Genomic DNA, 56944 nt, shown 5'->3' with positions numbered 1-56944 from the left:
CGTGGTGGGGAAGGACGTCGGTCATGCTTCGCTCGTGCGGGTGACCCTGTTCGTCGTGCTCACGCTGTATGCCTGGGCCGTCGTGTGGGTGCTGGAAGGGTGGCGCGCATCGAGGTCAATGGCGTGAGTAGGCAGGCGAAGACGTTTAATTTTAGTCAATACCAGTGACCCAATTGGTATAGCCAAAATGAATAGGTCTTGCAAAACGCGACCTCAGCGAGTACTGTACGTTTATACAGTATTTGTTCGATAAGCCTGACATGACTCACTCAGCCATCCTTGCCGCACCAGAGGCAGTGCACCCATCGCTGTGGCGCGCGTCGCAGCTGGCGCATGCCGACACGCGCTGCATCGATACCGGCCACCCGACGCTCTCGGGCCAGCTTCCCGGCGGCGGCTGGCCCGGCGGCACCCTGGTCGACCTGCACTTGCAGCAGCCCGGCATCGGCGAGATGCGCCTGCTGCGGCCGGCCCTGGCTGCCTGCGCCGAACGCCGCATCGTGCTGCTGCAGCCGCCCCATCCACCCCAGGCCCTGGCGCTTGCCGCGCTCGGCCTGGAGCCATCGCAGTTGCTGTGGCTGCGCACGACACGCACCGCGGATGCGCTGTGGGCGGCCGAGCAGGTGTTGCGTAGCGGTAGCTGCGGTGCTTTGTTGTTCTGGGCCAACCATATGCGTAACGACAATCTGCGCCGCCTGCACCTGGCGGCGCAAGGCGGCGAAACGCTGTTTTTCATGCTCCGTCCGCTGGCGGCGGCGCAAGATGCATCTCCCGCGCCTTTGCGTCTTGCGCTGCGGCCGGCGGCCGGCGGCATGAATATCGACTTCGTCAAACGTCGGGGACCGCAGCGCGAGGCGCCGCTGTTCCTTCCTCTTGGATCTTCACTACTGCAACGCCATGCGCCTCTGGATCGGCCTGTATTTGCCCCAGCTACCGCTCGAGGTCTTCAGCCCACGCTGGTTCAGTGAGGCGGGCGAGGCCGGCGGCGCTGCAGGCGGCCCGGACCCTGGCAACGTCATCCTCGAGCAGGAACGGGTGATGGCGCTGTCGCCGGCGGCGCGTGCTGCCGGCGTGCAGATCGGCATGCGCCGCGGCGGCGTGCTGATGCTGATGCCCGAGGCGCGCATCGAACTGCGCAGCCATGAGCGCGAAACCGACGCCATGGGGGCGGTGGCCATGGCCATGCTGCAGTACACGCCGCAGGTGGCGCTGGCCGAAGAAGCGACGCTGCTGCTCGACATCGGCGCCAGCCTGCGCCTGTTCGGCGGCATCCGGCGCCTGTGCGAGCGCATTCGCGCCAATATGGCGGCGCTCGGCTTCACGGCCTGCATCGCCTGCGCGCCCACCGCGCGCGGGGCCTGGCTGCTGGCGCGCCGCAATGCGGGCCGCGCCCTCACCATGGACTCGCTGGTACGGCGCCTCGACCGCTTGCCGGTGGGCCTGCTGCCGCCGGCGCGGCCGTTCGCCAGCTGGTTCGAGGGCATCGGCTGCCGCCGCCTGGACGAGCTGCGGCGCCTGCCGCGCCCTGGCCTGCAGCGGCGCTGCGGGCGGGCCTTGCTCGACATGCTGGACGCCGCCTATGGCCTGAACGCCGAATTGTTCCAGTGGGTCACGCCACCAGAACGCTTCCATGCGCGGCTCGAATTGTTCGACCGGCTCGAACAGGCCGACCTGCTGCTGGCCGGCGCCCACCGCCTGGTGTTGCAGATGACGGGCTGGCTGTGCGCGCGCCAACTGGCGGTCGAACGCATCCAGCTGTCGCTCGACCACGAGCGCGGCCGCATGGCGCGTCCACCGACCCTGGTCGAGGTAGCGCTGGCCGAACCCACCTGGCGCGACGAGCACCTGCTGCGCCTGCTGCGCGAGCGCCTGGCCAAGCTCGAACTCGAGGCGCCCGTGATCGGCATCGGACTGGAGGCGCAGCAATTGCAGGCAATGGCGCCACCAACCGACTCGCTATTCCCCGATCCCGGCGGCAGCGAAGAAGACCGGATGCGCATGATCGAACTGCTGGTGGCGCGTCTGGGAGCAGACAATGTCTTGCAGGCGCTGCCGGTGGCCGACTACCGGCCCGAAGTCGCCAACGCCTGGGTGCCGGTGCAGCAGAAGGTGAGCGCCGCCGCGCGCGCGGCGCAGATGCCGCCCGACGTGCAAAGCCTGCCGCGCCCGAGCTGGCTGCTGGCCAAGCCGATCGCGCTCCTGATGCGCGACCACCGGCCGTTCTACGGTTCGCCGCTGCGCGTGGCGTCCAATCCCGAGCGCATCGAGGCCGGCTGGTGGAGCCAGACGCAAACGCGCGACTACTTCATCGCCGAGGGGCAAGACCACGCGCTGTACTGGATCTATCGCGAGCGCATCAACGGCACGGGCGAGGATGCGGCGCCGCGCTGGTTCTTGCATGGCTTGTTCGGGTGATGGTGCAAGTCGGCTGCCGTGTAACTACATGACACCATCTCGAGCGACCGCATACCATCATCTCTCGAGCGACCGCATACCATCATCTCTCGAGCGACCGCATACCATCATCTCTCGTGCGACCGCATACCATCATCTCGAGCGACCGCATACCACCACCGTCGCTCCCGCGGAGGCGGGAGCCCAAGTTTTTCACAAACCGCCAATGCCGCACGAAGTCCGTGGTGACACACACTTGGGCTCCCGCCTTCGCGGGAGCGACGGTTTTCGCGCTTCGAAATACCATCGCCCCGCAGCGGTATGCCCGATGACAGATGCCGACACCGCTACCGCCCATGCTATCGTTGGCCCGCAACCGTCCATCTGACAACCGGACCACGACGACAAGGAGACGCCCATGGCAGGCGAAGCAGTCCACTTCAAAGGCGCCGACGGCCAGCTGCTGGCCGCGCGCCTCGACGCACCCGAGGGCCTGGTCAAGGCCTACGCCCTGTTCGCCCACTGTTTCAGCTGCGGCAAGGACGTCTTCGCCGCGGCCCGCATCGCGCAGGGCCTGACGCGCCACGGCATCGCCGTGCTGCGCTTCGACTTCACCGGTATCGGCGCCAGCGAGGGTGAATTCGCCAACACCAATTTTTCATCCAACCTGTCCGACCTGGTGGCCGCCGCCGACTTCCTGCGCACCGAGTACGCCGCGCCGCAGCTCCTGGTCGGCCATAGCCTGGGCGGCGCCGCGGTGCTGGCCGCGGCGTCCAGCATGCCAGAGGTGCGGGCCGTCGCCACGGTCGCCGCGCCCAGCGATCCGCACCACGTCACCGGCATGTTCCGCGAACACATCGACGCCATCGCCACGCATGGCGTCGCCCACGTCCAGCTGGCTGGCCGCCCATTCACGATCAAGCGCCAGTTCCTGGAAGACGTCGCCGAGCAGCGCCTGGAACAGAAGATCCGCGACCTCGGTCGCGCCCTGCTGGTGATGCATTCGCCGCAGGACGACACCGTCGCCGTGGACAAGGCGCTGCAGATCTTCCAGGCCGCGCGTCATCCGAAAAGTTTCGTCTCGCTCGACGATGCCGACCACCTCCTCAGGCGCCGCCACGACGCCGTCTACATCGCCGACGTGATCGCCGCCTGGGCCTCGCGCTACCTCGACCTGGGTCGCGCGGAGCCATAAGCGCGCCAGCGAACGGTCGAGCCGATCCGATGAGGCATAATCCGCCCATCGAAGCCGACCGGAGGAACCATGAAGCGACTCACGAATCTGGCAGCCCTGGCTGCCCTGACGCTGGCTGCGTCGACATACGCCCACGCCCAGGCGCAGCAAACCCTGGAAACGCCGGGCTTCACCGTCAAGATCACGCAGCAGTGCGAAGAGGGCAACGTCACCTGCGACGACGTGCGCTACGTCGGCACCAGCAAGAAGTCCGGCAAGGCGATTTCCCTGCGCGGCAAGACCATGCACTCGCTCGCCGCCGACGGCGTCACGCCCGGCGCCTTCCAGGGCTATGTGTTCAAGTCCGGCCGCGTGACCTATACCGTCTTCGCGGACGGCCGCCTGGTGGTCACCGAAGGCAAGAAGACGCTGGTGAACCAGCGCGGCGAATGGAAGTGACAGGCATGGACAACGCGCAGCTGGACGTCCTGCGCGCCTTTGCGGAAGAACTCGCGGACGCCGCGGGCGCCGCCATCCTGCCGCACTTTCGCGCCGACCTCGTCGTCGAGGACAAGGCCGCGCAAGGCCACGGGGCAGTATTCGACCCGGTCACTGTGGCCGACCGCGCCGCCGAACGGGCGATGCGCGCGTTGATCGCCGCGCGCTATCCGGAGCACGGCATCGTCGGCGAGGAAGAGGGCAGCGTCGACGGAGCCAGCCCATGGAAGTGGGTGCTTGACCCGATCGACGGCACCCGCGCCTTCGTCACCGGCCTGCCGATCTGGGGCACGCTGATCGCCCTCAACGACGGCATAAAGCCCGTCATCGGCGTCATCGACCAGCCGTTTACGCGCGAACGCTTCATGGGCACGCCGCATGGCGCCTGGTGCAACGGCGCGCCGATCCGCACGCGCCGTTGCCCGACCCTCGCGCAGGCGCGGGTGATGCTGACCGTCCCGGCGGCCGGCGCGAAAGTCGCCGAGCAATCCGTGTTCGACGCCATCGCCTCGCAGGCGCAGATCGTGCGTTTCGGCGGCGACTGCTATGCCTACGGCCTGCTGGCCCACGGCCTGGTCGACCTGGTGCTGGAAGCGCACCTCGACGTCCACGACGTGCAGGCCCTTATTCCCGTGGTCGAAGGCGCCGGCGGCGTGATCACCACCTGGGAGGGCGGCGATCCGCAGCACGGCGGTTCGGTCATCGCCTGCGGCGACCCGGAGCTGCATCGGCAACTGCTGCCGCTGATCGCGCGCCTGCGTAGCGCTTGAGGAACTAGTACATTTCCTGTTCCGCGGCGGCGATCACGATGCGCACGTGCTGCTTGCGGCCTGCCGACAACACCCATTCGGCGCCATCGCCTGCCAGTGGCACATCGGCATCCGTTACTGCCACGCCATCCAGCCGCAGGCCGCCGCCCGCGGCCAGGCGGCGCGCGGCGCCGCGCGATGCCGCCAGGCCGGTTTCCACGGTTAGTTCCGCCAATGTCACGCCTGCGCTGCGGCGCGCCGCGTCGATCGCATGCGTCGGCATGCCGCCCCGATCCGCGCCGCCAAAGGCCGCCGCCGCCGCGCGTCGCGCCGCATCGAGCGCATCCTGGCCGTGCGCCAGCCGCGTCGCCTCGTTGGCCAGCACGATCTTGGCCTCGTTCAGCTCCGCTCCCTGCAGCGCGCCGAGACGGCGCACCTCGTCCATCGAAAGCTCCGTGAACAGCGCCAGGAAGCGTTCCACATCGCGGTCGTCCACATTGCGCCAGAACTGCCAGAAGCCGTACGGCGACAGGCGATCCGCGTTCAGCCACACCGCGCCGTCGGCCGACTTGCCCATCTTCTTGCCGTCGCTGGTGGCCAGCAGCGGCATGGTCAGGCCGTACAGGTCAAGCCCCGACTGGCGTCGCCCGAGATCGATGCCGTTGATGATATTGGCCCACTGGTCGGCGCCGCCGATCTGCAGCGTGCAACCATGGCGGCGCGCCAGCTCGACGAAGTCGTAGGCCTGCAGCAGGGTATAGCCGAATTCGAGGAAGGACAGCGAATGCTCCAGGCGCGAGCGGATCGCATCGAAGGTCAGCATGCGGTTGACGCTGAAGTGGCGTCCGACTTGTCCGAGAAAGTCGAGGTAGCCTAGTCCGTCCAGCCACTCGGCGTTGTCGACCACGCTGACATCCGGACCGAGGTAGCGCGTAAAGGCGCCCTTGATGCCGGAGATATTGGCGGCGATGGCGGCGGCGTCCAGCACCGGGCGCGAGGTGTCGCGAAAGCTCGGATCACCGATGCGGGTGGTGGCGCCGCCGATCAGCAGCATGGGACGATGGCCGGCGCGCTGCAGCCAGCGCATCAGCATCAGGCCCTGCAAGTGGCCGACGTGCAGGCTGTCGGCGGTGGCGTCGAAGCCGAGGTAGGCGGTGAGCGGCGTGGCCATGGCATGGCGCAGTCCGATCGCATCGGTGCACTGGTGAATGAAGCCGCGTTCTTGCAGCAGCTGCAGCAGGTCGGAAGATTGGGGCATGTGTTTTCCTGGTGGTGGAACGCCCCAGGATGACCGATTGCCCATGCGTGGTCCGCCTGAGGCGGACCGGGTTGCGTGACAGCCCCTACCGCCGCGAGGTGCGGTAGGCGTAATAGCTGGCAGGGGAGGTCACGATGAAAGTCATGAGTCCATCTTAGCCGCAGCGGCAAAGACAGGTCAAGATTATTTGACCGCCTTGAACAAGGCATCCAGGCGATCCCTCGTGCCTGGAATGCGCTCCAGCTTCGGATACCGCAAGCCGTCGCGATAGTCGAGCGTGATGGTGCGCAGGTTGTTCCCCTTGCGTACCAACAGCGCGATCGGCGCCTTGCCGTCCTTGTTGGCGCGCACCGCCTCCTTCAAAACGTCGCCCTTATAGGCGCGGTTGTTGACCGCGACGATGGTGGTGTTGGCCGCCAGGCCGGCGCGGAAACCCACGCCGTCCCACACCACGCCGGCGACGTCGCCATTGCTGCGCACCGAGAAGCCGAGCGAATAGGTGAAGTCGGCGCTGCGGGTGCGTTCTTCAAGAGCGCGCACGGCGTTGCTCGGGGTGTCGCCGTACACCAGCTTCCAGCCGGCGCGGGCCAGGCCGTCGAGCGGTGCGCCCGGACCATGGCCGTCCAGGCGCGCGCGCAGGAACGGCGCCCAGTCGAACTTCTGCACCTTGGTCAACGCCGCCACCACGTCGTCGAAGGTGTAGTACACCGCGTCGATGCTGCCGTCCTCGATGCCGAAGAAGGCGCGCGCGAAGTGTTCCAGGCTGCGCTTGTCGCCCGAGAGCTCGCGGATCTTGGTGTCGACGTCGAGCCAGATCAGCATGCCCTCGGTGTAGTAGTCCTCGCTGCGCTGCCAGTTGCCCCAGCCGATCGGCTTGCGGCCGTTGATGATCGGATCGTTGACCGTGTCCTGCACCGCGCGCCAGTCGCGGCCCTGCGTCTTGTCGTAGCGCGCCGCGTCGATCGCCAGCGCTTCGCGCGCATGGTTCTGCGACACCAGGCCGGAGCGCGCGGCCAGCACCTTGCCCCAGAACTGGGTCTGGCCCTCGTATACCCACAGCAGTTCGTTCTGCAGCGGGGTGTTGAAGTTGGCCACGTCCTGGCCCGCGGGGCGGCGGAACTTGCCGTTCCAGGAGTGCACGAATTCGTGCGGCAGCAGCTCGCGGCCGGCTTCGTTGCGGCCCCAGTCGGTGAAGTAGCCGAGCCGCACGCCGTTCTCGCTCGACTGCTGGTGCTCGCGGCCGATGCCGCCGAATTCGTCCGAGATCGCAAACAGGAAGTCGTACTGCCGGTAGTGGCGCGAGCCGAACAGCTTGATCGCCTGGTCGACCATCGCGCGGTGCAGCGCGATCTGCTCGGGTTTCGCTTCCAGGCTCTCGGGATTGTCGGCCACCACGTTCAGCAGCACCGGCTGTTTCGCGCCCGGCGCCAGGTCGATGCGCTTGAAATAGCGGCCGGCGAACAGCGGCGAATCGACCAGGGTGTCGAGGTCGTGCGGCTTGAAGCGCACCTCGTCGCCGCTGCGGCCCTCCACCGCCAGCGAGCTGGCGAACTGCCAGCCGGCGGGCAGGGTGAGCGTCGGCTGCACCGTGATGCGGCGCGCGTGGTAGCCGGCGGGGTACAGCGCCACCGATTGCCACTGCACGCCGAGGATATCGTCGGTCATCGTGATGCGGCCCTGGCTGGTGTCCAGCGGCGACAGGAACTGGTATTCGGCCACCAGCTCGGTGGCGCCTTCCGGCACCGTCACATGGAAAGCGTGGACTTGCACCGGGTCGCGCGTCCACTCGAGCGGCTTGCCGCCCGCGCTGAACTTCAGGCCGGCCAGCTGGGTCAGCGGAATGTTGGGGCCGTGGTTACCCGGCGCCCACTGCGGATAGAGCAGGGTCATCGGGCCCGATTGCACCGGCATCGACAGCCGCATGCTGAAGATCTGCTGCGCCAGGTTGCTGGCGTCGACGTGCAGCGCGATCGTGCCCGGATACGGGGCATTGCCGACTGCAGGGACTTGGGCGGAAGCGGGCAGGGCCAGCGCGAGAGCAAAAGCGAGGGCGCCTACCTGACGGGTGGCGCGGGTGAAGAAGGGGAAAGGAGTCATCGTGAAGCGGGAAGCCAAGGGTAAGCCGCCGAGTGTAGCACCCCATCCAACACAAATTTCTGTTGATACATCATGCAAATAAAATTTGCAAAAATAATTAAAAATCCGTATTTCGTATGACTTGAAAATCGTTTGGCATGACATTAGATTGGTACCAACGGAATGCTCAACAGAGGTTCCGTCCCTTATCGCTTAACTTCACAAGGATATGACTATCATGCGTACTTTCGACCTGACTCCCCTGTACCGTTCCGCCATCGGTTTCGATCGCCTGGCCAGCCTGCTCGAGCAACGCGCCGAAGCGCAGCCAAGCTACCCGCCGTACAACATCGAACTGGTGAGCGAAGACCAATACCGTATCGTGATGGCGCTCGCCGGCTTCAGCCGCGACGAAGTCGAGATCATCACCGAGCGTGACAGCCTGCACGTCACCGGCCGCAAGCAGAAGGACGAAGTCCAGCGCACCTTCCTGCACCGCGGTATCGCCGCGCGCGATTTCGAACAGCGCTTCCAGCTGGCCAACCACGTGAAGGTCACCACCGCGTCGTTCGACAATGGCATGCTCACCATCGAACTGGTGCGCGAAGTGCCCGAAGCCCTGAAGCCGCGCAAGATCGCCATCGGCGACGCCGCCGGCGTCATCAGCGGCGACAACGTCAAGACCCTGGAACAGCGCGAAGCCGCCTAAACCTTGGTCTGCCGTTAGCGTAATCACATCGTTAGCGTAACCACGTCGTTCCCGCGCAGGCGGGAACCTAATTTTGCGAGCGTCTTGGTAACGCGGGCAGACTTGGGTTCCCGCCTTCGCGGGAACGACGTTTTTGCGCTAGTGGAAGAATGGCCTGCACCCATCATTAAGGCGCGCCTAAGCCCGAAGCCTTGTCAACTTAAGCATGATCTAAGGCGGCTGCGCGAAGATACGTCCATCGATACTCAACATCGATTCAACACATTTTCACCAGGAGCACACACCATGTCGAACCCAAGTGCCGTTACTGCCATCACTGCCAAACGCCTCATGCTGGCCCTGGGTGCCGCAGGCGTCATCGGTGGCGCGGTCGGTGCCATCGCTGTCAATCACAATAATGCCGTCGCCAGTGCCGCGGCCCAAGCCGCGCCTGCCGTCGCAGCGGCGCCAGCCCCGGCGCCCGCGCCGGCCGCCGCCGTGGGCGCTCCAGCGTCGACCGTCGCGCTCCCCGATTTCACCCGCATCGCCGCCCAGCAGGGCAAGGCGGTGGTCAATATCCGCGTCGTCGGCGGCACCAAGACCGCCAATCGCGGCGGCTTGCCCAACCTCGACCCGAGCCATCCCTTCTACGAATTTTTCCGACAGTTCCAGGATCCACGCGGCGAACGCGGCGGCGATCGTGGGACTCCCGTTTTCGGCGCCGGATCGGGCTTCATCGTAAGCCCGGACGGCGTCATCCTAACCAACGCTCACGTCGTGCAAGGCGCCGACGAAGTGACCGTCAAGCTGCAGGACCGCCGCGAATTCCGCGCCAAGGTCCTGGGCTCCGACCCGCGCACCGACGTGGCCGTGCTCAAGATCGACGCCAAGGGCTTGCCGGTGGCGCCGCTCGGCAAATCGCAGTCGCTGCTGGTGGGCGAGTGGGTGCTGGCCATCGGTTCGCCGTTCGGCCTCGAAAGCACCGTCACCGCCGGCGTGGTCAGCGCCACCGGCCGCGCGATCGCGGACGCCTCCGTCCCGTTCATCCAGACCGACGTCGCCGTCAACCCCGGCAACTCGGGCGGTCCGCTGTTCAATACCCGCGGCGAAGTCGTCGGCATCAACTCGCAGATCTACAGCATGACGGGTGGCTACCAGGGCCTGTCGTTCTCGATCCCGATCGACCTCGCGGTGCGCATCAAGGACCAGATCGTCGCCACCGGCAAGGTGCAGCATGCCAAGCTGGGTGTGCAGGTGCAGGAAGTGGAGCAGGCATTCGCCGACTCGTTCAAGCTCGAGACGGTTGAAGGCGCGCTGATTTCGACCGTCGAACGCGGTAGCCCGGCCGAGCGCGCCGGCCTGAAGTCGGGCGACGTGATCCGCCGCGCCAATGGCAAGACCATCGGTTCGTCGGGCGAGCTGCCGGCCATGATGACCCTGTCAAAGCCGGGCGACAAGATGGCGCTCGATGTCTGGCGCGACGGTAAACTGGTGCGTCTGGACGCGACCCTGGGCGATGCGGCCGAGCGGCCGCGCCGCGGCCAGGGCCAGGAACTGGCCGAAATGGCCGATAACAGCGCCAAGCTGGGCCTGACGCTGCGTCCGCTGGAGTCAAGCGAGCGCCGCCGTAGCGGCATCGCCAACGGCCTGGTGATCGAGGACGCTTCGGGCGCCGCGCTGATCGCCGGCGTCGAACCGGGCGACGTGCTCATCTCGGTCAACGGCCGGCCGGTGAACTCGGTCGAGCAGGTGCGCGACATGGTGTCCAAGGCCAGCAAGTCGGTGGCCTTGCTGATCCAGCGCGGTGGTGACAAAATCTTCATTCCGGTGCGGATCGGGTAAGGAAGCACAGCGTCCTCGACCCGCACGGGCTTCATTTTAGGGAAACACATGCGGCTACTGCTGGTGGAAGACGATACGATGATCGGCGAAGTGGTGCTCGACCTGCTCAGGGCCGAGCACTACGCCGTCGACTGGGTCAAGGACGGCGAGATGGCCGACACCGCCCTGCTGCAGAACCAGAACTACGACCTGGTGCTGCTCGACCTGGGGCTGCCGCGCAAGGATGGCCTCGAAGTGCTGCGCTCGATGCGCACGCGCAAGGACCGCACCCCGGTGCTGGTTGCCACCGCGCGCGACTCGGTCCAGCAGCGCATCGCCGGCCTCGACGCCGGCGCCGACGACTACGTCCTCAAGCCCTACGACCTCGACGAACTGCTGGCGCGCATCCGCGCGCTGCTGCGCCGCGCCGCCGGCCGTGGCGAGCCGATCTTCGAGTACCGCAACATCAGCATCAATCCCGCCACCCGCGAAGTGCTGGTCGACGGCACGCAGGTGTCGCTGTCGGCGCGCGAATGGGCGGTGCTCGAGGCGCTGGTGGCGCGGCCGGGCGCGGTGCTGTCGCGGGCCCAGCTCGAAGAAAAACTGTATAGCTGGCGCGACGAAGTGTCCAGCAACGCGGTCGAAGTCTATATTCACGGCCTGCGCAAGAAACTGGGCAGTGACCTGATCCAGAACGTGCGCGGCGTCGGCTATATGGTGCCCAAGGCATGAAAATGACGCACTCGCTGCGCGGGCGCCTGCTCTGGTTCCTGCTCGCGGCGATTACCCTGGCGGCGGTGGCGCAGGCGACGATCGCCTACCGCACCGCGCTGCACGACGCCGACCAGATCTTCGACTACCACATGCAGCAGATGGCGCTGTCGCTGCGCTCCGGCACGCCGTTGTCGAACGACGAGGCGCGTGCGCGCATGGAAGCCGAGAGCAGCGCCAGCGGCAACGACGACATGGTGGTGCAGATGTGGTCTCCGGACGGCGTCCAGATGTTCCACAGCGTCTCGCGCGCGCGCCTGCCGCAGCGCGCGGTGCTGGGCTTTTCCAATGTGCGCGCCAACGGCGCCACCTACCGCGTGTTCTCGATCCAGACCTCGAACCAGACCGTGCAGGTCGCGCAAGACCTGGCCGTGCGCCGCAATATGGCCGGCAATCTGGCACTGCGCACGCTGGGGCCGATCGCGGTGATGATGCCGATCCTGATGCTGGTGGTGTGGTGGGTCGTGAGCGGCTCGCTGCAGCCGGTGGCGCGGGTGCGCTCGCAGGTGGCCGCGCGCCAGGCCGACGACCTGTCGCCGGTGTCCGACACCGGCTTGCCCGACGAAGTGCGGCCGCTGGTGCAGGAGCTGAACCTGCTGTTCGGCCGCGTCAGGACCGCGTTCGAGGCCCAGCAGCATTTCGTGGCCGACGCCGCGCACGAGCTGCGCACGCCGCTGGCCGCCCTGCGCCTGCAGGCGCAGAGCCTGGACCGCGCCGACAACCCGGAAGCGCGCCGCGTCGCGGTGTCGCGCCTCACCGCCGGCATCGACCGCGCCACACGCCTGGTCGAACAGTTGCTGGTGCTGGCGCGGCAAGAGGCAACGGCGGCCGAAGGCGCGGTCGCCCGCCCGGTCGACCTGGCCGACCTGGCGCGCCGCACCGTGGCCGACCTGGCCGGCGTGGCCGCCGCCAAGGGCGTCGACCTGGGCGTGCAGCAGGCCGACCCGGCCACCGTGGAGGGTCAGCCCGACGCGCTGCAGATCCTGCTGCGCAACCTGGTGGAGAACGCGGTCAAGTACACGCCGGCCAGCGGCACGGTCGATATCGCGGTCCAGCACGAGGGCGGCAAGATCGTGGTGCAGGTCGAGGACAGCGGTCCTGGCATCCCGCCGGAAGAGCGCGAGCGCGTGTTCGACCGCTTCTACCGCGTGGCCGGCAGCGATGCCGCCGGCAGCGGCCTGGGTCTGGCCATCATCAAGGCGATTGCCGAGCGCCACGGGGCGACGCTGGCACTGGACGCCTCGCAGCGCCTGGGCGGGCTGAAGGCGGTCGTGACGTTCAGGACGCCGGCCGCCACCGCGCTCCAGACGCGGTAGAATGTTCGGTTCGGCGGGCCGCACGCGCGGCCCGCATCGCAATGAACGAGGAACCGATGAACAAGAAGATAATCATGGCAGCCGTGCTGTCGACGCTGGCCGGCATGGCCTCGAGCCAGGAAGTGGTGCGCATTGCCCACGTGGCGGGATTGACCGGCCCGGTGGCTTATTTTGGCAAGGACACCGAGAACGGCGCGCGCATGGCGATCGAGGCGCTTAACGCCAAAGGCGTGACGATCGGCGGTAAGAAGGTCACCTTCCAGCTGGTGGCCGAGGACGACGCGGCCGACCCGAAGCAGGCCACGAGCGTGGCGCAGAAGCTGGTTGACGCCAAGGTGAATGGCGTGATCGGTCACCAGACCTCGGGCACCACGATCCCGGCTTCCAAGATCTACAACACGGCGGGCATTCCTCAGATCTCGCACTCGAGCACCAGCCCGAAATACACCCAGCAGGGCTACAACACGGCCTTCCGCGTGATCGCCAACGACGTGCAGCTGGGCCAGGCCCTGGGCCGTTACGCCACCGGCCCGATGAAGGCCAAGCGGGTAGCGGTGGTCGATGACCGCACCGCCTACGGCCAGGGCCTGGCGACCGAGTTCTCGCGCAGCCTGCAGAAGGCCGGCGGCAGCGTCGTCGCGCGCGAGTTCACCAACGACAAGGCGACCGACTTCAGCGCCATCGTCACCCGCATCCGCGCCACCAAGCCGGACCTGGTGTTCTTCGGTGGTATGAACGCGACCGCCGGCCCGATGCTGCGCCAGATGAAGCAGCTGGGCATGAACGTGCGCATGATGGGCGGCGACGGCATCTGCTCGGACGAGATCTTCAAGCTGTCGGGCGGCACGATGACGGACGGCCAGGTGGTGTGCGCGGAAGCGGGCGGCGTGCAGGGCGACGCCAAGGCCGGCATGGACAAGTTCCGCGCCGACTACAAGAAGCGTTTTGGGATCGACGTGCAGATCAATGCGCCGTATGCCTATGATGCGACGATGGCCATGGCCGAGGCGATGGTGAAGGCGGGATCGTCGGCGCCGGCCAGATATTTGCCGGTGCTGGCCAAGATCCAGTACAAGGGTGTGACCGGGCCGATCGCGTTCGATCAGCGTGGTGATATTCGTGATGGCACGATTACGCTGTATACCTTCAAGGGCGGCAAACGCTCGATGATTGCGGTGACCAAGTAGGGTTCTGCCGCTGGTGCACTTGGGTTCCCGCCTGCGCGGGAACGACGTGCTAAGGCAGCTGACTACGAAAGAGGTTCTTTGTCGCTATCGCTAGCACGTCGTTCCCGCGCAGGCGGGAACCCAAGGCCACTGCGCCTAGTCGTACCGGTCCGACGGCAGCAGATGCCTGAACGTCGGCTCGATATTCATCGCATGCAGATGACGCACGATGTCTTCCAGCGTCGCGTCCTTCAGCAGCAGGCCTGGCGCCGGCGCATGCTGTAAAAAGGACGATGCCGGCGCGGCGACAGGGGCCGCCACCGCCGCCGGCTTGTTAGGGTGCGCGGCATCGAGCGCCTGGAAGACCCGCTCGAACTGCTCCTCTCCAATGCTTTCCAATCCTTCGAGGAAGGCCGCCTGGCCCAGCGGCGGCGGCGGCATGTCGAGCCCCGCCTCGTCGGCGAACGAGGCGCCCATACCCGGATGGATGAACGCTGCCCACTTGCCGGTGCGCGGATGCAGGCAGGGCGGCAGCGCGATCGGTGCGCGCACCGCATCCGTGTCCAGTTCGATTTCGGGGAACCAGGCGTCGCGCAGGCGTTCGAGGAAGGTCTGGGCCCGGTCGGCCGGCACCGGCTCTGCCAGCGACAGCCACAGGTAATAGGCGTCGCCGCCCGAGATGCTCACCGCCGGCGCGGGCAGGCCGAGCGATTCTTGCAGCGTGTTGGCGACCTCGCACAGCCGCAGCCAGTGGGCATCGCTCTCGGCGCCCTTGGTCTTACGGAAGGGGATCATCATGGCGCGCGTCTGGCCGTCGCCACCCGTCAGGCTGATCGGCACGTTCCGCTGGCCGAGCACGTGCAGCGTCAGCACGTCGGCCGGTGGCGCGTCGGCAGGAAGATAAAGCCGCATCAGTTCGGCGATCAGTTTTTGCATGTCATTCCAACGGCGTCAAAAGACAAGCATGATATATCGGAGGGCGGCCATGCTGCCGTGTATCGTATCGTCGATGCCGATTTCTTTACGATCGCGAAAGACAAGGACGACCATGCGCAAGATTTATATCTACATCATCGGCATCGTGTTGCTTGGCTTGTCACAGGAGCATGTGAAGCAATCCGTGCCGCATGGCGCGGTATTCCTGCTGGCCTGCGTGGCCTACCTCGCCCTGCTTCGCCTGCTGGCCGAGCGCTTCGGCAAGCCGTAGGCGGCAGGCGCGGTGCGCCTTCCGCTCAGGCGGCGTAGCGCAGTGCCAGGCGCTGCCTGGCCTGGTCGTAGAGGGGAAGCCCCGTTTTCTTTGTCGTGACCATCCAGCACAGCGAATGCGGGGTGTGCTGCAGGTCGATCACGGTGTGTTGATCGAGATAGTGAACGGCGGCGTCGCCGCGCAAGCCATGGTCGTCGCACGCCGATAGTGCGATCTGGTCGGTGAACCAGATCAGCTTGTCCTGCGCCAGATTGTGGAGAATGAAGTGGGACACCTTCGCCAGGAATTGCTCGGCAAGCGGGGTAGGGCGGTAGTAGCAGAAGCCGGCGGCAATGCGTTCCCAGAATGGTGAAGCTTCGACACGTGCCAGGGCCAGTTCGGCAGTGGCGGGCAAGCCACGGGCGAAGTCGTCCCAGTCGCCGTTGAACAGGGCATCGGCGTCCATCATGCACAGCTCGCAGCGATAGTGCTGCAAGACCTGGTAAGCGCGCACGAAGCGCGCCGTCGCATAGTAGGTGGTCGGCTGCTGCGCCGGCACCGGTCCGCGTTCGAGCGACAGGCCGATCGACAGGCCCGGCAACTGTGTGCGCAGCAGCGTCAGTTCTTCCAGGACCTGCGGGGAGGGCGAATACAAGTGCAGGTGCAGGTCGAGTTTGCCGACATTGGTCGCATGCAGCGAATAGGCCAGGTAGCGCGCATGCTCCATGAAGTAATTGTCGTCGCAGGCGACGAACACGACCGGCCGCGGTGTCTCTGCCAGCGGCTCGACCATCTCGATGGCTGGCAGTTGTTCGAGTAGTTGCGGCAGCGCGTCCGCAGTGCTGTCCAGGCTGGCAAAGCTCATCGGCCAATCGGGTTGCTGGCCGGTGAAATACTGGCTGGTCATCAGGGACAGTCCTACCAGCGGTAGGTCGCGCCCCTGCGGATCCTGCGCAAGCGGCTCAAGCCAGGCCAGCGCCTGCGCATGCTGGCCGAGCATGGCGTGGATAAATCCCATGATCGCCCGCAAGGACGGATAGGTGGCGAAGATGTCGGGAAAGCGCTCCGACAGCGCCAGGACTTCTTCGATCTCCTTGATCCGGTAAAGCATCTGGACGTTCAGCGCCATATAGTCGCCGGCCGGATGCAGTTCGAGGACGCGGTTCAGGCCACGCTTGATGTTGACGATGACGTCCGGTGGCAGTGTGGAGTTCGGATACGTATTGTTGTAGTGCGAGGCCAGGTTGGCTTGCAGGATCGTGAACATGGCCACGTGCATCGCGAGTTGATGTTCTGGCGACAGGCCCGAAGGCGGCAGCGTGCCGAGAAAGTCCGCCAGCTGTGGGATGTCGGTGTTGCAGCGGTCGATTACCCAGTGGAGGAGCTTGAGCGGATAATTGCCGATCGTAGGAAAATTGGTCGGTTCGCTCAGGCAATCACGGTAGTACTGGTGAAAGTCCTTCAGCGTGGCGATCCTTGCGGCCAGGTCGGCGTCGCGATCACTGGGGTGGTCGATGCTTGTGAGGCTCATGTAGGGGGCGCCCGGATGCCCTGGCGATCTTGAGCACGATGCCGCATCGGGGATGTTGAGGATTGTTTGTAGCAATAAATGCTACATCGTTCCGATTTGAATATCAAGCAACAATCACGGATGAAGCAGAAGCGGCCCGCGATAAGGCGGGCCGCTGTTACCGGATCGGCCTGGATTAGCGTGCGATCAGAACTTGTGCGCCAGGCGCGCGAACATCGCCGCGCCGTTCAGGCCGAACTGCACGCTCTCGTACTTGAAGCCGTTGTCGGTCTCGTTCGGATCCTGGCGGGTCGGCTTGACGTCGAAGATATTGGTGCCGCCGACGGTCAGGCGGGTCTTCTCGGTGAAGGCCCAGGTGAACGACAGGTCGGCCGAGGTCTTCGACTCATAGTGCTGGTTCGGCACCGGCGGGCCCGAGAAGGTGCCCAGGGTCTGCGGACCGAAGTGGATCACGCGCAGCGAAGTCTCGAGCTGGCCTTGCGTCCAGTCGAGGCCCAGCGTGGCCTTGCGGCGCGGCGCGCCTTCTTCGATGAACAGGCGCTCGCGTTCCGACAGCAGCACGTCCTCGAAACCTTCCAGTGCCGCCGGCGCCTTCACGCGCTGCACCTCGGTCTTGCTGAAGTTCACAGCCAAGAAGGTGGTCAGGTTGCCGATGCCCACTTTGCTGCGGTTGGACACGGTCAGGTCCAGGCCCTGCGTCTTGGTGTCGACCGAGTTGACGAAGAACTGCGCCTGGCCTACGCCGAGCTGCTGCAGGGTGGCGCCCAGCGCCGGGTAGTTGTCGGCGTCGAAGCGGCCCGACAGCACGATGCGGTCGTCGATGTCGATGCGGTACAGGTCGGCCGTGACCGAGGTCGATTGCGTCGGCGACCAGGTCAGGCCCAGCGTGTAGCTCTTCGATTCCTCGTCCTTGAGCTGCGGGATGCCGGCGGCATTGGCGACCGGGCCGCCGTTCGGCGCCAGCACCACGTCCAGTGGCTGGCCGCCGACGAAGTCGGTGAAGGTCGACGAGAAGTACATCTGCTGCAGCGACGGCGCGCGAAAGCCCGTGCTGGCCGAGCCGCGCAGCAGCACGTTCGGCGCCACGCGGTATGCGGCGGCCAGCTTGCCGGTGGTGGTCGAGCCGAAGTCCGAATAGCGTTCATGGCGCACGGCGGTCTGCACCTTGAAGCGGTCCGTCACGTCGGTTTCGATGTCGAGATAAGCCGCGTTGCTGTGACGGTCGCTGTCGGTCTCGTCGCCCGGCTGGAAGCCCGGGAAGCCCTGGCTGCCGGCGTTGCCGCCTTCGCCCACGCCGTCGGCGTCGATCCACGAGCCGGTTTCGCCGGCGAAGATCTTGTAGTTCTCGCGGCGGTGCTCAAGGCCGAAGGCGACGTTCATGCCCTTCAATACGTCGCCGTAGAAGCGGCTGATATCGAGGTTGGTGGTCGACTGCTGGAACGAGAAGCCGCCGGCGTTGAAGCGGCTGGCGCTGACGCCCGGGCCGCCGTTGATCAGGTCGAGGTTGGCGATCGAAGCGTTGAGGGTGTTGTTGATGTCGTACTTCAGGCGGTTGTAGCCGTAGGTCTGCGAGACGTCGGCATTCCATTCGCCGACCGCCCAGCGGTAGCCGACGGTGCCCCAGCGGTCGTCGACGTCGCCGTCGATGAAGGGAACGAAGCCGTCCGGGTACATCGCCGCCGAGTTACGCGACGGGATGTCTTCGGAACCCAGGCCTTCACGCGCCCAGGCGGCCGAGGAAGCGTCGCGCTTTTGCGCGCCGGCCGTGAAATACAGCTTGCCGGGGCCGGTCGGGAATTCGCCGTTCAGGTAGACGGTCTGGTTCTCGGACTTGGTGTCGCCGATGATGCGCGGGTTGCCCGCTTCGGAGCGGTTGGAGCGGCCGCGATCGTAGTATTCGCCGGTGATGCCCAGCACGCCGCCAGCCACGGCCACGCCGCAGTAGGCCGACGCCAGCCAGTTCTCGCCGTCGCCCGCGGTGTATTGGCCGTAGCCGAGCACCGATTCGCAGCCCAGGCTGCGTTTGAGGTCGATATTGATCACACCGGCGATCGCGTCCGAACCGTATTGGGCGGCGGCGCCGTCGCGCAGCACCTGCACTTCGCGGATCGCCAGCACGGGAATCGCGTTCATGTCGGTGCCGGTATTGCCGCGGTTGCGCGCGCCGAACAGGTTCACCAGCGCCACCGTGTGGCGGCGCTTGCCGTTGACCAGCACCAGGGTCTGGTCCGAACCCAGGCCGCGCAGGGCGGCCGAGTCGATCAGGTCGGCGCCGTCGGCGCCGGTCTGGCGGGTCGAGTTGAACGAGGGCGACAGATTACTCAGCACCTGGGCCAGGTCGAACTGGCCGCTTTGTTCGGCGGCCTTCGTCATGGGGATGAAGTCGATGGCGACCGGCGTGTCGGTGCTCGATGCGGCGCCGACGCGGCGCGAACCGACCACGCTGACGCTCGGCATTATTTCACCGCTGGCGACGCTTGGCGCGGTCTGTGCGTGCGCGATGGCGGGGACGAGGGAAAGCACGGCGGCGCTACCATATAAGGCAAATAGCACCGAACCAGACATTATTTTGAGTTTAATCACATTTTTCTCCGAAGGAAATTCGGATATTACTCAATTGTGTCTTCCATAACCATCGTAATGTAGCAATAACACAACGGTGTAATGCTATAGCTTTAGTTTATTTGGCCAAGTGATGACAAAGCGTGACAATTTGGCGTGTCAAACCGTCTCGACGCGGCCGCCGACCAGTACGGCGCCGTCTTCGATCCGGGTGCGGATCAAGCAATCGTGGCCGGTCGCGCGGCCCTGGCGAACGGTCAATCCGCGGCCGAGCAGGACGGTGAGGGCGCCGGCCGCGACGCCGGTGGCGCTGTCTTCGAGCCGTGGGTCGAGGTGGTTGAAGTTGCGGCCTTCGAAGACCTGTGCATCCGTGTTGCCTGCGTAGGCGTACAAGCCGTGCACGCCGTTTTCCTTGCTCCACTGCGTGATCGCTTCCAGGTCGGGTGTCAGCGCGTGCAGGGTGGCCGGGTCGCGCATTTGTACCAGCAGTTTCGGGCTGCCGATCGAGGCCACTTGCGGTGCTGTGACGATGACTGTCGCGGGAATGCCGAGCAGGCGTGCAGGCAGCTCGGGCGTGAGTGCCGGTTGCGGGGCGGGCTGCGGCGCCAGGCGCACGAACAGGTGTGCTCCTTCGCGGGTCAGTGTGAGTGGTTGGCCGTGCATGGCGGTCGTCACCGTCAGTGGCGGATTTGCGCCTGGTCGTGCGAACAGTCGCGCGGCCGCGGCCAGCGTGGCGTGCAGGCATAGGGGGCTACGCGTGTGCGGGTAGTAGAAGTCGACGATGGCGGCCGTGCCGTCTTCCTGTGGCGGATCGATCCAGACGCAGGTGGTGTTGTGCTCGCGCGCGAAGGCCTGGCGTGCGTCGGGATTTGATTGATCGTCTTCGATGACGAGCGCAGGGTTGCCAGCGTTTGCGGTGGCGCCGAAGCAGCGCAGGGTGTGGACGTGCATGGGTTTTCCTTCTGGTCTGGCGTGGCGAGCGAGGGCGGATGGATCATAGATTGGATTGCCTGTTCGCGCTGACTAAATCATGACAATTTTGCAGGACAGGGAGAGGTTGCCACCGCGTTCTGATCGGTTAGAATTTGTGGATATTTTTCATCAAGCGGATTGTGCCCACTTTGCCCATTTTTCAGGAATATCTCGATGCCCTCGGCGCCTACTTCGTGAGCGGACAAGCGTGAGCGATCCCGACGCGACACTGACCAGCTATGGAATGGCCGAGGACTTCGCCTCGGCGCCGGTGCTCGGCATGACGGTTCTCTGGCACCCGCAGCGCGAACGCATCGGCGAACAGATGCTCGGCCCGGCCGCGGGCGGCGCGATCGCGCTGAATCGGTTTGCGCCGCTGTTCGTACGTCCGGGCGCGGGGCATGAAGGCACGCCGCTGGGCGAGCGTTCGATCACGCGCGAGCCGGTGCATATCCGCTTCGTGGCCGAGGGCGGCATCCAGATAGATCACGTGCGCGGCAAGATGGGGCTGGAGCTCAATGGGCGGCCGTCGAACGGGACCGACCGCTTCACGGCGAGTGAGCTCGAGCGTGGCATCGTGATCGGGCTCGGGAGCCAGATCTTCGTGTGCCTGCATTTGATGCGCAGCCTGCCACGCGCGGCGAACGTGCCCGGCTTGATCGGCGTGGGCGACGGGGCGCTCAAGATGCGCGAGGCGATCGCGCAGGTGGCGGGGACCAATATGCCGGTGCTGCTGCTGGGCGAGACTGGCAGCGGCAAGGAAGTGGCGGCGCAGGCGATTCATGCGCTCAGTGGGCGTCGGAACGGGCGGTTTGTTGCGATCAATATGGCGACGTTGAGTGAGTCGCTGGCGGCGGCCGAGCTGTTTGGTGCGGTCAAGGGGGCGTATACCGGGGCGACCAGTGGTCGGCGCGGGTGGTTTGCCGAGGCTGAGGATGGCACCTTGTTCCTGGACGAGGTCGGGGATACGCCGGCGTCGGTGCAGGCCATGCTGTTGCGCGTGCTGGAGAGTGGCGAGTATCGGCCGCTTGGGGCGGGGGCGGATGCGAGGTCGAATGCGCGGATCGTGGCGGCGACCGATCAGGATTTGGGGGAGGGTGGGTTCAATCAGGCCTTGCGGCGGCGTCTTGAGGCGTTTGTGATTCGGGTGCCGGCGTTACGTGAGCGGCGCGAGGATATTGGCGTGTTGGTGCGGCATTTTCTGGAAGTCGAGGCGCCGGGGGATGGGTGGAGTTTGCCGTTCGAGTTGCTGAGTCAGGTGTTCAATGGGGACTGGCCGGGGAATGTGCGGCAGTTGGGGCATGCGATGCGGAGGGTGGCGCTGGATTTGCAGGCGGGGAGTGTGCCGGTGTTGGAGCAGGCGGTGGGGATGCCTGTGGTGGTGCCTGCGCCTGTTCTTGCTAGTGCAGCGGCTTCTTCTTCGGTGTCAAGGCCGGTGCGGCGCAAAGTGTCGGAGTTGAGCGATGACGATCTTGTGGATGCGATGGAGAAGAGCCAGTGGCAAATTCTGGCGGCTTCCAAGGCGCTGGGGATTTCGCGGCCTACCGTTTATAAATTGCTGGAGGCTCACCCTCGGATTCGTTTTCCTGCCAATATTTCGGAGGACGAGATTCGTGTGGCCTGGGAGGCGTGTGAGGGCGATCTCCAGCGGTGTGCGTCAAGGCTCATGACGCCGGCGGAGGCATTAAGACGTCATCTTGGTTTTTTGGGTCTCGGAGAAGCATCCAGACTTTGAGGCCTTAATTTGGAGGGTAAGTGCCGTTACCGACTTCGCCTTCAGGATCAAAGGTGAATACACGGAGCTGCTCTAGTTGCTCGCCAGCGCGTTTGATTCGGACAGTGACGTAAAAAGAGATCTCCCAAAATCCGTTGTATGGCCCAACATTCAATTCGCCATTCCATAACAGGGTAATCCGCTTCCCTTTTGCCGGATCGATACCAGTGCTATGCACGGAGAATGCTGAAGGATCGATTTGATACAGTGCGCCAAGTTGCTCCCCGCTCTCATCAACGAACAGGGACGGAACGCCGTAGTGAGTACGTGCGTTCGGTCCGCAGCTTACGATCCGGGGCCTAGTGATCAGGCAGCAGTCTATTATCTTAAGAGATTCAAAACCTGTTTTCTCTTTGTCGGTTGCGTTAACTGCAATCCGGAAAGGCTGGCCAGCAGAAAAATTAACATCGCGATTCCAGTACGACTCTACTGAATTCTGTTCGGTTTGGATGGCCGAGTCAAGATCCGCGAAAATCCAATTGATACCATCATCCACCTGATTGACGTCAAAACTTGCCGTCAAAGTCATCAGTGCTTGTGTCATTGTTCCCTTTCTATTTGAAGTAAGTCAAATCGCGGATCGCTCCGCAATGCCAACAAGTCGGGCTCAGTGCCGATTAGTTTTCTAGGATAACCAAGCCGCTGGGCGCTCGTAAGTTCTTGTAATGCAGAATCGCGTTGCCCGATGATTTCATAAGCTATAGCGGCACGGAATCGAACATCCGCATTGGAAGGTTTGGAAGATACCGCTTTCTTGCTCAGTAATGACGCAGTCGCTTTGTCTCCAAGTTTAGCCGAATATAGACCCATGCGCGAGATCAGTGTGGTGTTGGTCGGTGCGTGATCCAGTAACGGCTTCAGAAGTGCGGCTGCTTTGCGATAGGCTTGTTGTGAATCAGATTCGCGGCCGGGAATCCAGCGAAGGGTATCAGCCAAATTGGCCCATCGTAAATATGCAATACTATTGCCTTTTGAGGTGGATACAGCATGTTCAAATGCCTTGGCCGCGCCTAAGTAGTCGCCCCGGCTAAACAGGGTAGTTCCCAGATTACTGTAAAGCTGACCATTAGGACGTACCTGTAAACCTTGCTGGAGTACTTGTAACGCTTCATCGTCTCGACCTTGCCGCACCAATGCGGTGCTCAAATTGGCATACGAAAATACCGCATCCGGTGCCATCTGGATGCTCTTGCGGAAAGCCTGTTCGGCGCCGGGGTAATCGCCTTGGCGATAGCGTAGTTCGCCTAGTTGATCAATGAATATACGCTCAGTTGGATGTAATTTCCGGGCACTTTGGATGCCAAGTTCGGCCTCGGAGTACCGCTGTAAATGAATAAGAATACCGTTTTTTGTATTGTGAGCAAACAGGTTTGACGGGTCTAATTCTAGGGCTTGCTGCGCAAGTTCTAAACCCTCTTCATTTTTTACTTGCTGCCAACGAACGTAAGCTTTGGCAGCATAGCCGATCGCTAGTTGATCATTTAAAGCCAGTGCTGCTTGTGAACTCGCGTCGGCACGTTGCAGCCAGCTTGCATCGCTGCGATCACCCGCAAAACGTAGTGCATATGCCAGCGCCATGCCAGCTGACGCAGCTGCGTGATTGGACTGCTTTTTAAGGATGGTGCTAAAATTTTCGATCGCGGTGTCTAAGCTGCCGTCGCGATCAAACTGACGTAGCGCAGCCATGCCATTCGCCATATGTGTTGACTCTGATACTTGCGGCTGCCAATGCTGGACGATATTCTCTGTTCCCCCCCAATAGGTGGAAAATCCTAAAAATAGAAGGGCTGCTACGGAGCAATAAATGATCTTATGCCATCCACGGCGGTGCGATAAAGATATTTTTGTAGGATTAGAGACTAAAGAGATTTCAGAGGTTGATTCATTTGATTGCCGTGCGGCTATTGCAGCATCTTTAATTGCGCTCATAGTTGGTATCCGCATAGCCGGATCCGGAGCGCATATTGCACGTACTAGAGCAGCCATGTCGTGATCAGCGTTTGTAGCGAAGGTCCATTGAGAACACGACGACTGCACCTGAGCAGCGGCCAGCGCCAGCCCATGCAAATGCGCAAACGGCCTCTCTCCATGCATCATCTCGTACATCAACACGCCAACAGCATAAATATCGCTGAGCGTATTCGGGTGCTTGCCATTCAAAATTTCAGGCGCTAAATAGGCGATCGTGCCCTGAGTCTGCAGCACATCCCCCGACTCGGTCGCCAGCGGATCGATCTTGCGCGCCAGCCCAAAATCCATGATTCGCAACTGCCCCGACGGCTCAATCATCAGATTGGCTGGCTTCAGATCGCCATGAATCAACCCCGCCGCATGCGCCTGCGCCATCGCGTCTGCCAACTGGCAAACGATATCGAGTATCTGATCCCGCGACAGCTTGGTCGTGGATAGCAGCTGATGCAGGGTCTTGCCACCAACGAGCTCCATCACGATCGACTTGCTATGGCCGTCGTCTTCGAGCGAATAGATCTGAATGAAAGCAGGATGCCGCAGCGATGCCGCTAGGCGCGCCTCCTGAAGCAGGTTGTCCGGCTGGTCGCGCACCAAGTCAGGCTTCAGGCGCTTGATGGCAACCGTGCGTTGCAGCGCCGGATCCCACGCCTCATGCACATCGCCGAAACCGCCATTGCCAAGCAGCTTACCGAGGCGATATCGCTCGGTACTGGGAGTGGCAATCAAGTCAGGCGATGAAGTCATTTGCGGCTCGTTAGGTCGGCGCAGGCGCCGTAAATACTACAGGAAAAGAAACTTGCCGAATACACATTCTTAACTTTGATTCAGGCAACCAGCGTGTCAACTTCCTCGTTGACATGTAAAAACACCCGTTGTTTTACACCCAACAGGCATAAATAGTCGACTAAATCCTTGATTTTGTTGCTTTCACGCTATGTTTCAGGGTGGCACGGAGTTTGCAAACTATTGCGTACCACGAGGAAGGACGTAACGAAGATCGTCGCGCCTTCTATCGCAATTGTCGCAAAGCATGTTATTCATTCCGGAAAGAAGATTCAAGTATGGCTACCCAAAGCACAGGCGTTCTGCAGATCGTTGGCGCGGCTTATGGACTCAAGCAAGTCACCGCGCAGGTCATCAAGCAGGTCAACCGTCAGGCTTTTCCAGAGACCCTGTCTGTTTTGGCGAGCAACCAGACGTTCGGCGACACCTGGGTTGGCCACGAAAAGACGCTGACCGTCGTCTATCGTTATGACGGTGGCCCAACGTTCGTGGCGACGGCTTCGGAAGGCCAGACGCTGAACATCGGTGCGCAGCAGTTCGAGCAAGCTACCCGGGTTCCTGCCCCAGCGCCGCAAGACAACACCGCCCAGCCGGTACTGACCGTGTGGGGCGCCAGCTTCGGCTGCGCCGACGTGAGCGCGACGGTGCGCAATCTGGCCGACCACTCGGCTGGAACCCTGTCCCTTGTCGCCGACAGCGCCACCCTCGGTGAAGACGGCTACGGCAAGCGCAACACCTTCGTCATCGTGGCCAGCTATTGCGGCCAGATCCCGTTCATCGACATCGTCATCGAGGGCAATCCCTATGCGCTCAGCTACCGTCCGCCGCTGCACATCCTGAGCGCCTTCTATGGCCTCAAGGACGTCACCGACATCGTCCGCGCCAGCGTGAGCCGGCGCAGGCTGTCCGTCGCCGCATCCAGCAGCGTATTCGGCGATGGCTGGCCGGCCATGCGCAAGACCCTGCACGTGGTCTACCAGTACGCCGACCGCAAGCCGCAAATGGCCGCGACGACCGAGAACCAGACCCTGCACATCGACTACGATCCGGCCGCTCCCGCCGGACAGGCGTCGCTCGACCCGCGCGCCCTGAACATCATCGCCGCCGCCTACGGGCCGGTCGACGTTACGGAAAAGGTCGCCACGCTGGTGGAAAACGGAAGCCTGTCGTTCACGGCCGACAGCTTGACCTTCGGCGACACCTGGCCGGCCGCCGTCAAGTCGTTCTCGATGGTCTATAGCTGGGGCGTGGCGGGGGTATCGAGCGTCAACGTGCCTGAAGATACGCCGGTCTCGATCACCCAGCCCGAGCCAACTTTCACCACTGACAGAAACTTCGTCTCGCTGGTCGGCGCGCTCGCCGCCGGCGATGAGATCAAGCTCCAGACCGCGGCAGGCGGTTACTGGTCGATCGCCGCCGACGGCCAGATCACGGCGCTTGGAACCTCGAGCGACGCGGCCGAGGTGTTCACCATCGGCGTACCCGAGGCCCAGGATGCAGCCGCCATCACCCTGCAATGCCGTGACGGCAGCTACCTGAGCGCGGATAGCCACGGCATCTTGCGCGCCGGCGGCAGCACGCAGGATGCAATCCAGTTGATGGCATCGCTCCAGGCCAACGGCGCCATCAATATCGGCGTCGTCGGTGGCGCGGGAGCACCGTTCATCGCGGTGACCGCAAGCGGCGCCATCGCGGTGGACGGCAGCTACGACACCAATTTTTCCACTTGCTTCAACTTGCTGCTGAGCCCCACGCGGGCCGGCAATGCCAGCCATTTGCAAGCCTTCGCCAGCGCGACGATGCTGGATGGTCCGGTCGACATGAAGCTGGTAAAAGTGGTGTGGAAGCTCACTGGCGGCTGCTTTCTAGCGGCCGGCCTTGGTCGGCTGCTCGGCGACCAGCAGCAGATCGGTCTCGCCTTGTACCGCTTTCTGCGGCGCTATCCTGGCGTGATGAACAAGATCGCGATCCTGATCGCGACCATCGACTGCAACCGCGCAATGCCGGCGAGCGCCTTGCTTGGCGTGCTCAAGGCGATCCACGAGGCGGGCATCCTCATGCCAGTGCTGCGCATGACGCTTGCGACGACTGGATGGATGGGGATCTCGTGGGCCATTGTCACGATCCTGACGAAAGTGCAGGGTGGCGTTACGAGTGCCGGTGCGACGGCAGGGGGCGAACTGGGCGAGAGCTTCTCCGACTGGGCTTACGAGACCACGATGGACATGCTCGACTACATCAATTCCACGGGTGGCACTGCCTTGATGCTGGCATATGAGCGTATGGTCTGTGCGGATCAGCCGGTATTACGCCGCGCGCATGGTGGTGGTTTGTCCAGCCTGCGCGCGCGGATGGGGACACAAGATCCTTCCCGCTCGTCCCTCGGACCCATGCCGCGCCCTTTTCCCACAAATGCCTGAGTAGTCGATGCTGGTAGCGTGGGAGGCTTTGCCTCCCACGCGTTCAACGCCACATTTGAGTCGCTAGCGTAGTGAGCTCGGTTATACTGTGTTTTTATACAGTATTGGCTGTTTGACAGCCTCCCGCAGCGTGACCAAGCCCACCCCCACCGCCCAGCCGCCAGCATCCCAAGCCCAGGCGCTGCCACCCTACGCCGAGTTGTTCTGCCTCTCGAACTTCTCGTTCCTGCAAGGGGCCTCGCACGCCGAGGAGCTGGTCGCGCGCGCGGTGCAGCTGGGTTACTTCGCGCTGGCCCTTACCGACGAATGCTCGCTGGCCGGCGTCGTGCGCGCCCACGCCGAAGCGAAAGCCGCCAACCTGCCCCTGATCATCGGCGCCCACTTCCACCTCAAGAACCCCGACGACGATCTGACGCCAGCCCCCTCTCTGATCCTGCTGGCGCAAAACCGCAACGGCTACGGCAACCTGTCCGAACTGATCACGATCGGCCGCACGCGCAGCGAAAAAGGCACCTACCTGCTCACCCCCGACGACCTGGCCAATCCCGTCCAGGAATACGCGCACCTGCAGCACATGCCCGACTGCCTGGCAATCCTGCTGCCGCCATACCCCGGTCACGAAGCCCAGGACGTCGACCGCCTGCACGCCCAGGCCGCATGGATGGCCACCACCTTCCCGGGCCGCGCCTGGCTCGGCCTCACCCAGCTGCACCGCGCTTTCGACGACGCCCACCGCGCCACGGTGGAAGAGGTGGGCTGGCAGCATGGCCTGCCGATCGTCGCGCTGGGCCACGTCTGCATGCACGTCCGCTCGCGCAAGCCCTTGCAGGACACCCTGAGCGCGACCCGCCTCGGTAAACCGGTGGGCGCCTGCGGCTACGGCCTGGCGCAGAACGCCGAGCAGCACCTGCGCGCGCGCCTGCGCCTGGCCAACATCTATTCGCGCGAGGCGCTGGCCGAGACGGTGCGCATCGCGCGCCTGTGCACCTTCTCGCTCGACGAGCTGCGCTACGAATACCCCGATGAGGTGGTGCCCCAAGGCCACGATGCCAGCAGCTACCTGCGCAGCGAGACCTGGATCGGTGCGCACCGGCGCTTCCGCGACGGCGTGCCGGCCAAGGTGCAGGCCCAGATCGAGTACGAGCTCGAACTGATCGCCGACATGGGTTACGAACACTACTTCCTGACGGTGTACGACATCGTGCGCTTCGCGCGCTCGCAACACATCCTGTGCCAGGGCCGCGGCTCGGCCGCCAACTCGGCGGTGTGCTACTGCCTCGGCATCACCGAGGTCGATCCGGCCCGCGCCAGCCTGCTGTTCGAGCGCTTCATCTCGCGCGAGCGCAACGAGCCGCCCGACATCGACGTCGACTTCGAACACCAGCGGCGCGAAGAAGTCATCCAGTACATCTACAACAAATACGGCCGCCAGCGGGCGGCGCTGGCCGCGGTGGTGATCAGCTACCGGCCCAAGAGCGCGCTGCGCGACAGCGGGCGGGCGCTCGGCATCGACCTCGCCATCGTCGAGAAGGTGGCCAAGACCCATCACTGGTTCGACAGCCGCGCCGATCTGCTGGGCCGCCTGGCCGAAAGCGGCCTCGATCCCGAGGCGCCGCTGTCGCGCCAGTGGGCCACGCTGGCGCAGTCGCTGCTGAACTTCCCGCGCCACCTGTCTCAGCATCCGGGCGGCTTCGTGATCGCGAAGGGCAAGCTTTCGCGCCTGGTGCCGATCGAGAACGCGACGATGGCCGATCGCAGCGTCATCCAGTGGGACAAGAACGATCTCGAAGAGCTGGGCCTGATGAAGGTCGACGTGCTGGCGCTGGGCATGCTGTCGATGATGCGGCGCGGCCTGGAACTGGTCGGCCAGCGGTATGGCGACGTGTTCGAGATGCAGGACATCCCGCTCGAGGACAGCGCCACCTACGACATGATCTGCCAGGCCGACACCATCGGCGTGTTCCAGATCGAATCGAGGGCGCAGATGAGCATGTTGCCGCGCATGCTGCCGCGCCGCTTCTATGACCTGGTGATCGAAGTGGCCGTGGTGCGTCCCGGCCCGATCCAGGGCGGCATGGTCCATCCCTACCTGCGGCGGCGCCAGGGGCTGGAGCCGGTCGACTACCCGAGCCCAGAGATGAAGGTCGCGCTCGGGCGCACCCTTGGCGTGCCGATCTTCCAGGAGCAGGTGATGCAGGTGGCGATCCTGGGCGCCGGTTTCACGCCGGGCGAGGCGGATCAACTGCGGCGCGCGATGGCGGCCTGGAAGCGCAAGGGCGGCCTCGAAAAATACTACGAGCGCATCGTGGGCGGCATGCTCGAACGCGGCTACAAGCTGGAATTCGCCGAAGCGATCTTCAGCCAGATCCAGGGCTTCGGCGAATACGGCTTCCCCGAATCGCACGCGGCCAGCTTTGCGCTGCTGGCCTATGCGAGCTCGTGGCTCAAGTGCCACGAGCCGGCCGCTTTTCTCTGCGCGCTGCTCAACAGCCAGCCGATGGGGTTTTATAGTCCCTCGCAACTGGTGCAGGATGCGCGCCGCCACGGCATCGAGGTGCGGCCGGTCGATGTCGCCGTCAGCGGCTGGGATTCGGCGCTGGAAGAGTACGACCCCGTCGACCGCGCGCGCCAGCCGGCGGTGCGGCTGGGCTTTTCGCTGCAACGCGGGATGAGCCAGGAGTCGGCCGAGCGCATCGAGCAGGCGCGCGCCGTGCGGCCCTTCGACAGCGTGGCCGACCTGGCGCGGCGCGCGCATCTCGACCGGGGCGACCTGCAGGTGCTGGCCGCATCCAACGCCCTGCGCTCGCTGGCCGGACACCGGCGCGAAGCCTTGTGGCAGGCCTCGGGCGCCGCGCCCGACAAGGATCTGTTGCGCTCGACCGTGCCGCGCGAAGAGACGCCCGCATTGCAGGCGCCGAGCGAAGGAGAAGAGATCGTCGGCGACTACCGTGCGCAGGGATTGACGCTCGGCCGCCATCCGCTGGCGCTGCTGCGCGAGCGCCTGCTCAAGCAGCGCTTCATACCGGCTTCGAGCCTGATGGATTTTCAGGACGGCCAGCTGGCGCGCGCCTGCGGCCTGGTCACGGTGCGCCAGCGTCCCGGCACGGCCAAGGGCGTGCTGTTCATGACCCTGGAAGACGAGACCGGCAACGTCAATGTGATCGTGTGGCCGACCCTGGTCGAGCAGCAGCGGCGCGAAGTGCTGGGTGCGCCGCTGCTCGGGGTGTATGGCGTCTGGCAGCGCCAGGGAGAGGTGCGCCACCTGGTGGCCAAGCGGCTGGTGGACTTGTCGCACCTGCTGGGCGGGCTGGATGCGCGCAGCAGGGATTTTTGTTGATTATGCTGCGGCCAGTCTCACGGCGTGTTTGCCGGCGGCCTTGCGGACGGTGCGTCCCGGCGCGCCCGCCTGCAACTGAAACACCTGCAAGGCCTGCGACACCTCATCGGTCTGCCGCGCCAAGGTCGCCGTCGCGGCGGCCGCTTCTTCCACCAGGGCCGCGTTCTGCTGCGTGATCGCGTCGAGCTGCGTCACCGCCTGGTTCACCTGGCCGATGCCGCTCGACTGCTCGCGCGTCGCGCCTGCGATCTCGTCCATCACGCGCGTCACCTGGTCGACCGCGCCCACCACTTCCTGGATCGCCGCCCCGGCCGCCACGCTCAGGCGGTTGCCGTTGTCGACGTTGATGATCGAGGCGTCGATCAGCGCCTTGATCTCCTTGGCCGCGACCGCGCTGCGCTGGGCCAGCGTGCGCACTTCGCCCGCCACCACCGCGAAGCCGCGGCCCTGTTCGCCCGCGCGCGCCGCTTCCACGGCGGCGTTCAGGGCCAGGATATTGGTCTGGAAGGCGATGCCGTCGATCATGCCGACGATGTCGAGCACCTTGTGCGACGAGGCGCTGATCGCTTCCATCGTGCTCACCACCTCGGTGACGGTGCGCTGGCCGTTGCCGGCCGTCGAGGCGGCGCGGCGCGCCAGGTCGCTGGCCGCGTTCACGCTGTCGGCGCTCTGCGCCACGTTGTGGGTCAGCTGCTCCATGCTGGCCGCAGTCTCTTGCAGGCTTGACGATTGCGTCTCGGTGCGGCTCGACAGGTCCAGGTTGCCGGTCGCGATTTCGCCGGTGGCGTGGCGGATCTCGTCGAAGTTGGCGCGCACGTCGCCGATCACGCTGAACAGGTTGACGGCCGACTGGCGCAGGGCCGCCACCAGCTGGCCCATCTCGTCGTCGCGGCGCGGCGCCAGGCGGCAGGTGAGGTCGCCGCCGGCCAGGCGGCGCGCGAAGCCGGAGGCCTCGGCCAGCGGCGCCAGCACGTTGCGGCGCAGGCTGGCCCACAGGCCCAGCACCATGGCCAGCGACGCGGCCAGCGACAACAAGGTCCACGCCGGCAGGCCGTCGCGCCAGCATTCGAGCGTGATCGCCGCCAGCAGCAGCGTCAACAGGCCCATGCCGCCGTTGACCTGGGTGCGCAGCGGCAGCCGTCCCAGCGCCGCCAGGCGGCCGCGCAGGCCGCCATGTTCGACGCGGCCGTTGCGCAATACCAGGCCGCGCGGGTTGCCGGCCTTGAGTTCGGCATACAGCGCCGCCGCCTCACGCACCTGCTCGCGCGTTGGCTTGGTGCGCACCGACATATAGCCGGCCGCCTGGCCGTTCTCGAGCACCGGCGTCACGTTCGCATACACCCAGTAATAGTCGCCGTTCTTGCAGCGGTTCTTGACCATGCCGCTCCATGGTCGCCCGGCGCGGATCGCCTGCCACATGTCGGCGAAGGCCTCCACCGGCATGTCCGGATGGCGCAGGATGTTCTGCGGCGCGCCGATCAGCTCATCTTCGGTGAAGCCGCTCACCTGCACGAAATACGGGTTCGCATAGCGGATATTGCCCTGCAAATCGGTGGTCGAGACGATGGTCTTGCTGTCGGCCAGCTGGTATTCGTTATTGGTGATCGGGTTATTCAGGCGCATATGGATTCTTTCAACAAGGCAACGGAGCGTGAAAAAGTATAGCGACAGTAGATGAGACCGTCTGCGGCCTGAGCCCTGAATTCAGCAAAAATACAACGATTAAATCAGCAAAATCACTAACTGACTTTCCGGCCGGTTTCCAGGCTGGCCAAGGCGGCCACAAAAGGCCTGGCCGTTGTTGATAGAATGGAACCAGGAATAGAGAAAGCCACCACAGGATGACCATGGATAAAACGAGCCGCAGCAGGGGCAGGGGAACGGGACGGGCGACGCTCGAGCAGGTGGCGGGCATGGCCGGCGTGTCGATCATGACCGCCTCGCGCGCGCTGAGCCAGCCGCAGATGGTCTCCGAGGTCACCCGGGTCAAGGTGGAGCGCGCGGTCGCGGAACTCGGCTACGTGCCCAACCGCGCCGCGCGCGCGCTGGCTTCGTCGCAATCGCATGTGATCGTGGTGCTGGTGCCGTCGTTTTCCAATGCCGTGTTCACCGCCGTCCTCGAAGGCATCCACGACGCCGTCGCGCCGGGCCAGTACCAGCTCCTGATCGGCAATACCTATTATTCGCAGGCCGAGGAAGAAAAGCTGCTGCGCACCTATCTGCAATCGAGCCCGGACGGCATCCTGTTCTCGAGCCAGGCCCACAGCCCGGCCGTGACGAAGATGCTGGAAGCGTCGCAGGTGCCGTCGGTGTCGATGATGGACTTGTCGGACGACGCCGGCGCCCTGTCGGTCGGCTTCTCCCAGTTCGAGGCCGGCATGGAGATGACGCGCCACCTGGTCAGGAAGGGCTACCGCCGCATCGGTTTCATCGGAGCCCAGCTGGACGAGCGCACCTTGCGCCGCGCCGACGGCTACCGGGCCGCGATGGCCGAGGCGGGCCTGGCCGACCCACGGCTCGAGCTGATGGTGCCGGAACGTTCCACGATCGCGCTCGGCGCCGAGTTGATGGGGCAGATGATGGCGAACATGCCCGACTGCGACGCCGTCTTCTGCTGCAACGACGACCTGGCCCACGGCGCCGTCTACCACTGCCAGCGCCACGGCATCCGCATCCCGCAGGACATCGCCGTCTGCGGCTTCAACGATTTGCCGGCATCGGCATGGATGATGCCGTCGCTGACCACCATCGACACGCCGCGCTACCAGATCGGCTTCGAAGCCGCCAGCCTGCTGCTGCAGGTGATCAAGGGCCAGGAGCCCGAGCGCAAGCGCATCGACCTGGGATTTACCTTGCGCGAGCGCGAGAGCGCCTGACCTTCAGGCGCTTGATTCAATAGCTCTTGTAGGGCAGGAATTTACCGGATAAGACCACATTGACGCGGTCGCCTTTCGGGTCTTCGGTGCGCTGGATGTCCATCGAAAAGTCGATGGCGCTCATGATGCCGTCGCCGAATTCTTCGTGGATCAGTTCCTTGATCGTGGTGCCGTACACGTTCACCAGCTCGTACCAGCGGTAGATCAGCGGATCGGTCGGCACCGCCGTGGGCAGCGATCCCTTGTAGGGCACGATCTGCAACCAGGCGATGGCTTCGTCAGAGAGTTCGAAGATCTTGCCGACCGCCTCGGCCTGCGGCTTGGTCAAGGTCATCTGGCCCAGGCAGGCAGCGGTGGTCCATTCCTTCGACAGGCCGGTGGCCTCGGTCACGTCGCGCCATTTGATGCCCTTGCGTACCTTGGCGGACAAGATCATTTTGGTGACGTCTTCACGGCATGAAATCATATTCGGCTCCATCGATGTGGTGGTGGTAAGGGCGGGCGCTCAGGCCGAAGCCCGGGCAGGGTAATGGTCGGGCGCGGAGGGTGCGGCATCGTCCTCCAGGCCGGGATGCACGATGCGCGTCTCGAGCGGTTCCGCGCCGTCGGCGCCGGACTGCTGCAGCATCTTCGAGCGGCGTACCAGGAAGTCGACCAGGTGATTGCGGATCTTGTAGAACTGGGGATCGCGGTGGATCGTGGCGCGGCTGCGGTCGGCCGGCAGCGTGTTGACGACGATCTCGGCGATCCGCGCCTGGGGGCCGTTGCTCATCAAGAAAATGCGGTCGGCCAGCAGGATCGCTTCGTCGACGTCGTGGGTGATCATGAAAACGGTCTGGCGCGTCGCCGCGCAGATGCCCAGCAGCTCGTCCTGGATCGTGCCGCGGGTGAGCGCGTCGAGCGCGCCGAACGGTTCGTCCAGCAGCAGCATCTTGGGTTCGACCGCGAAGGCGCGCGCGATGCCCACCCGCTGCTTCATGCCGCCCGAGAGCTCGGACGGTTTCTTGCGCGCCGCGGCGCAGAGGCCAACCATCTCGATGAAGCGCGCGCCGTGTGCGCGCACCTTGTCGCGCGGCCAGTCGCGGTGGCGCGAACGCACGGCGAACCCGATATTGTCTTCCACGCTCAGCCACGGCAGCAGGGCGTGGTTCTGGAACACCACGCCACGGTCCAGTCCCGGGCCGGTCACTTCGCGGCCATCCATGATCACGGTGCCGGCGCTGGCCGCTTCGAGCCCGGCCAGCACGTTCAGGATGGTGCTCTTGCCACAGCCGGAGTGGCCGATGATGCAGATGAACTCTCCGCGCTCGATCGCGAAACTCACCCCCTCGAACACCGGCGGCTGGCCGGCGCGGTAGGTTTTGGCCAGGCCGTCGACCTGGACGAAGCGGTCATTCGGCATAGGTCACCTTCTTTTGCAGGGCGGCGAACATCAGGTCCAGCACCATGCCCACGATGCCGATCATGAACACGGCGAAGAGCACGTTCGCCAGCGACAGGTTGTTCCACTCGTTCCATAAAAAATAGCCGATGCCGTTCCCGCCGATCAGCATTTCGGCGGCGACGATCACCAGCCAGGCGATGCCCATCGAGATGCGCATGCCGGTGATGATGGTCGGCGCCGCCGCCGGCAGGATCACCAGGAAGGCCTTGCGCAGCGGCGACACTTCGAGCGTGCGCGCGACGTTGAGCCAGTCCTTGCGCACGCCTGCTACGCCGAAGGCGGTATTGATCAGCATGGGCCAGATCGAGCAGATGAAGATCACGAAGATGCCCGAGATCGACGAATCCTTGATCGTGTAGAGCGCGATCGGCATCCAGGCCAGCGGCGAGATCGGCTTCAAGACCTGGATGAACGGGTCGATCGCGCGGTACAGCAGGGGCGACATGCCGATCACGAAGCCGAGCGGGATCGCCACCAGCATCGCCAGCAGATAGCCCAGGCCGACGCGCACCAGCGAATGCCCCAGCTGGATGCCGATGCCGCGGTCGTTGGGGCCGTTGTCGTAGAACGGATCGCCCAGGTGGCCGACCGCCAGCCGCGCGAACTGGGCCGGCGTGGGAAAGCCGCTGCCGGCATCGGGCGCCGGGGCCGTGGCGGTTGCTGGCGCCTGTCCCATCAGGGCCGCATATTCGGCTTCCTCGGCGCTCATCGCCGCCACCGGCGCCGCGGCGCGCGGCGCGGTGGCGATATGCCACACGCCGACCACGACCAGCAGCAGCGCCAGCGACAACAGCGCGGCCCTGAACCTCAGTTGCTTGTGCATGGGCTTCTCCGGTGTCAGGCGCGCTTGATCGCGAAGCTGTCCAGGTAGGCCTGCGGCTTGGCCGGGTCGTAGGTCTTGCCCATGATCGTGAACGTGCGGTAGCCGTTCGCCGCGGTGGCCGGCACCGGCATGCCCAGGGCCGCCATCTGCCTGCGCGCATCGGTCAGCAGGAACACCTGCTCGGCCAGCGCCTTGTAGTTGACGTCGCCCTTCAGGTAACCCCAGCGCTTCATCTGCGTCAGCATCCAGGTCGCCATCGAATACCAGGGCAGGGCATCGAAGTCGGCGCGGTCCGGCTCGTTGCGCACCTTGCCCAGGCCATCGGCGAAGCGGCCCGAGAGCGCCTGCAGCACCACGGTCTCGGGCTGGTTCAGGTAGGCCGGCTTGCAGATAGCCTTGGCGATCTCGGGCCGGTTCTCGGCCTTGTGCGCCATCGCGGTGGCGTTCAGGATGGCGCGGTACAGCGCGGCGAAGGTGTTCGGGTTCTGGTCGATGAAGGCCTGCGAGGCGCCGAAGGCGCAGCAGGGATGGCCGTTCCAGATGTCCTTGGTGAGAATGTGGATGAAGCCCACCTGGTCGAACACGGCGCGCTGGTTGAACGGATCGGGGCCGAGGAAGCCGTCGATGTTCCCGGCGCGCAGGTTGGCGACCATCTCGGGCGGCGGCGTCACGCGCAGCTGGACGTCGCGGTCCGGGTCCAGTCCATGCTCGGCCAGGTAGTAGCGCAGCAGGAAGTTGTGGACCGAGTACTCGAAGGGGATCGCGAACTTGAAGCCCTTCCAGTTGCGCGGGTCGCGGTTGTCCTTGTGCTTGAGCGCGAGCGTGATCGCCTGCCCGTTGATGTTCTGGATGGTGGCCACGCGCATCGGCTGCGGCGTGCCGCCCTGGCCGATCGACATCGCCAGCGGCATCGGCGCCAGGAAGTGCGAGGCATCGAGCTCGCGGTTGATCATCTGGTCGCGCACCAGCGCCCAGCCGGCGGTCTTGCTGAGGGTGACGTTCAATCCCTGCGCCTTGTACATGCCCATCGGGTCGGCCATGATCAAGGGAGTGGCGCAGTTGATCGGGATGAAGCCGATCTTGAGGTCCTTCTTCTCGAGCGCGCCCGATTTTTCCATCGCATTGGCCTGCAGGCTGGCCAGCGGCAGCAGCGAACCGATCGCCGCCATCAGCGTCGGCCCGCCCACCGCGCGGATCAGGTTGCGGCGCGTCGCGTCATGGGGAAACAGCGCGCGCACCGCCGCCGCCTCGACGAAGTCGCCCGACAGGGCTTCGGCGTCGCCGGCGCGCCGCAGCCGGGCGGCTTGCACCTGGCAATCGTGCTCGTCCTGCGAACCGTGCATGCCGCAAGGGCAGCCGTTCAAGGAAGACTCGGTCGAATAAGGACGGTACAGATTCTCATCTTTCATTGGCGAAGACCCCTGGTAGTGGTAATGACGCAGAAAATGAAACGGCGAGGCGGGCATGACGCTGCTTGAGCCTTGTCGTCAGCAAGACCTGTGCCATCTGGAATCGAGCGCGGCCAAGTCATTCATTTCAAAGATGAAACATGTTTTTTGGCTTGGGCAGCATCGCCATGGCGGCGCCGCAATCGCGGCCCACAGGCACCGGCGCCGCGCATCTGCCCAACCGTGGTGCATGACCGCTTTACATCGTTCCGCTATCGCGGCTACAATCGGGTTTTCGATGTTAGCGTTAACATAGTGAAATGACGACACAAGCGCGAGATGACAATAAAGGAATGGCCTGGGTGGTCATGGGCGTGAGCGGCTGCGGTAAGAGCAGCATCGGCGCGAAGCTGGCCGCCGAGCTTGGCGTTCCGTTCATCGAGGGCGACGCCTTCCATTCCGAGGCCAATGTCGCCAAGATGTCGGCCGGTATCCCGCTGACCGACGACGACCGCCGCGACTGGCTCCTGAACCTGCGCGACAAGCTCGCCGCACGCGACGGCGGGGCGGTGCTGTCGTGTTCCTCGCTCAAGCGCGCCTACCGTGACCTGCTGCGCAGCGCGGGCGGCGACGTACGCTTCGCGCACCTGGCAGGCGAGCGCAGCCTGCTCCTCGAGCGCGTCAGCAATCGTCCTGGCCACTACATGCCGCCGTCGCTGCTCGACAGCCAGCTGAGCACGCTCGAACCGCTGCAGCCGGACGAAGCCGGCATCACCCTCGACATCCGCGACAGCCAGGAACAGCTGGTCGCGCAGATCCTCGCCAGCGTTTAATCCAGCGCCACTAATTCCCCGCCGCATGCATATGCCGGCGGGGTAATCGCGCGCGCCATTCACATCGGATAGACACGTCCCGAAAATCAGACTATATTTTCCTTTCCTGTTTGGAAAGGTTTCCAATCACGTATTCCATACGTATCCGCACGACCGCATTCGAGACCAACGAGCAAGTTGGCAAGCCGCGGCACGGCCATCCGGCACGGCCGCATTTTCTTGTAGTGAGATAAGAGGAGTCGACGTGAATAACCAGATCCAGAATCATCGCTCGAGATGGAAACCTTTCCATGCGCTCGCTGCCGGCATCCTGCTGGCCTGCGGCGCGCAGGCCGCGGCCAGCGTCACCAACCCGGTGATCGGCCAGCTGCTGTGGTCGGAGGAGTTCAATGGCAGCAATGTCAACACCGGCGTGTGGAACCTGCAGGACGGTAACGGCTGCCAGATCGGCCTGTGCGGCTATGGCAACGCCGAGCTGCAGTACTACAGCCCCAATAACGCCAGCATCGTCAACGTGCCTTTCGAATCGGGCACGCGCGCGCTGGCGATCCAGGCGCGCAGCCAGACGATCGGCAGCAATGTCTTCACCTCGGCGCGGCTCGACACCAAGAACAAGGTGCAGGTGCAGTACGGGATGATCGAGGTGCGCATGGCCGCGCCGAACCTCGGCACCGGCTTGTGGCCGGCCGCGTGGATGCTGGGCGTAAGCCCGCAGACCTGGCCGCGCAACGGCGAGATCGACATCATGGAGGCGGGCCACAAGGCGTCCGAGCGGGCGCACGGCAACGCGCCGTCGTCGAACCACTTCGTCGGCTCGAACGTGATCACCTGGCAGCAGGCCGCCTGCGTGCCCGGTAACGAAAGCTGCGCCGCCTCGACCGCGTGGCAGACCAAGAACTGGTACGTGCCCCAGAACTCGCTGGCGAACCGCTTCGTCACCTACCGCTTCTATTGGGACGAGAGCCAGATGCGCTTCACGACGGTCGACAACGGCGTCGAGCACAATATGTACAACGCGCCGCTGCCGGTCAATTCAGCAGCATTGCAGGCGCCGTTCTACCTGCTGCTGAACATGGCCGTGGGCGGCAACTTCACCGACGCCGCCAATCCGGGCCAGGTCACGGCGCCGCTGCCCGGCACCATGTACGTCGATTACGTGCGCGTCTACCAGATGGACGGCAAGGGCCAGGTGAAGCTGGGCGACCAGACCGTGCCCGAAGTCGCCGGCAAGTTCGGCATCTTTACCGACACCACGGCGGTCAACGACAAGCTGGTGGCGGGGACGAGCTCCGACATCTTCCTGTGGAACGCCGTCTCCACCGGCGCCGGCAACACCGCGCCGTTCGAGGGCAACAACGTCATCGCCTGGAACTACACGACGCCGGGCCAGTGGTTCGGCGGCGGCATCCAGGCGCGCCAGGCGCGCAACTTGAGTAACTACCGCGCCAACGGCACCGTGAAATTCCGCATCCGGATCCCGGCCAATGTGGGATTCAGGATCGGCATCGGCGACACCTACACGAACCAGAACTGGGTGAACTTCCCGGCCAACACCACCACCCATGGCCTGACGCGCAACGGCCAGTGGGGGCAGGCCTCGATTCCCGTCTCGACGCTGCTCGGACCCTTGGTCGCGGCGCAGTCGCTCCACGATATCTTCATGATCTCGAGCATCGACGGCGCGCTGCCATCATCGAGCTTCCAGTTCGCGATCGACGACATCGTGTGGGAGTCGGGCGGCGGCGGCACCACGCCGCAGCCGGAGCCGAGCGGCCCGACCTCGGTCAGCCAGACCTCGTCGACGATGCTGCAGTTCCGCACCACCACCGGCGGCTGGGCCGACGTGCATTACACCGTCAACAACGGGCCGCAGCAGAACGTGCGGATGCAGCTCAGCGGCGCCAACAACACGTACACGGCGGGCGGGCTGAAGATCGGGGACGTGGTGCGCTACTGGTTCACCTACTGGGACGCGCAGCGCGGGTTCGCGGTGGATACGCAGCAGCAGACGCATACGATGCAGTAACCCTACGGCACGCTTACCTCGAGCCGGTACGTGCGGCCCGCTTCGATCCTGTCGATGCGGGCCGCGGGCAGGGTGATGCCATCGCAGGTCACCTGCACCCGGTCGACCGCGCCACGCCTGATGTCGACCTCGAAGGTCGCGCCGCGGAAGCGCCGCGTTACCGTCATGCCGTCCCAGCCCGACGGCAGTTGCGGCGCCACCGTCAAGCCTTGCAGGTCGCCTTTCAGGCCGCACAGGCCTTCGATCAGGCAGCGGTAGACCCAGGCCACGGTGCCGGTGTTGAACAGCTGGCTCGAGCGACCGGCGGTGCGCGGATATTCCTTGTAGGCGCCGCGGTAGTAGTTGGGGATGAACACCGGCAGCTGGCCGCGCTGCAGGTAGTCCTCCAGGCCGGGGCCGGGGATCATCTTGCGCAGCGCGTCGAAGGCGCGGTCCGCTTCGCCGATCGTGTAGAGGCTGTAGATGTAGAACACCGAGGCGTGGTTGTACACGGCGCCGTTCTCGGCCGAGCCGGGATGCTTCTGCGTGACGCGGCCGACATCTTCGCGCATGCCGCTATAGGGCGGCGCGAACATCTGCACGCCGTAGGGCGTGCGTAACTGCTCGTCGATCGCGCCCAGCATCAGTGCGCGCTGCTCAACGCTGGCGGCGCCCGACAGGAAGGCCCAGCTTTGCGGGTTGAGGTAGATGCGGCCCTCGGTATCGCTGGCGACGCCGAACTTGACGTCGTCGTCGGTGATGCCGCGTGCGAACCAGGCGCCGTCCCACAGATGGATTTTTGCCGCGCCGTTCATCGCTTCGGCGCCGGCGCGGTAGCGCGCCAGCGAAGCGGCGTCGCCGCGCGCCGCGCACACGTCGGCCCACAGGTTCAGCGCGTAGGCCGCCGCCACCGTCAGCCAACCCGAGACGCCGCGGCCCTTGTAGCCGACCATATTCATCGGGTCGCACCAGTCGCCCTGCTCGATATACGACAGGCCGCGCGCGTCGCGCCGCTGTATCAGCCAGTCCATCGCCAGCGAGATGCGCTCGAACGCGGTTTTTACTTCGCCGTCGTGGGTGGCGACCGGCGCGTCGAGGATGGCGGCGTCGCCCGTTTCGTCCAAATAGGCGCGCAAGCATACCGGCAGCCACACGCAGTGGTCGGTGTGCGGGATCTGGTTGATGTATTTCAGTTCGGCGCCTTCGAACAGCAGGATCCCGTCCGGCATCGCGCCATTGGCTTCCTGCTGGGAGAGCGCATGTAGGAAGGCGGCGCGCGCCACCGCCGGCTTGACGAAGGCCATGCCCATATTGTCCTGCAGGTAGTTGCGGGTCTGCGGGTCGGTGGAGAGGCGGTTGACGTCGCCGTGGTAATAGACCTGGCGCGCGAGCCAGGTGTTGACGAAGTTGTCGAGTTCACGGTCCGGGGTCGCGATCCGGAGCACACCTTCGCCCTCGGCGATATAAGCAGCGTAATCGCGCGCCGCGGCGGCGAAGCCTTGTTCACTCAGGTATTTCTCGCGCAGGGACGCGATCTCGGCATCGTCGAAGGCGGGGCCGAACAGGAAGCGGCGCGTGGCTGCTTCGCTCGGCGCCAGCGCCAGGCGGTACTGGACCACGGCGGCCGGGGTCTCGTAGCGCGCGTCGCCGCAGCCCAGGCGTTCGCCCGCCAGTGCGGACGGCGCATGCAGGCCGCCTTCGCCTTCGAAGGCGAGCTGGCCCACCTCCCAGGCGTCCGGCGCCTGTTCGCACAGCAGCACCGTGCGGTCCTTGAACGGGCGGTTCTTGAAATAGTCTTCCAGCTTCTGGTAGGGCGTGACGCTGGACGCGACAATGCCTCCCAGGTCGTGGCGATACTCGGCCGACTGGTTCATCCACGACATATAGCCGATCGTGAAATAGGGATAGACGTTGATGCGGCGCGGGCGGTCCGACAGGTTCGTCACTTCCATAGACCACAGCTCGGCGACGTCGTCCACCGGCAGGCCGAGCACGAGTTCGATGCGGATGCCGAACTTCTCGACGGTCCAGCGCAGGTCGTGGCGACCGACCGAGAATTCGAAGCGGTCCACGCCACCGCGCACTGGCTCGTAGGGCGCCGAGAACAGCTCGCCCGTGTCTTCGTCCTTCACGTAGAAGAAGCGGCCCGGATGGTGGGCGTAGTAGTGCTGCTCCGGCTGCATGAAGGATTTCGCCTGCATATTCGGCGCATGCGAATACTTGCTCGGTTCCGGCTGCATGAACTGGGCGGTGGCATAGCCGCGACAGGTCGACTGGATCATCATCCTGCGGTTCCACAGGAAGCCGCCGGCCTGCGGCATCGCGGTGGGACTGGTGAGCACGTAGCGGTCGTCTTGCGGGTGCAGCATGGATGGAATCTCCTGTGTGTTCATGGCGCCGCCTTGCGCGCCGCCAGGTCGGCCTGGATGCGCGCCAGTAGTTTGCCGTCGAGGTTATAGAAGCACATGACCAGCACCGCCAGCAGGGCAAAGGAGGCCGGCACGAAGGACATCAGCCATACGATGCCAGCCTGCGAGCCGGTGGTCTGAGCGGCATTGGGCACGTAGCCGAGCGCCGTGAACACGGCGCCGATCACGCTCACCGCGACCGCGGTGCCGAGCTTTTGCGAGAAGGTGGCGGCGGCGAAGGTCATGGCGGTGGCGCGGCGGCCGGTGGTCCATTCGTTGTAGTCGGCGGTGTCGGCGTACATCGAGAACGCCAGCGGCGACTTGGGGCCGAGCACGAAGCCGGTGGCCGCCTGCAGCGCGAACATCAGGTCGATGCGGTCGCCGGGGATCAGGAAGAAGGTGGCCGAGAACACGGCGGTCGCGCTCATCAGGACGATCATGAGCAGCTTCTTGTCGACGTAGCGGGTCATGAGCGGCGTGCAGGCCGCGCCGATGGCGGCGAAGATCATATAGGTCGGCACGAAGCTGGCCATCAGCTCGGGGCGTTCGACCACGTACTTGAAGTAATAGGCCGAGGTGGTGGTGCGCAGGGTGATGGTCACCATGATCACCAGGGCCAGCACGAACAGCACCACCCACGGGCGGTTGGCGGCCAGGTCGCGGATGTCGCGCAGCACGTCGCTCTTCTGGCCCGGCGGCGGCGCGATCCGCTCGCGCGTGTTGGCAAAGGTGATCAGGAACATCAGTGCGGCGGCGATGCTCCAGGCAACCATGGTCAGCTGCCAGCCGCGTTCATCGTCGCCGCCGCCCAGCCACCCCACCATGGCCGGCGTCGCGGCCGTCACCAGGGTCGAGCCGGCGAAGGCAAAGATGAAGCGCAGGCCGTTGATGGTCGAGCGCTCCTGCGGATCGGCCGACATCACGCCCGACAGCGCGTTATACGGGATGTTGACGCAGGTGTAGAACACCATCATCGCCAGGTAGCTGGCGTAGGCCCAGATGAGTTTGCCGTCGGCGTCGAGGTCGGGCGTGGTGTAGGTGAGTACCGCGGCGGCGCCGAGCGGGATCGACATCCAGACCAGGTAGGGACGGAACTTGCCGAAGCGGGTACTGGTGCGGTCGGCGACGGCGCCGATCAGCGGATCGGTGAATGCGTTGATCAGCTTGATCGAGGCGAGCAGGGTGGCGGCTTGCGCCGCCGAGATGCCGAAGGTGTCGGTATAGAAGATCAGCAGGAAGGTCGCGATATTGGCCCAATAAAAATTGAAGCCCATATCGGCCACGCCATAGCTGAGCTTTTCGCGCCAGCCGAGGGGGGCGTTCGCTGCTGCAGGTGTCTCGGGCCCGCGCTTGAACATGCTTGTCTCCAGATCTTGTCTAATTATGTGAGCGCTAACATATGCTGTAAGTATGCCGTCGAGTAGACTACATGTCAAATACCGAATTGATATCAGCAGCGAGCCACGATGAAACGATTTTCCGTTATTACCCTGTCCGCCTTGACGCTTGGCGCGGTGTCGATCATGGCCGCCGGCTGCAGCGACGACGCCAGGGTGAGCAAGGCGATCGGCGAGCTCGTCGACGAGCGCAAGTCGGAGACCATCCGCCTTGCCGAGGCCACGTCATTCGCGTGGGATCAGGTCTATCTGTTCGGCCCATACACGGCGCGCCGGGACGTGTGCACGACGCTGGGCATCCAGGAAGAACATTGTGAACGCCAGATTCCTTTCGAGTCGCAGGACGACGGCGATATGTCGATCGCGTTCCTGGCGAACGGCCGCCTGGTGTATTACGCGCGGCATTCGCGCGCGAACGGGGACTTCACGCCTGTGCCGGCAGGGCAACCTCTTTCGCGGGGCCGTGCGGTGTTCCGGTCGCTGCGTGATGGCGAGGGGCAGGGAAGGTTAGCCCGGGGCAAACTCGTACTAGAGTGAACCAATGAAAAAGCCGCCGTGGCCAGGGCGGCGACGGCGGCTTTTTCAGGCGCGGCAGAAGCTTAGAACTCTTCCCATTCCGCTTCATTGACCTTGGCTGGCGCGGCTGGCTTGCCGGCTGCCTTGGTAGCTGCCGGCTTGGCAGCCGGTGCAGGCTTGGCCGCGGCTTTCGCCACTGGCTTGGCCAACGCCGGCCGGGCCGGCGGGCGCTTGACCGCCACCACCGGCGCCGCTGGGGTCACATGGCGCGGATCGAGCTTGAACACATCGACCACCTGCGCCAGGCGCTGCGCCTGGTCCTGCATTGCCGCGGTGGCGGCGGTGGCTTCCTCGACCAGCGCCGCGTTCTGCTGGGTCGCATTGTCCATCTGGCCCATGGCCTGGTTGACTTGGTCGATGCCCGTGATCTGTTCCTGGCTGGCCGACGAGATTTCTCCCATGATGTCGGTGACGCGTTGGATCGAGTCGACCACTTCGCGCATCGTCGCGCCGGTGTGGTCGACCAGTTTGGTGCCGGTGTCGACCTTCTCGACCGAGTCGCCGATCAGCTGCTTGATTTCCTTGGCGGCGGCGGCCGAGCGCTGCGCCAGCGTGCGCACTTCCGAAGCCACGACCGCGAAGCCGCGGCCCTGTTCGCCGGCGCGCGCCGCTTCCACGGCCGCGTTCAGCGCCAGGATATTGGTCTGGAAGGCGATGCCGTCGATGACCGAAATGATGTCGACGATCTTGCGCGACGAATCGTTGATCGAACCCATGGTGGCAACCACCTGGTCGACCGCCTGGCCGGCCTGGGTGGCGACGCTCGAGGCGGCGATCGCCAGCTGGTTGGCCTGGCGCGCGTTGTCCGCGTTCTGGCGCACGGTGCCGGTCAGTTCTTCCATCGAGGCGGCGGTTTCTTCGAGTGCCGCGGCCTGCTGTTCGGTGCGGCTGGACAGGTCGAAACTGCCGGCCGCGATCTCGCTCGAGGCGCCGCTGATGGTCTGTGTGCCGCTGCGTACTTCGTCGACGATCTTCGACAGCGAGGTATTCATATGGCCCAGCGCGCGCAGCAGGGCGCCGGTTTCATCGGTCCCTTTGCTGTCGATTTCGACCGTCAGGTCGCCGGCCGCCACCTGCTCGGCGGCGTGCACGGCCTGGCGCAGCGGACGGGTGATCGAGCGGGTCAGCAGCCAGGCGAACACGCCGCCCAGCAGCAGGGCGCCGGCGGCCAGCGAGCCGATCACGAAGTTGCTGCGGCTGGCGGTGCTGGCGATCAGCTCGGCGCTGGCGGCGATGCGCTTGTGCTGCAGGTCGACCAGTTCCTTGACGCGTTCCTGGTAGGCCTTGGCGGCCGGGTTGAATTGCTGGGTCAGGATCTGTTCCGCCAGTTCGACATTGCCTTCGGCCTTGGCCTTGACCGCGCCATCGCGCGCGCGGCTGTAGGCGGTGCGGTGCTCCATCACCGACTTGAACAGGGCGGTCTCGTCGTCGCCGCTGATCAACGGTTCGATCTGCTTGACCAGGTCGGCCGACAGCTTGCCGGTGGCGGCCGCGTCTTCCTTGAAGAAGTCGGTCAGCGACGGGTCGCTGCTCTTGACGATCGCGGCGGTGCGGCGCACGGCGGCGAAGATCTGGGTATACCACTCGGCGATCATGCGCTCCTTCGCCAGCGGTTCTGCCAGAATCGACGACGTCTCCTGCGCGACCTGGTTCAGGCGCCAGACGCCGACGGTGGCGATGATGACGGTCATCAGTAGCGTCAGCGCGAAGCCGGCGGCCAGGCGCGTACCGATGTTGAGTTTGATGAAATTGCCCATGTTTTATGTAGTTGAAGTAGGGGGTTTTCCGCCGGATTGGCGGCATCCTTGCGGCATTTTTGTGCTTATGACACTGGATCTGTCGTTACGACTGTTGTCGGCAAATTATTGTCTCTTCCGACCGGTCACAATTATTGCCCAACCGAAACGAAAATGCACCCAGAATAGTCGGTTTGTGATCGGGCGACGACAGTCCATCGGAGGGTGTTGCCGGCTTGATATCAAGAAGTATTTGCAGGATTAAGGTATAATTTCAATTTCCCGCGCGTGCCGTTCGGCACCATCAGCACAATGACCAAATTCGTATTCGTCACTGGCGGCGTCGTGTCTTCCCTGGGCAAAGGGATTGCGGCCGCCTCCCTCGCCGCGATCCTCGAGAGCCGCGGACTCAAAGTCACCATGCTCAAGCTCGACCCGTACATCAACGTCGATCCGGGCACCATGAGTCCTACCCAGCACGGCGAAGTGTTCGTCACCGACGACGGCGCCGAGACCGACCTGGATCTCGGCCACTACGAGCGCTTCATCAGCACCCGCATGAAGAAGGTGAACAACTTCACCACCGGCCAGATCTATGAATCGGTGATCCGCAAGGAACGCCGTGGCGAGTACCTCGGCAAGACCGTGCAGGTCATCCCGCACATCACCAACGAGATCCAGGACTACATCCGTCGCGGCGCCGAAGGCGTCGACGTCGCGCTGGTCGAGATCGGCGGCACCGTGGGCGACATCGAATCGCTGCCGTTCCTGGAAGCCGCGCGCCAGCTGTCGCTGCGCTCGGGCCGCAAGGGCGCCGCGTTCGTGCACCTGACCCTGGTGCCGTTCATCGCCTCGGCCGGCGAACTCAAGACCAAGCCGACCCAGCACAGCGTGCAGAAGCTGCGCGAGATCGGCATCTCGCCGAACGCGCTGCTGTGCCGCGCCGACCGCCGCATCCCGGACGACGAGCGCGCCAAGATCTCTCTGTTCGCCAACGTCGAAGAGCAGGCCGTGATCTCGGTGTGGGACGTGGACACCATCTACAAGGTGCCGCAGGTGCTGTGCGACCAGGGCCTGGACGACATCATCCTCGAAGCCCTCGGCCTGGAAGCGCCGAAGGCCGACCTGTCGATGTGGACCCGCCTGATTCACACGCTGGAAAATCCGAAGCACGAGATCACCATCGGCATGGTCGGCAAGTACGTCGACCTGATCGAATCGTATAAATCGCTGACCGAGGCGCTGCGCCACGCCGGCATCCACACCGAGAGCCGCGTCAACATCGAGTACCTCGATTCCGAGGAAATCGAAACCCGCGGCTGCGAGCACCTGGCCAAGTACGACGCCATCCTGGTGCCGGGCGGCTTCGGCAAGCGCGGCGTGGAAGGCAAGATCATGGCCGCGCGCTACGCCCGCGAAAACAAGATTCCATATCTGGGCATCTGCCTGGGCATGCAGGTCGCGCTGATCGAGTACGCCCGCAATATGGCAGGCCTGCCGAACGCGAACTCGACCGAGTTCGATCCGGAAACCGACCAGCCGGTGGTCGCCCTGATCACCGAGTGGCAGAACCATGACGGCAAGGTCGAGAAGCGCGACACCAATTCGAACCTGGGCGGCACCATGCGCCTGGGCGCCCAGACCTGCGCCGTCAATCCAGGCACGCTGGCCGCCGAGATCTACGGCAACGTCGTGACCGAGCGTCACCGCCACCGCTACGAAGGTAACAACTACTACCTGCCGAAGGTCGAAGCTGCTGGCCTGACGGTGTCGGCGCGCACCCCGAACGAAGACCTGTGCGAGATCATGGAACTCCCGCGTGACGTGCACCCCTGGTATATGGGCGTGCAGTTCCACCCCGAGTTCAAGTCGACGCCACGCAATGGCCATCCGCTGTTCACGTCGTTCATCCAGGCGGCGCTGGCGCACCAGGCTTCCAACACCAATACCGCGGCCGGCGCAGCAAATGCGGCGCCCGCACTGCAAGGAGACGCAGCATGAAACTCGCTGGATTCGACGTCGGCCTCGAGCACCCGATCTTTCTGATCGCCGGCACCTGCGTGATCGAATCGCGCCAGATGGCGATGGACACGGCCGGCACGCTGAAAGAGATCACCTCGGCGCTGGGCATCCCGTTCATCTATAAATCGTCGTTCGACAAGGCCAACCGCTCGTCGGGCAAGTCGTTCCGCGGCCCTGGCCGCGAGAAGGGCCTGGAGATCCTGGCCGACGTGCGCCGCGAGATCGGCGTGCCGGTCCTGACCGACGTGCACGACGAAGAGATGATCCCCGAAGTGGCGAGCATCGTCGACGTGCTGCAGACCCCGGCCTTCCTGTGCCGCCAGACCGACTTCATCAACGCCTGCGCGCGTTCGGGCAAGCCGGTCAACATCAAGAAGGGCCAGTTCCTGGCGCCTGGCGACATGAAGAACGTGATCGACAAGGCCCGCGCCGCCGCGCGCGAAGCTGGCCTGCCGGAAGATAACTTCATGGCCTGCGAACGCGGCGCCTCGTTCGGCTACAACAACCTGGTGTCGGACATGCGTGGCCTGGCCATCATGCGCGAATCGAACTGCCCGGTGGTGTTCGACGCGACCCACTCGGTGCAGCTGCCGGGCGGCCAGGGCACCTCGTCCGGCGGCCAGCGCGAGCACGTCCCGGTGTTGTCGCGCGCCGCCGTGGCGGCGGGCATTGCCGGCCTGTTCATGGAAACGCATCCCGATCCGGCCAATGCGATGTCAGACGGTCCGAATGCGGTGCCGCTGGCCCACATGAAGGAACTCCTGACCACGCTCGTCGAGATCGACCGCATCGTCAAGAAGACCGGTTTCATGGAAACCAAGTTCAAGTAACAGCGAAGATTCTGGATGCACCAAGCAGGACATCCCGCGGGGATGTCCCGATTGGCGGCGCCCCCTACGATTTCCCCACCTCCTGGAGACTGAGAAACATGAGTGCTATCGTTGATATTATCGGCCGTGAAGTCCTCGACTCGCGCGGTAACCCGACCGTCGAATGCGACGTGCTGCTGGAATCGGGCGTAATGGGCCGCGCCGCGGTGCCGTCGGGCGCCTCGACCGGTTCGCGCGAAGCGATCGAACTGCGCGACGGCGATCCGAAGCGCTACTTCGGCAAGGGCGTGCTGCAGGCCTGCGAGAATATCAACACCGAGATCTCCGAAGCGATCATGGGCCTGGACGCCAATGAGCAAGCCTTCCTGGACCGCACCCTGATCGATCTCGACGGCACCGAAAACAAGAGCCGCCTGGGCGCCAACGCCATGCTGGCGGTGTCGATGGCCGTCGCCAAGGCTGCAGCCGAAGAAGCCGGCCTGCCGCTGTACCGCTACTTCGGCGGTTCGGGCGCGATGCAGATGCCGGTGCCGATGATGAACGTCATCAACGGCGGCGCGCACGCCGACAACAACCTGGACATCCAGGAGTTCATGATCATCCCGGTCGGCGCGCCGTCGTTCAAGGAAGCGATCCGCTACGGCGCCGAGGTGTTCCACACCCTCAAGAAGATCCTGCACTCGAAGGGCCTGAACACCGCCGTCGGCGACGAAGGCGGCTTCGCCCCATCGGTCGCGAACCATGAAGAAGCCATCAAGCTGATCATGCAGGCGATCGAGCAGGCCGGCTACGTGGCGGGCCAGGACATCGCCCTGGGCCTGGATTGCGCGGCCAGCGAATTCTACAAGGACGGCAAGTACGTCTTGGCGGGCGAAGGCGGCTTGAGCCTGTCGGCAGCCGACTTCACGAACATGCTGGCCACCTGGTGCGACAAGTACCCGATCATCTCGATCGAGGACGCGATGCACGAAGGCGACTGGGAAGGCTGGGCCACCCTGACCGCCGCGCTGGGCAAGAAGGTGCAGCTGGTGGGCGACGACCTGTTCGTCACCAACACCAAGATCCTCAAAGAGGGCATCCAGAAGGGCATCGCCAACTCGATCCTCATCAAGATCAACCAGATCGGCACCCTGACCGAGACCTTCGCCGCCATCGAGATGGCCAAGCGCGCCGGCTACACCGCCGTGATCTCGCACCGCTCGGGCGAAACCGAAGACTCGACCATCGCCGACATCGCGGTTGGCACCAACGCCTTGCAGATCAAGACCGGCTCGCTGTCGCGTTCGGACCGCATGGCCAAGTACAACCAGCTGCTGCGCATCGAGGAAGACCTGGGCGACATCGCCAGCTATCCTGGCCGCGACGCGTTCTACAACCTGAAGTAATCCACCTGGCCGGCGGGCGGGGAGGGCGCTTGCTCTTCCTGTTCTCCGGCCAGATTGCATCCTCTTTTTGCCATGCGCCTGATCACGATCGCCCTTGCCGTCCTGCTCGTGCTGATCCAGTACCCACTCTGGCTCGGCAAGGGCGGCTGGCTGTCCGTGGCCGACATGCAGGGCCAGGTCGAGGCCACCCGGCTCAAGACCGAGCAACTCACCGCGAGGAACGCCAAGCTGGCTTCGGAGGTGGTTGACCTGAGGGATGGCACCGGCGCCGTGGAAGAGCGCGCGCGCTACGACCTGGGCATGATCAAGCAGGGCGAGATCTTCGTGCAGGTGCTGCGCAAGAACGAGCAGCCGGTCGAGTCGATGACCGTGCCGCCTCCGCCGCCTCCATCGAAGAACGGCGCGAAGCCGGACGCTACCCCTACGCATTAATCCATCGTTATGAGTGAACAGAATTCCCCGATCGATCCCGCCAGCCTCGATTCGTTCGATGCGATCGCGGACTGCCTGGCCGATGCTTTCGAAGATGGCGATGGCGCCATCATTGGGGCCGCCTTGAAGGCGGTGTCACAGGCGCCGGGACTGGGCGCACTGGCCGCCGCGGTCGGCGTGCCGCGCGAGCAGCTGGGCGCCGCCCTGGCGTCGGGCGAGTTCGACCTCGATCTCACGCTCGAGATCATGAAGGTGGTCGATTTGCATATGAGTGGTGGGCGTAGCGGCGATTGAGCCGCGGCAGTGGTGTTGCCACCACCCTTGAACAACGTCGTTCCCGCGAACATCACATCGGGGTCAGGTCTGACATTCGGACACGGCCTCAACCATTTCAGCCAAGCCGGCATTGAGTTGGCGTTCTCAGATTTCAATTACAGCTGAGGTTGTGTCTGAATGTCAGACCTGACCCCAGCTGTTCATGCGGTCCATGCGGACCGCCGGCACATCATCAGTTCTTCGAATCCGACGACGCTTCACCCTGGGTATGGCCTGCGCCTTGCTCCAGGAAGGCGCGCAGCATCCACGCATTCTTTTCATGGATTTCCATGCGGGTTGCCAGCATGCCGGCGGTCGGCTGGTCGTCGGCGGCGTCGGCGATGCGGAAGGCCGCACGGGCGGTGCGCGCTACCGCTTCCTGGCCTGCGACCAGCTGGCGAATCATTTCTTGCGCGCCCGGCACGTTCGCTTCTTCCTTGATGGTCGACAGCTCGGCGTAGCGCTGGTAGGTGCCCGGTGCGAAGTGGCCCAGGGCGCGGATGCGCTCGGCGATGTCGTCCAGCGCGTTCCATAGCTCGGTGTACTGCTCCTGGAACATCACGTGCAGGGTCTGGAACATCGGGCCGGTCACGTTCCAGTGGAAGTTGTGGGTCTTCAGGTACAGCATATAGCTGTCAGCCAGGACGCCAGACAGCGAGTCGACGATTTTTGCGCGGTCTTCGGTGCTGATGCCAATATCGATATTCATGTGCTTCCTCCGTGGTCGGTAAGTCGATGATTCAGTAATGGGTACATGGCGCTGATGTTCGAAAATGCAACAGTGTCATAACAGCATCAGCTTACCATTTTGAGCGAAAACGCGATGGACGCCATCTGTGGCCGCATCTGTGTCCTATCTAACGGCACACCCATCCGCTTCTGCCCTACTATCGGTAACTTATCAACTGTGGCTTTCGATAGCAATCATACGGGAGGATGGTATGCCCCTTCATGTTGCCGTTCGCGCGGGAGACCTTCCCGCCGCGAACGCACTGCTCCGCACCGGCGCCGACCCGGATCGCCGTGACCCCGAGGGCTTCACGCCCCTGATGATCGCGGCCGGGCTGGGACAGTCGTACATGGTGTCGATCCTGCTCGCCGCAGGCGCCGACGTGCTGGCGCTCGACCCTCGCATGGGGGCGAGCGCGCTGCACAAGGCGGCGCAGTCCGGCAATGCCGACGTCATCGGCTTCCTGCTCGATCGCGGCGCCTTCATCGACCAGCAGTCGCCCGTGCTCGGCAATACGGCGCTGATGGACGCGGTGCTCCACAAGCATGCCGGCGCCGTGGCGCGGCTGCTCGAGCGCGGCGCCAGGCCGAACATCCGCAACCACTGGGCGCAAACTGCGCTCGACATCGCCAGGGGCGACGGCCTTGACGCCATCGCGCACCTGATCGAGGCCAGGATCGACGCCGACGCCGAACGCGTCACCGCGCTGACCCTCGTCGCGGCGGTCAAGGCCGGTGACCGGGCCGAGGTCGAGCGGCTGATCGCCGCCGGCGCGAACCTCGACGAGCAGGTGCCGATGGTCGGCAGCCTCGATGACAATTACACGCCGCTGGGCATCGCCGCGCGCGAGGGCCATCTCGACATCGCGCGCCTGCTGCTCGATGCCGGCGCCGATCCGACCCGCATGATCGGCCTGATGGGCGGCACCGCCCTGCACGACGCCACCTATTTCGGCCATGCCGACATCGTGCGCCTGCTGGCCGAGCCGCGGCGCGGCGCCCGGCCCTTGCCCGAGCTGAATGCGCAGGGCGCCTACAACGGCCTGTCGGCGCTCCACGACGCTGTGTGGCAACAGCAGGTCGACGCAGTACGGGCCTTGTGCGACGCGGGCGCCCGCCACGATCTCAGGGGGCATACGGGCCTGACGCCGCGCGAGCTGGCGCTGCACTACGGTGACGACGCTATCGCCGACCTGCTTGCCGAGAGAGAGCGCAAGCGTGCGCAAACCCAGACCGACGATCAACGAGGAGACCAGCCGTGAGCAACGCCATCCGACCGCATCCTTTCGCCATTTCCGAGGCCGACCTGGACGACTTGCGCCAGCGCCTGGCGCGCACGCGCTGGCCCGACAAGGAAACCGTCGACGACTGGCGCCAGGGCGTGCCGCTGACCCGGCTGCGGGCGCTGGCCGACTACTGGCGCGACCGGCACGACTGGCGCGCGACCGAGGCGCGGCTGAACGCGCTCGAGCCATCCTCGACGACCATCGACGGCCTCGATATCCACTTCCTCCACATCCGCTCGCCGGAACCCGATGCGCTGCCGCTGGTGATCACGCACGGATGGTCCGGTTCAATCGTGGAAAACGTGAAGGCCGCCAGGATGCTGGCCGATCCGCGCGCGCACGGACACGACCCGGCTGACGCCTTCCACGTCGTCCTGCCGTCGATGCCGGGCTTCGGCCTGACGGGCAAGCCGCGCGAACCCGGCTGGACGCCGGAGCGCATCGCGCACGCCTGGGTCGAGTTGATGCGCCGGCTCGGCTACGAGCAGTTCGTGGCCCAGGGCGGCGACTGGGGGTATTCGATTACCAATGAACTGGGCGGCATCGGGCTGCCGGCGGTGAAGGCCGTGCACTTCAATATGCTGCCGGTGGTCGAGGGGATGGAAGCGCGCGACGCGCAGGAAGAAGAAGGGCTGCGGCGCGTGCGCGATTTCAAGGAGAACCAGTCCGGCTACCAGCTGATGCAGATCCAGACCCCGCAAACGATCGCTTACGCCCTGACCGACTCGCCGGTGGGCCAGGCGGCGTGGCTGCTCGACCTGTACTGGCGCTGGATGGACCATGACGGCGATCCGACCGACGCGGTGAGCATGGACGACATCCTCGACACCGTCGACTGGTACTGGCTGACCGGCACCGCAGGGTCGTCGGCGCGCATCTACTGGGAGAGCATGCGCACCTTCAAGGAGCGCGAGATTGCCGTGCCGGTGGCCTTCAGCCAGTTCCCGCGCGACCTGCACATGGCCAGCCGGCGCTGGGTGCAGGAGCGTTATCCGACGCTGATGTATTACAACGAGGTAGAGAAGGGTGGGCACTATCCTGCGATGGAACAGCCCGAGATGTTTGCCGACGAGTTGCGCAAGGGTTTTCGCAGCGTGCGTTGATGCGCTGAATGAAGCGTTCCTTTGTCAGCCCGTAAACGTCGTCCCCGCGAAGGCGGGGACCCAAGCTCGCATGCACGCCGCCTGCCTCGAACGCAAGTGGCCACGCAAAGGCCTTGGGTTCCCGCCTCCGCGGGAACGACGTGCTTACGCTAGCAAAGGAACGAAGCCAGCGTCCTTAATGCGTACTACCACTCGGCGGCATCATGGTCTGCACCGGACTGTCGCTGGCGAACAGCTGTGCGCAGTCGACCTTGTCGAAGGCGTAGTGCTTGCCGCAGAAATCGCAGTTGATGCCCAGTTCGCCCAGCTCGGTCAGCGCCGATTCGACTTCTTCCTGGCCCAGCATCTTGAGCATATTGCCGACCTTCTCGCGGTTGCAGCTGCAATGGAATTGCGGGTGCACCGGGTCGAACACGCGGATGGTCTCTTCCCAGAACAGGCGGTGCAGCAGGGTCGAGATATCGGTCGACAGCAGCTCTTCGCGCTTGACGGTCTGGCCCAGCATGGCGGCGCGGTTCCAGGTTTCCAGGTCTTCGGCCTCGGAGGCCTGCTTGGTCTGATCTTCTTTACCGCTGTGGCGCGGCAGTTTTTGCAGCAGCAGGCCGCGCGCGACCTTGTCGTCGGCCGCCAGCCACAGGCGCGTGTCCATCTGCTCCGAGCGCAGCATGTAGTTTTCGATTACGGTCGCCATATCGTCGCCGTCGAGCGGCACCACGCCCTGGTAGGGCTGCTGGCCCGGGACCTTGTCGGCCGGGTCGAGCGTGATCACGAAACGGCCCTTGCCGTTGGCGTTGAACATGTCGCTCAGGGTGATGTCGTCCGCGATCTCGACGTCGGGCGCCAGTTTCGCCGTGGCGCGCATGCGCAGGTCGGCGTCGCATTCGACCACCAGCAGGCGCACCGGGCCGTCGCCGTGGATCTGCATCACGATCGAACCGTTGAACTTGAGGTTGGCCGACAGCAGGGCGCCGGCCGCCACCATCTCGCCCAGCACCGAACGCACGGCTTTCGGGTAAGCGTGACGGGCCTGGATCTCGCGCCAGGTGTCCGAAATCTCGACCAGCTCACCGCGCACGGCCGCATTGTCGAAGATGAATTTTTGCAGGGTGTCCCTGTTAGTGGTGCCAGTATCCGTAGTCGTCATTCTTTATCCGATTTTCTTGAGTTGCGCCTTGAACAGCTGGCCGCGCGCAACATAGTTCGCGGCGTTGCCTTCCAGGCGCAGCAGGTCTTCTTGTGTCAGTGTCCGCACCACCTTCGCGGGCGAACCCAGGATCAGCGAGTGGTCGGGAAACTCCTTGCCTTCCGTGACCAGGGCGCCGGCGCCGACCAGGCAGCCCTTGCCGATCCGCGCGCCGTTGAGCACCACGGCCTGGATCCCGATCAGCGAGCCGTCGCCCACCGTGCAGCCGTGCAGCATGGCTTGATGGCCGATCGTCACGTTCTTGCCGATCTCGAGCGGGAAGCCCGGATCGGTGTGCATCACGGTGCCTTCCTGAACATTGCTGTTCTCGCCGATCGTGATGGGCTCGTTGTCGCCGCGCAGCGTGGTGCCGAACCACACCGACGCATTCGCGGCGAGCCTGACCCTGCCCACCAGGGTGGCCGTGTCGGCCACGAACGCCGACGGATCGATCTCGGGCGCATGCTCGCCCAGCTGGTAAATAGCCATGGATGTGCTCGCGTAGGTGGAAATGGCGTTATTTTACCGCCCCGTCCTGTCCCGAAGTCCGGCAGATGGGGCCGCAGTGCGCGAATTCAACGGTCGGCCCGTATAATCATCCGAACGACCGTACTAATTTGGGAAATCCATGAAAGCCTCACGTTCCGAATTCCTCACCGTGCGCGGCCTGCGCATGCACGTGCGCCACTGGGGCTCGCCCGGCGCGCCCAAGCTGTTCATGCTGCACGGCTGGATGGACGTGTCGGCCTCGTTCCAGTTCATGGTCGATTGCCTGCAGGGAAACTGGCACGTGATCGCGCCCGACTGGCGCGGCTTCGGCCAGAGCGCGCGTTCGGGCGACGACACATACTGGTTCCCGGACTACGTGGCCGATCTCGACGTCTTGCTTGACCACTATGCCCCGGGCGAGGAGGTGAACTTGCTGGGCCACAGCATGGGCGGCAATATCGCCGGCATTTATGCCGGCGTGCGGCCGCAGCGCATTGCGAAATTGATCAACCTGGAAGGCTTCGGCCTGCCGACCACGCACCCCAAACAGTATCCGGGCCGCGTGGCCAAGTGGCTGGACGAGTTGCGCGAGCCGCCCGAGATGCGCGGCTATGCCAGCCTGGATGAGGTGGCGGCGCGCCTGCGCAAGACCAATCCACGCCTGGCGCAGGACCGCGCCGCCTTCCTGGCCGCCCACTGGGCTGAGCAGGACCGCGACGGCCTGTGGAAGATCCTGGGCGACCCGGCGCATAAAATGAGCTCGCCCTTGCTGTACCACGTCGACGAAATCATGGCCTGCTGGAGCGCCATCACGGCCCCGGTGCTGTGGGTCGAGGCCGAGGACACCGATATGTGGCGCTGGATGGGCGCCAAGGACCAGGCGCGCGCCGAGGTCGACCGGCGGATGGCCTACCTGCAGAACGTGACGCCGCGCATGGTGCCGCAGGCCGGCCATATGCTGCACCATGACCAGCCGGAATTGCTGGCGACCATGGTCGAGCAATTCCTTACCTGAGCACCGCGCCCGGCCGCATGGTCAGCGCTCTCCAGGTATGGCGCAGCGTGGCCAGCAAGGTCACCAGCGCCACCCCGGCCAGCGCCAGCCACGGCATCGAGTACACCCGCGGCGCATGCTCGACGAAGCCGGCCTGGTAATGGCCGAGTGCGAGAAAGGCCAGCGGCAGGCCGAGCAAGGCGGCAATGCCGATCAGGCCGCCCAGTTCGCGTCCGAGCAGCA

At 64.7% G+C, this 56944-nt stretch carries 47 protein-coding genes (2 of these 47 cut by a window edge); 27 read left to right on the top strand and 20 right to left on the bottom strand.

Annotated features, from left to right (window positions below):
• The 6 genes from AC3A6F_RS08735 to hisN form a co-directional block, all read left to right on the top strand.
• Positions 1-127, top strand: the 3' end of a protein-coding gene (locus tag AC3A6F_RS08735; protein ID WP_487679836.1) for a DUF2955 domain-containing protein. 884 nt of this gene lie to the left of the window's left edge; only the last 127 of its 1011 coding nucleotides appear in the window; its start codon lies off the left edge, out of view; the stop codon is at positions 125-127.
• Between the two features lie 133 nt (positions 128-260).
• Entirely contained in the window at positions 261-968 is a 708-nt protein-coding gene (gene imuA / locus AC3A6F_RS08730; protein WP_487679834.1) for a translesion DNA synthesis-associated protein ImuA, read from the top strand.
• Positions 898-2415, top strand: a complete 1518-nt coding sequence (locus AC3A6F_RS08725; protein WP_487679832.1) for a Y-family DNA polymerase — start codon at positions 898-900, stop codon at positions 2413-2415. Before imuA ends, AC3A6F_RS08725 begins: the two co-directional genes overlap by 71 nt.
• A gap of 397 nt (positions 2416-2812) precedes the next feature.
• Complete coding sequence (locus AC3A6F_RS08720) at positions 2813-3589, top strand: alpha/beta hydrolase family protein (protein ID WP_487679830.1); 777 nt, start codon at positions 2813-2815, stop codon at positions 3587-3589.
• Positions 3590-3658: 69 nt separating this feature from the next.
• Positions 3659-4027, top strand: coding sequence for a hypothetical protein (locus AC3A6F_RS08715; RefSeq protein WP_487679828.1), 369 nt, complete (start codon positions 3659-3661; stop codon positions 4025-4027).
• Positions 4028-4032: 5 nt separating this feature from the next.
• Entirely contained in the window at positions 4033-4836 is an 804-nt protein-coding gene (gene hisN / locus AC3A6F_RS08710) for a histidinol-phosphatase (protein ID WP_487679827.1), read from the top strand.
• A gap of 4 nt (positions 4837-4840) precedes the next feature.
• On the opposite strand, the gene tyrS is transcribed toward hisN, so the two are convergent.
• Positions 4841-6073: a tyrosine--tRNA ligase gene (tyrS, locus tag AC3A6F_RS08705; RefSeq protein WP_487679825.1), complete on the bottom strand. Its 1233-nt coding sequence runs from the start codon at positions 6071-6073 to the stop codon at positions 4841-4843.
• A 183-nt stretch (positions 6074-6256) separates the two neighbouring features.
• Complete coding sequence (locus AC3A6F_RS08700; RefSeq protein WP_487679823.1) at positions 6257-8170, bottom strand: M61 family metallopeptidase; 1914 nt, start codon at positions 8168-8170, stop codon at positions 6257-6259.
• A gap of 217 nt (positions 8171-8387) precedes the next feature.
• Between AC3A6F_RS08700 and AC3A6F_RS08695 the strand changes: the two genes are divergently transcribed.
• From AC3A6F_RS08695 to AC3A6F_RS08675, 5 genes are all read left to right on the top strand, one after another.
• Entirely contained in the window at positions 8388-8858 is a 471-nt protein-coding gene (locus AC3A6F_RS08695; RefSeq protein ID WP_487679821.1) for an Hsp20 family protein, read from the top strand.
• Between the two features lie 285 nt (positions 8859-9143).
• On the top strand, positions 9144-10679 hold the full coding sequence (locus AC3A6F_RS08690; protein ID WP_487679819.1) for a Do family serine endopeptidase: 1536 nt from the start codon (positions 9144-9146) through the stop codon (positions 10677-10679).
• Positions 10680-10727: 48 nt separating this feature from the next.
• Positions 10728-11390, top strand: a complete 663-nt coding sequence (locus tag AC3A6F_RS08685) for a response regulator transcription factor (protein ID WP_320476696.1) — start codon at positions 10728-10730, stop codon at positions 11388-11390.
• On the top strand, positions 11387-12745 hold the full coding sequence (locus AC3A6F_RS08680) for an ATP-binding protein (protein WP_487679817.1): 1359 nt from the start codon (positions 11387-11389) through the stop codon (positions 12743-12745). Before AC3A6F_RS08685 ends, AC3A6F_RS08680 begins: the two co-directional genes overlap by 4 nt.
• A gap of 56 nt (positions 12746-12801) precedes the next feature.
• Complete coding sequence (locus tag AC3A6F_RS08675) at positions 12802-13932, top strand: branched-chain amino acid ABC transporter substrate-binding protein (RefSeq protein ID WP_487679815.1); 1131 nt, start codon at positions 12802-12804, stop codon at positions 13930-13932.
• A 135-nt stretch (positions 13933-14067) separates the two neighbouring features.
• Here AC3A6F_RS08675 and AC3A6F_RS08670 read toward each other — a convergent pair whose 3' ends face one another.
• Complete coding sequence (locus AC3A6F_RS08670; protein WP_487679813.1) at positions 14068-14847, bottom strand: hypothetical protein; 780 nt, start codon at positions 14845-14847, stop codon at positions 14068-14070.
• 112 nt (positions 14848-14959) lie between these two features.
• Here AC3A6F_RS08670 and AC3A6F_RS08665 point away from each other — a divergent pair, with 112 nt between their 5' ends.
• Positions 14960-15118, top strand: a complete 159-nt coding sequence (locus tag AC3A6F_RS08665) for a hypothetical protein (RefSeq protein WP_487679811.1) — start codon at positions 14960-14962, stop codon at positions 15116-15118.
• A 25-nt stretch (positions 15119-15143) separates the two neighbouring features.
• Here the strand turns inward: AC3A6F_RS08665 and AC3A6F_RS08660 are convergent, their stop codons facing one another.
• From AC3A6F_RS08660 to AC3A6F_RS08650, 3 genes are all read right to left on the bottom strand, one after another.
• A complete protein-coding gene (locus AC3A6F_RS08660; protein WP_487679809.1) occupies positions 15144-16628 on the bottom strand; it encodes a hypothetical protein in 1485 nt (494 codons plus the stop codon).
• Between the two features lie 186 nt (positions 16629-16814).
• Entirely contained in the window at positions 16815-19193 is a 2379-nt protein-coding gene (locus tag AC3A6F_RS08655; protein ID WP_487680443.1) for a TonB-dependent receptor plug domain-containing protein, read from the bottom strand.
• A 156-nt stretch (positions 19194-19349) separates the two neighbouring features.
• On the bottom strand, positions 19350-20141 hold the full coding sequence (locus AC3A6F_RS08650; RefSeq protein WP_487679807.1) for a PhzF family phenazine biosynthesis protein: 792 nt from the start codon (positions 20139-20141) through the stop codon (positions 19350-19352).
• A gap of 229 nt (positions 20142-20370) precedes the next feature.
• Between AC3A6F_RS08650 and AC3A6F_RS08645 the strand changes: the two genes are divergently transcribed.
• Entirely contained in the window at positions 20371-21897 is a 1527-nt protein-coding gene (locus tag AC3A6F_RS08645; protein ID WP_487679805.1) for a sigma 54-interacting transcriptional regulator, read from the top strand.
• A gap of 4 nt (positions 21898-21901) precedes the next feature.
• Here AC3A6F_RS08645 and AC3A6F_RS08640 read toward each other — a convergent pair whose 3' ends face one another.
• Together AC3A6F_RS08640 and AC3A6F_RS08635 are read right to left on the bottom strand one after the other, a co-directional pair.
• Complete coding sequence (locus AC3A6F_RS08640; protein WP_487679803.1) at positions 21902-22480, bottom strand: hypothetical protein; 579 nt, start codon at positions 22478-22480, stop codon at positions 21902-21904.
• On the bottom strand, positions 22477-24651 hold the full coding sequence (locus AC3A6F_RS08635; RefSeq protein ID WP_487679801.1) for a protein kinase domain-containing protein: 2175 nt from the start codon (positions 24649-24651) through the stop codon (positions 22477-22479). Before AC3A6F_RS08635 ends, AC3A6F_RS08640 begins: the two co-directional genes overlap by 4 nt.
• Before the next feature lie 317 nt (positions 24652-24968).
• Here AC3A6F_RS08635 and AC3A6F_RS08630 point away from each other — a divergent pair, with 317 nt between their 5' ends.
• Both AC3A6F_RS08630 and AC3A6F_RS08625 read left to right on the top strand, forming a co-directional pair.
• Entirely contained in the window at positions 24969-27110 is a 2142-nt protein-coding gene (locus tag AC3A6F_RS08630) for a hypothetical protein (protein WP_487679799.1), read from the top strand.
• 130 nt (positions 27111-27240) lie between these two features.
• On the top strand, positions 27241-30447 hold the full coding sequence (locus AC3A6F_RS08625; RefSeq protein WP_487679797.1) for an error-prone DNA polymerase: 3207 nt from the start codon (positions 27241-27243) through the stop codon (positions 30445-30447).
• On the opposite strand, the gene AC3A6F_RS08620 is transcribed toward AC3A6F_RS08625, so the two are convergent.
• Positions 30448-32070, bottom strand: a complete 1623-nt coding sequence (locus AC3A6F_RS08620; RefSeq protein WP_487679795.1) for a methyl-accepting chemotaxis protein — start codon at positions 32068-32070, stop codon at positions 30448-30450. It abuts the gene before it with no gap.
• 224 nt (positions 32071-32294) lie between these two features.
• On the opposite strand from AC3A6F_RS08620, the gene gntR reads away from it, so the two are divergent.
• Complete coding sequence (gene gntR, locus AC3A6F_RS08615; RefSeq protein ID WP_487679793.1) at positions 32295-33323, top strand: HTH-type transcriptional regulator GntR; 1029 nt, start codon at positions 32295-32297, stop codon at positions 33321-33323.
• A gap of 16 nt (positions 33324-33339) precedes the next feature.
• On the opposite strand, the gene cynS is transcribed toward gntR, so the two are convergent.
• The 4 genes from cynS to AC3A6F_RS08595 are packed head-to-tail and all read right to left on the bottom strand — an operon-like array spanning position 33340 to position 36999.
• Positions 33340-33789, bottom strand: coding sequence for a cyanase (gene cynS / locus AC3A6F_RS08610; RefSeq protein WP_123068334.1), 450 nt, complete (start codon positions 33787-33789; stop codon positions 33340-33342).
• Between the two features lie 39 nt (positions 33790-33828).
• A complete protein-coding gene (locus AC3A6F_RS08605; RefSeq protein WP_487679791.1) occupies positions 33829-34725 on the bottom strand; it encodes an ABC transporter ATP-binding protein in 897 nt (298 codons plus the stop codon).
• Positions 34715-35590: a nitrate ABC transporter permease gene (ntrB, locus tag AC3A6F_RS08600; protein WP_487679790.1), complete on the bottom strand. Its 876-nt coding sequence runs from the start codon at positions 35588-35590 to the stop codon at positions 34715-34717. Before ntrB ends, AC3A6F_RS08605 begins: the two co-directional genes overlap by 11 nt.
• A 14-nt stretch (positions 35591-35604) precedes the next feature.
• The gene (locus AC3A6F_RS08595) at positions 35605-36999 is read right to left on the bottom strand and encodes a CmpA/NrtA family ABC transporter substrate-binding protein (protein ID WP_487679788.1); all 1395 of its coding nucleotides are present in this window, start codon (positions 36997-36999) and stop codon (positions 35605-35607) included.
• A gap of 332 nt (positions 37000-37331) precedes the next feature.
• Here AC3A6F_RS08595 and AC3A6F_RS08590 point away from each other — a divergent pair, with 332 nt between their 5' ends.
• Together AC3A6F_RS08590 and AC3A6F_RS08585 are read left to right on the top strand one after the other, a co-directional pair.
• On the top strand, positions 37332-37811 hold the full coding sequence (locus AC3A6F_RS08590; protein ID WP_487679786.1) for a gluconokinase: 480 nt from the start codon (positions 37332-37334) through the stop codon (positions 37809-37811).
• Positions 37812-38055: 244 nt separating this feature from the next.
• Entirely contained in the window at positions 38056-39837 is a 1782-nt protein-coding gene (locus tag AC3A6F_RS08585) for a glycoside hydrolase family 16 protein (RefSeq protein ID WP_487679784.1), read from the top strand.
• Between the two features lie 2 nt (positions 39838-39839).
• Here AC3A6F_RS08585 and AC3A6F_RS08580 read toward each other — a convergent pair whose 3' ends face one another.
• Together AC3A6F_RS08580 and AC3A6F_RS08575 are read right to left on the bottom strand one after the other, a co-directional pair.
• On the bottom strand, positions 39840-42209 hold the full coding sequence (locus AC3A6F_RS08580) for a GH36-type glycosyl hydrolase domain-containing protein (RefSeq protein ID WP_487679782.1): 2370 nt from the start codon (positions 42207-42209) through the stop codon (positions 39840-39842).
• Positions 42206-43582 carry an MFS transporter gene (locus tag AC3A6F_RS08575; RefSeq protein WP_487679780.1) on the bottom strand — a complete coding sequence of 459 codons (1377 nt, stop codon included), beginning with the start codon at positions 43580-43582 and terminating at the stop codon, positions 42206-42208. Before AC3A6F_RS08575 ends, AC3A6F_RS08580 begins: the two co-directional genes overlap by 4 nt.
• Before the next feature lie 108 nt (positions 43583-43690).
• Between AC3A6F_RS08575 and AC3A6F_RS08570 the strand changes: the two genes are divergently transcribed.
• Complete coding sequence (locus AC3A6F_RS08570) at positions 43691-44158, top strand: hypothetical protein (RefSeq protein ID WP_487679778.1); 468 nt, start codon at positions 43691-43693, stop codon at positions 44156-44158.
• Positions 44159-44220: 62 nt separating this feature from the next.
• On the opposite strand, the gene AC3A6F_RS08565 is transcribed toward AC3A6F_RS08570, so the two are convergent.
• Entirely contained in the window at positions 44221-45954 is a 1734-nt protein-coding gene (locus AC3A6F_RS08565) for a methyl-accepting chemotaxis protein (RefSeq protein ID WP_487679776.1), read from the bottom strand.
• A 291-nt stretch (positions 45955-46245) separates the two neighbouring features.
• Between AC3A6F_RS08565 and pyrG the strand changes: the two genes are divergently transcribed.
• From pyrG to AC3A6F_RS08540, 5 genes are all read left to right on the top strand, one after another.
• Positions 46246-47934, top strand: coding sequence for a CTP synthase (pyrG, locus tag AC3A6F_RS08560; protein WP_487679774.1), 1689 nt, complete (start codon positions 46246-46248; stop codon positions 47932-47934).
• The gene (kdsA, locus tag AC3A6F_RS08555; protein WP_123068324.1) at positions 47931-48785 is read left to right on the top strand and encodes a 3-deoxy-8-phosphooctulonate synthase; all 855 of its coding nucleotides are present in this window, start codon (positions 47931-47933) and stop codon (positions 48783-48785) included. Before pyrG ends, kdsA begins: the two co-directional genes overlap by 4 nt.
• Positions 48786-48883: 98 nt before the next feature.
• Positions 48884-50170 carry a phosphopyruvate hydratase gene (gene eno, locus AC3A6F_RS08550; protein WP_147936883.1) on the top strand — a complete coding sequence of 429 codons (1287 nt, stop codon included), beginning with the start codon at positions 48884-48886 and terminating at the stop codon, positions 50168-50170.
• A 72-nt stretch (positions 50171-50242) separates the two neighbouring features.
• Positions 50243-50602 carry a cell division protein FtsB gene (ftsB, locus tag AC3A6F_RS08545; protein ID WP_487679771.1) on the top strand — a complete coding sequence of 120 codons (360 nt, stop codon included), beginning with the start codon at positions 50243-50245 and terminating at the stop codon, positions 50600-50602.
• A 9-nt stretch (positions 50603-50611) separates the two neighbouring features.
• Positions 50612-50896 (top strand): helix-turn-helix domain-containing protein, encoded by a 285-nt coding sequence (locus AC3A6F_RS08540; protein WP_487679769.1) that lies wholly within the window; start codon positions 50612-50614, stop codon positions 50894-50896.
• A 214-nt stretch (positions 50897-51110) separates the two neighbouring features.
• Here the strand turns inward: AC3A6F_RS08540 and AC3A6F_RS08535 are convergent, their stop codons facing one another.
• The gene (locus tag AC3A6F_RS08535; RefSeq protein WP_147936880.1) at positions 51111-51626 is read right to left on the bottom strand and encodes a Dps family protein; all 516 of its coding nucleotides are present in this window, start codon (positions 51624-51626) and stop codon (positions 51111-51113) included.
• A gap of 232 nt (positions 51627-51858) precedes the next feature.
• Between AC3A6F_RS08535 and AC3A6F_RS08530 the strand changes: the two genes are divergently transcribed.
• Positions 51859-52908 carry an ankyrin repeat domain-containing protein gene (locus AC3A6F_RS08530; RefSeq protein WP_487679767.1) on the top strand — a complete coding sequence of 350 codons (1050 nt, stop codon included), beginning with the start codon at positions 51859-51861 and terminating at the stop codon, positions 52906-52908.
• Complete coding sequence (locus AC3A6F_RS08525) at positions 52905-54035, top strand: epoxide hydrolase family protein (RefSeq protein ID WP_487679765.1); 1131 nt, start codon at positions 52905-52907, stop codon at positions 54033-54035. Before AC3A6F_RS08530 ends, AC3A6F_RS08525 begins: the two co-directional genes overlap by 4 nt.
• A gap of 175 nt (positions 54036-54210) precedes the next feature.
• Here the strand turns inward: AC3A6F_RS08525 and hslO are convergent, their stop codons facing one another.
• Positions 54211-55179, bottom strand: a complete 969-nt coding sequence (gene hslO / locus AC3A6F_RS08520; protein WP_487679763.1) for an Hsp33 family molecular chaperone HslO — start codon at positions 55177-55179, stop codon at positions 54211-54213.
• Between the two features lie 3 nt (positions 55180-55182).
• The gene (locus AC3A6F_RS08515) at positions 55183-55707 is read right to left on the bottom strand and encodes a gamma carbonic anhydrase family protein (RefSeq protein WP_487679762.1); all 525 of its coding nucleotides are present in this window, start codon (positions 55705-55707) and stop codon (positions 55183-55185) included.
• 139 nt (positions 55708-55846) lie between these two features.
• On the opposite strand from AC3A6F_RS08515, the gene AC3A6F_RS08510 reads away from it, so the two are divergent.
• Positions 55847-56722, top strand: coding sequence for an alpha/beta fold hydrolase (locus tag AC3A6F_RS08510; protein ID WP_487679760.1), 876 nt, complete (start codon positions 55847-55849; stop codon positions 56720-56722).
• Here AC3A6F_RS08510 and AC3A6F_RS08505 read toward each other — a convergent pair.
• Positions 56715-56944, bottom strand: partial view of an ABC transporter permease gene (locus tag AC3A6F_RS08505; protein WP_487679758.1) — the 3' end only. Its footprint extends 2203 nt past the window's final position; only the last 230 of its 2433 coding nucleotides appear in the window; its start codon lies beyond the right edge, outside the window — the gene reads right to left on this strand; its stop codon occupies positions 56715-56717. The genes AC3A6F_RS08510 and AC3A6F_RS08505 overlap by 8 nt on opposite strands.

The sequence above is a fragment of the Massilia sp. Soil_C_3 genome (assembly GCF_057657035.1).
This window is presented reverse-complemented; position numbering and strand designations above follow the sequence as displayed.

What these genes read in the sequence shown, in the direction of transcription:
- ftsB (WP_487679771.1), top strand. Translation starts at nt 50,243, where the DNA reads ATGCGCCTGATCACGATCGCCCTTGCCGTCCTGCTCGTGCTGATCCAG.
- AC3A6F_RS08700 (WP_487679823.1), bottom strand. Translation starts at nt 8,170, where the DNA reads ATGACTCCTTTCCCCTTCTTCACCCGCGCCACCCGTCAGGTAGGCGCC.
- ntrB (WP_487679790.1), bottom strand. Translation starts at nt 35,590, where the DNA reads ATGCACAAGCAACTGAGGTTCAGGGCCGCGCTGTTGTCGCTGGCGCTG.
- AC3A6F_RS08590 (WP_487679786.1), top strand. Translation starts at nt 37,332, where the DNA reads ATGGCCTGGGTGGTCATGGGCGTGAGCGGCTGCGGTAAGAGCAGCATC.
- AC3A6F_RS08510 (WP_487679760.1), top strand. Translation starts at nt 55,847, where the DNA reads ATGAAAGCCTCACGTTCCGAATTCCTCACCGTGCGCGGCCTGCGCATG.
- AC3A6F_RS08680 (WP_487679817.1), top strand. Translation starts at nt 11,387, where the DNA reads ATGAAAATGACGCACTCGCTGCGCGGGCGCCTGCTCTGGTTCCTGCTC.
- AC3A6F_RS08580 (WP_487679782.1), bottom strand. Translation starts at nt 42,209, where the DNA reads ATGAACACACAGGAGATTCCATCCATGCTGCACCCGCAAGACGACCGC.
- kdsA (WP_123068324.1), top strand. Translation starts at nt 47,931, where the DNA reads ATGAAACTCGCTGGATTCGACGTCGGCCTCGAGCACCCGATCTTTCTG.
- AC3A6F_RS08670 (WP_487679813.1), bottom strand. Translation starts at nt 14,847, where the DNA reads ATGCAAAAACTGATCGCCGAACTGATGCGGCTTTATCTTCCTGCCGAC.
- AC3A6F_RS08575 (WP_487679780.1), bottom strand. Translation starts at nt 43,582, where the DNA reads ATGTTCAAGCGCGGGCCCGAGACACCTGCAGCAGCGAACGCCCCCCTC.
- AC3A6F_RS08530 (WP_487679767.1), top strand. Translation starts at nt 51,859, where the DNA reads ATGCCCCTTCATGTTGCCGTTCGCGCGGGAGACCTTCCCGCCGCGAAC.
- hisN (WP_487679827.1), top strand. Translation starts at nt 4,033, where the DNA reads ATGGACAACGCGCAGCTGGACGTCCTGCGCGCCTTTGCGGAAGAACTC.
- AC3A6F_RS08535 (WP_147936880.1), bottom strand. Translation starts at nt 51,626, where the DNA reads ATGAATATCGATATTGGCATCAGCACCGAAGACCGCGCAAAAATCGTC.
- AC3A6F_RS08540 (WP_487679769.1), top strand. Translation starts at nt 50,612, where the DNA reads ATGAGTGAACAGAATTCCCCGATCGATCCCGCCAGCCTCGATTCGTTC.
- AC3A6F_RS08565 (WP_487679776.1), bottom strand. Translation starts at nt 45,954, where the DNA reads ATGGGCAATTTCATCAAACTCAACATCGGTACGCGCCTGGCCGCCGGC.
- tyrS (WP_487679825.1), bottom strand. Translation starts at nt 6,073, where the DNA reads ATGCCCCAATCTTCCGACCTGCTGCAGCTGCTGCAAGAACGCGGCTTC.
- AC3A6F_RS08715 (WP_487679828.1), top strand. Translation starts at nt 3,659, where the DNA reads ATGAAGCGACTCACGAATCTGGCAGCCCTGGCTGCCCTGACGCTGGCT.
- AC3A6F_RS08665 (WP_487679811.1), top strand. Translation starts at nt 14,960, where the DNA reads ATGCGCAAGATTTATATCTACATCATCGGCATCGTGTTGCTTGGCTTG.
- AC3A6F_RS08620 (WP_487679795.1), bottom strand. Translation starts at nt 32,070, where the DNA reads ATGCGCCTGAATAACCCGATCACCAATAACGAATACCAGCTGGCCGAC.
- AC3A6F_RS08690 (WP_487679819.1), top strand. Translation starts at nt 9,144, where the DNA reads ATGTCGAACCCAAGTGCCGTTACTGCCATCACTGCCAAACGCCTCATG.
- AC3A6F_RS08660 (WP_487679809.1), bottom strand. Translation starts at nt 16,628, where the DNA reads ATGAGCCTCACAAGCATCGACCACCCCAGTGATCGCGACGCCGACCTG.
- AC3A6F_RS08650 (WP_487679807.1), bottom strand. Translation starts at nt 20,141, where the DNA reads ATGCACGTCCACACCCTGCGCTGCTTCGGCGCCACCGCAAACGCTGGC.
- AC3A6F_RS08570 (WP_487679778.1), top strand. Translation starts at nt 43,691, where the DNA reads ATGAAACGATTTTCCGTTATTACCCTGTCCGCCTTGACGCTTGGCGCG.
- cynS (WP_123068334.1), bottom strand. Translation starts at nt 33,789, where the DNA reads ATGATTTCATGCCGTGAAGACGTCACCAAAATGATCTTGTCCGCCAAG.
- AC3A6F_RS08720 (WP_487679830.1), top strand. Translation starts at nt 2,813, where the DNA reads ATGGCAGGCGAAGCAGTCCACTTCAAAGGCGCCGACGGCCAGCTGCTG.
- eno (WP_147936883.1), top strand. Translation starts at nt 48,884, where the DNA reads ATGAGTGCTATCGTTGATATTATCGGCCGTGAAGTCCTCGACTCGCGC.
- AC3A6F_RS08630 (WP_487679799.1), top strand. Translation starts at nt 24,969, where the DNA reads ATGGCTACCCAAAGCACAGGCGTTCTGCAGATCGTTGGCGCGGCTTAT.
- imuA (WP_487679834.1), top strand. Translation starts at nt 261, where the DNA reads ATGACTCACTCAGCCATCCTTGCCGCACCAGAGGCAGTGCACCCATCG.
- AC3A6F_RS08685 (WP_320476696.1), top strand. Translation starts at nt 10,728, where the DNA reads ATGCGGCTACTGCTGGTGGAAGACGATACGATGATCGGCGAAGTGGTG.
- AC3A6F_RS08640 (WP_487679803.1), bottom strand. Translation starts at nt 22,480, where the DNA reads ATGACACAAGCACTGATGACTTTGACGGCAAGTTTTGACGTCAATCAG.
- pyrG (WP_487679774.1), top strand. Translation starts at nt 46,246, where the DNA reads ATGACCAAATTCGTATTCGTCACTGGCGGCGTCGTGTCTTCCCTGGGC.
- AC3A6F_RS08725 (WP_487679832.1), top strand. Translation starts at nt 898, where the DNA reads ATGCGCCTCTGGATCGGCCTGTATTTGCCCCAGCTACCGCTCGAGGTC.
- AC3A6F_RS08695 (WP_487679821.1), top strand. Translation starts at nt 8,388, where the DNA reads ATGCGTACTTTCGACCTGACTCCCCTGTACCGTTCCGCCATCGGTTTC.
- AC3A6F_RS08675 (WP_487679815.1), top strand. Translation starts at nt 12,802, where the DNA reads ATGAACAAGAAGATAATCATGGCAGCCGTGCTGTCGACGCTGGCCGGC.
- AC3A6F_RS08605 (WP_487679791.1), bottom strand. Translation starts at nt 34,725, where the DNA reads ATGCCGAATGACCGCTTCGTCCAGGTCGACGGCCTGGCCAAAACCTAC.
- AC3A6F_RS08635 (WP_487679801.1), bottom strand. Translation starts at nt 24,651, where the DNA reads ATGACTTCATCGCCTGACTTGATTGCCACTCCCAGTACCGAGCGATAT.
- AC3A6F_RS08595 (WP_487679788.1), bottom strand. Translation starts at nt 36,999, where the DNA reads ATGAAAGATGAGAATCTGTACCGTCCTTATTCGACCGAGTCTTCCTTG.
- hslO (WP_487679763.1), bottom strand. Translation starts at nt 55,179, where the DNA reads ATGACGACTACGGATACTGGCACCACTAACAGGGACACCCTGCAAAAA.
- AC3A6F_RS08515 (WP_487679762.1), bottom strand. Translation starts at nt 55,707, where the DNA reads ATGGCTATTTACCAGCTGGGCGAGCATGCGCCCGAGATCGATCCGTCG.
- AC3A6F_RS08655 (WP_487680443.1), bottom strand. Translation starts at nt 19,193, where the DNA reads ATGTCTGGTTCGGTGCTATTTGCCTTATATGGTAGCGCCGCCGTGCTT.
- gntR (WP_487679793.1), top strand. Translation starts at nt 32,295, where the DNA reads ATGGATAAAACGAGCCGCAGCAGGGGCAGGGGAACGGGACGGGCGACG.